At 69.3% G+C, this 56,994-nt stretch carries 51 protein-coding genes and 1 pseudogene (1 of these 52 only partly in view); 33 read left to right on the forward strand and 19 right to left on the reverse strand.

All coding sequences use genetic code 11. From position 1 onward, the window contains the following. Window positions 1-134 precede the first annotated feature (134 nt). The 9 genes and pseudogenes from ACT3TD_RS04160 (at window position 135) to ACT3TD_RS04200 (ending at window position 10,009) form a co-directional block, all read left to right on the forward strand. Window positions 135-3,299, forward strand: coding sequence for a bifunctional [glutamine synthetase] adenylyltransferase/[glutamine synthetase]-adenylyl-L-tyrosine phosphorylase (locus ACT3TD_RS04160; RefSeq protein ID WP_444637970.1), 3,165 nt, complete (start codon window positions 135-137; stop codon window positions 3,297-3,299). Window positions 3,300-3,315: 16 nt separating this feature from the next. Then, window positions 3,316-4,380, forward strand: a complete 1,065-nt coding sequence (locus ACT3TD_RS04165; protein WP_301443034.1) for a FecCD family ABC transporter permease — start codon at window positions 3,316-3,318, stop codon at window positions 4,378-4,380. After that, window positions 4,377-5,192 carry a heme ABC transporter ATP-binding protein gene (locus ACT3TD_RS04170; RefSeq protein ID WP_441579301.1) on the forward strand — a complete coding sequence of 272 codons (816 nt, stop codon included), beginning with the start codon at window positions 4,377-4,379 and terminating at the stop codon, window positions 5,190-5,192. Before ACT3TD_RS04165 ends, ACT3TD_RS04170 begins: the two co-directional genes overlap by 4 nt. Window positions 5,193-5,283: 91 nt before the next feature. Next, window positions 5,284-5,946, forward strand: coding sequence for a heme oxygenase (biliverdin-producing) (locus ACT3TD_RS04175; protein ID WP_441579300.1), 663 nt, complete (start codon window positions 5,284-5,286; stop codon window positions 5,944-5,946). A gap of 57 nt (window positions 5,947-6,003) precedes the next feature. Beyond that, window positions 6,004-6,708, forward strand: a complete 705-nt coding sequence (locus ACT3TD_RS04180; RefSeq protein ID WP_301443031.1) for a hypothetical protein — start codon at window positions 6,004-6,006, stop codon at window positions 6,706-6,708. Beyond that, a pseudogene (locus tag ACT3TD_RS04185) lies at window positions 6,705-7,088 on the forward strand (NUDIX hydrolase); the annotation flags it as partial. The gene ACT3TD_RS04180 and the pseudogene ACT3TD_RS04185, both read left to right, overlap by 4 nt. 42 nt (window positions 7,089-7,130) lie before the next feature. Continuing rightward, window positions 7,131-7,919 (forward strand): fructosamine kinase family protein, encoded by a 789-nt coding sequence (locus tag ACT3TD_RS04190; protein WP_301443037.1) that lies wholly within the window; start codon window positions 7,131-7,133, stop codon window positions 7,917-7,919. A gap of 75 nt (window positions 7,920-7,994) precedes the next feature. Next, the gene (locus tag ACT3TD_RS04195; protein ID WP_301443036.1) at window positions 7,995-8,456 is read left to right on the forward strand and encodes a PH domain-containing protein; all 462 of its coding nucleotides are present in this window, start codon (window positions 7,995-7,997) and stop codon (window positions 8,454-8,456) included. After that, on the forward strand, window positions 8,453-10,009 hold the full coding sequence (locus ACT3TD_RS04200) for a PH domain-containing protein (protein ID WP_441579299.1): 1,557 nt from the start codon (window positions 8,453-8,455) through the stop codon (window positions 10,007-10,009). Before ACT3TD_RS04195 ends, ACT3TD_RS04200 begins: the two co-directional genes overlap by 4 nt. Here the strand turns inward: ACT3TD_RS04200 and ACT3TD_RS04205 are convergent. Further along, on the reverse strand, window positions 9,936-11,276 hold the full coding sequence (locus ACT3TD_RS04205) for a hypothetical protein (protein ID WP_301443029.1): 1,341 nt from the start codon (window positions 11,274-11,276) through the stop codon (window positions 9,936-9,938). The genes ACT3TD_RS04200 and ACT3TD_RS04205 overlap by 74 nt on opposite strands. 96 nt (window positions 11,277-11,372) lie before the next feature. Between ACT3TD_RS04205 and ACT3TD_RS04210 the strand changes: the two genes are divergently transcribed. Then, window positions 11,373-12,116: a sulfite exporter TauE/SafE family protein gene (locus tag ACT3TD_RS04210; RefSeq protein ID WP_301444324.1), complete on the forward strand. Its 744-nt coding sequence runs from the start codon at window positions 11,373-11,375 to the stop codon at window positions 12,114-12,116. A gap of 48 nt (window positions 12,117-12,164) precedes the next feature. After that, a complete protein-coding gene (locus tag ACT3TD_RS04215) occupies window positions 12,165-13,529 on the forward strand; it encodes an MFS transporter (protein WP_444614819.1) in 1,365 nt (454 codons plus the stop codon). On the opposite strand, the gene moeB is transcribed toward ACT3TD_RS04215, so the two are convergent. The 4 genes from moeB to thiO are packed head-to-tail and all read right to left on the reverse strand — an operon-like array spanning window position 13,523 to window position 16,926. After that, window positions 13,523-14,695, reverse strand: coding sequence for a molybdopterin-synthase adenylyltransferase MoeB (gene moeB / locus ACT3TD_RS04220; protein WP_301444214.1), 1,173 nt, complete (start codon window positions 14,693-14,695; stop codon window positions 13,523-13,525). The genes ACT3TD_RS04215 and moeB overlap by 7 nt on opposite strands. Window positions 14,696-14,703: 8 nt before the next feature. Continuing rightward, window positions 14,704-15,498, reverse strand: a complete 795-nt coding sequence (locus ACT3TD_RS04225; RefSeq protein WP_441579296.1) for a thiazole synthase — start codon at window positions 15,496-15,498, stop codon at window positions 14,704-14,706. Between the two features lie 7 nt (window positions 15,499-15,505). Further along, complete coding sequence (gene thiS / locus ACT3TD_RS04230; protein WP_301444213.1) at window positions 15,506-15,724, reverse strand: sulfur carrier protein ThiS; 219 nt, start codon at window positions 15,722-15,724, stop codon at window positions 15,506-15,508. Further along, complete coding sequence (gene thiO, locus ACT3TD_RS04235) at window positions 15,721-16,926, reverse strand: glycine oxidase ThiO (protein ID WP_441579295.1); 1,206 nt, start codon at window positions 16,924-16,926, stop codon at window positions 15,721-15,723. Before thiO ends, thiS begins: the two co-directional genes overlap by 4 nt. A 125-nt stretch (window positions 16,927-17,051) precedes the next feature. Between thiO and thiE the strand changes: the two genes are divergently transcribed. Beyond that, window positions 17,052-17,747, forward strand: a complete 696-nt coding sequence (gene thiE, locus ACT3TD_RS04240; protein ID WP_301443241.1) for a thiamine phosphate synthase — start codon at window positions 17,052-17,054, stop codon at window positions 17,745-17,747. A 16-nt stretch (window positions 17,748-17,763) separates the two neighbouring features. Here the strand turns inward: thiE and ACT3TD_RS04245 are convergent, their stop codons facing one another. Continuing rightward, a complete protein-coding gene (locus ACT3TD_RS04245) occupies window positions 17,764-18,435 on the reverse strand; it encodes an NAD(P)H-binding protein (protein ID WP_301443240.1) in 672 nt (223 codons plus the stop codon). Between the two features lie 186 nt (window positions 18,436-18,621). Between ACT3TD_RS04245 and ACT3TD_RS04250 the strand changes: the two genes are divergently transcribed. Both ACT3TD_RS04250 and ACT3TD_RS04255 read left to right on the forward strand, forming a co-directional pair. Continuing rightward, the gene (locus ACT3TD_RS04250) at window positions 18,622-19,782 is read left to right on the forward strand and encodes an acyl-CoA dehydrogenase family protein (RefSeq protein WP_441579294.1); all 1,161 of its coding nucleotides are present in this window, start codon (window positions 18,622-18,624) and stop codon (window positions 19,780-19,782) included. A 13-nt stretch (window positions 19,783-19,795) separates the two neighbouring features. Further along, window positions 19,796-20,986: an acyl-CoA dehydrogenase family protein gene (locus ACT3TD_RS04255; RefSeq protein ID WP_301443238.1), complete on the forward strand. Its 1,191-nt coding sequence runs from the start codon at window positions 19,796-19,798 to the stop codon at window positions 20,984-20,986. Between the two features lie 195 nt (window positions 20,987-21,181). On the opposite strand, the gene glnA is transcribed toward ACT3TD_RS04255, so the two are convergent. Continuing rightward, complete coding sequence (gene glnA / locus ACT3TD_RS04260; RefSeq protein ID WP_301443237.1) at window positions 21,182-22,618, reverse strand: type I glutamate--ammonia ligase; 1,437 nt, start codon at window positions 22,616-22,618, stop codon at window positions 21,182-21,184. 371 nt (window positions 22,619-22,989) lie between these two features. Between glnA and ACT3TD_RS04265 the strand changes: the two genes are divergently transcribed. After that, window positions 22,990-23,478 carry an RDD family protein gene (locus ACT3TD_RS04265; protein ID WP_301443243.1) on the forward strand — a complete coding sequence of 163 codons (489 nt, stop codon included), beginning with the start codon at window positions 22,990-22,992 and terminating at the stop codon, window positions 23,476-23,478. 168 nt (window positions 23,479-23,646) lie between these two features. Here ACT3TD_RS04265 and ACT3TD_RS04270 read toward each other — a convergent pair whose 3' ends face one another. From ACT3TD_RS04270 to sucB, 4 genes are all read right to left on the reverse strand, one after another. Further along, the gene (locus ACT3TD_RS04270) at window positions 23,647-24,423 is read right to left on the reverse strand and encodes a DUF4191 domain-containing protein (protein WP_441583026.1); all 777 of its coding nucleotides are present in this window, start codon (window positions 24,421-24,423) and stop codon (window positions 23,647-23,649) included. Between the two features lie 66 nt (window positions 24,424-24,489). Next, window positions 24,490-25,536 carry a lipoyl synthase gene (gene lipA / locus ACT3TD_RS04275; protein ID WP_301442526.1) on the reverse strand — a complete coding sequence of 349 codons (1,047 nt, stop codon included), beginning with the start codon at window positions 25,534-25,536 and terminating at the stop codon, window positions 24,490-24,492. 74 nt (window positions 25,537-25,610) lie between these two features. Next, the gene (lipB, locus tag ACT3TD_RS04280; protein WP_301442525.1) at window positions 25,611-26,348 is read right to left on the reverse strand and encodes a lipoyl(octanoyl) transferase LipB; all 738 of its coding nucleotides are present in this window, start codon (window positions 26,346-26,348) and stop codon (window positions 25,611-25,613) included. 54 nt (window positions 26,349-26,402) lie between these two features. Next, window positions 26,403-28,115, reverse strand: coding sequence for a 2-oxoglutarate dehydrogenase, E2 component, dihydrolipoamide succinyltransferase (gene sucB / locus ACT3TD_RS04285; RefSeq protein ID WP_301442524.1), 1,713 nt, complete (start codon window positions 28,113-28,115; stop codon window positions 26,403-26,405). 254 nt (window positions 28,116-28,369) lie between these two features. Here sucB and ACT3TD_RS04290 point away from each other — a divergent pair, with 254 nt between their 5' ends. Further along, window positions 28,370-28,762, forward strand: a complete 393-nt coding sequence (locus tag ACT3TD_RS04290) for an oxidoreductase (protein ID WP_301442523.1) — start codon at window positions 28,370-28,372, stop codon at window positions 28,760-28,762. A gap of 1 nt (window position 28,763) precedes the next feature. On the opposite strand, the gene ACT3TD_RS04295 is transcribed toward ACT3TD_RS04290, so the two are convergent. Then, entirely contained in the window at window positions 28,764-30,398 is a 1,635-nt protein-coding gene (locus ACT3TD_RS04295) for a leucyl aminopeptidase (RefSeq protein WP_301442522.1), read from the reverse strand. 103 nt (window positions 30,399-30,501) lie between these two features. Here ACT3TD_RS04295 and ACT3TD_RS04300 point away from each other — a divergent pair, with 103 nt between their 5' ends. Further along, window positions 30,502-31,638, forward strand: coding sequence for a branched-chain amino acid aminotransferase (locus ACT3TD_RS04300; RefSeq protein ID WP_301442521.1), 1,137 nt, complete (start codon window positions 30,502-30,504; stop codon window positions 31,636-31,638). 90 nt (window positions 31,639-31,728) lie between these two features. On the opposite strand, the gene ACT3TD_RS04305 is transcribed toward ACT3TD_RS04300, so the two are convergent. Both ACT3TD_RS04305 and ACT3TD_RS04310 read right to left on the reverse strand, forming a co-directional pair. Continuing rightward, window positions 31,729-32,658: a nicotinate-nucleotide--dimethylbenzimidazole phosphoribosyltransferase gene (locus ACT3TD_RS04305; RefSeq protein WP_301442520.1), complete on the reverse strand. Its 930-nt coding sequence runs from the start codon at window positions 32,656-32,658 to the stop codon at window positions 31,729-31,731. Then, window positions 32,658-33,362 (reverse strand): DUF3043 domain-containing protein, encoded by a 705-nt coding sequence (locus ACT3TD_RS04310; RefSeq protein ID WP_301442519.1) that lies wholly within the window; start codon window positions 33,360-33,362, stop codon window positions 32,658-32,660. Before ACT3TD_RS04310 ends, ACT3TD_RS04305 begins: the two co-directional genes overlap by 1 nt. A 161-nt stretch (window positions 33,363-33,523) precedes the next feature. Between ACT3TD_RS04310 and ACT3TD_RS04315 the strand changes: the two genes are divergently transcribed. After that, window positions 33,524-33,880, forward strand: a complete 357-nt coding sequence (locus ACT3TD_RS04315) for a HesB/IscA family protein (protein WP_301442518.1) — start codon at window positions 33,524-33,526, stop codon at window positions 33,878-33,880. Window positions 33,881-33,986: 106 nt separating this feature from the next. Here ACT3TD_RS04315 and asnB read toward each other — a convergent pair whose 3' ends face one another. Continuing rightward, on the reverse strand, window positions 33,987-35,924 hold the full coding sequence (gene asnB / locus ACT3TD_RS04320) for an asparagine synthase (glutamine-hydrolyzing) (protein ID WP_301442517.1): 1,938 nt from the start codon (window positions 35,922-35,924) through the stop codon (window positions 33,987-33,989). Window positions 35,925-36,299: 375 nt separating this feature from the next. Here asnB and ctaC point away from each other — a divergent pair, with 375 nt between their 5' ends. Together ctaC and ctaF are read left to right on the forward strand one after the other, a co-directional pair. Then, window positions 36,300-37,412, forward strand: coding sequence for an aa3-type cytochrome oxidase subunit II (ctaC, locus tag ACT3TD_RS04325; protein ID WP_441579574.1), 1,113 nt, complete (start codon window positions 36,300-36,302; stop codon window positions 37,410-37,412). A 27-nt stretch (window positions 37,413-37,439) separates the two neighbouring features. Next, window positions 37,440-37,871 (forward strand): aa3-type cytochrome oxidase subunit IV, encoded by a 432-nt coding sequence (gene ctaF, locus ACT3TD_RS04330; protein WP_444614820.1) that lies wholly within the window; start codon window positions 37,440-37,442, stop codon window positions 37,869-37,871. A 106-nt stretch (window positions 37,872-37,977) separates the two neighbouring features. Here ctaF and trpD read toward each other — a convergent pair whose 3' ends face one another. Continuing rightward, a complete protein-coding gene (gene trpD / locus ACT3TD_RS04335) occupies window positions 37,978-39,066 on the reverse strand; it encodes an anthranilate phosphoribosyltransferase (RefSeq protein ID WP_301442527.1) in 1,089 nt (362 codons plus the stop codon). A gap of 520 nt (window positions 39,067-39,586) precedes the next feature. Here trpD and ctaE point away from each other — a divergent pair. The 4 genes from ctaE (at window position 39,587) to qcrB (ending at window position 44,024) form a co-directional block, all read left to right on the forward strand. Further along, complete coding sequence (gene ctaE / locus ACT3TD_RS04340; RefSeq protein WP_441588138.1) at window positions 39,587-40,198, forward strand: aa3-type cytochrome oxidase subunit III; 612 nt, start codon at window positions 39,587-39,589, stop codon at window positions 40,196-40,198. A 72-nt stretch (window positions 40,199-40,270) separates the two neighbouring features. Beyond that, window positions 40,271-41,179, forward strand: a complete 909-nt coding sequence (gene qcrC / locus ACT3TD_RS04345) for a cytochrome bc1 complex diheme cytochrome c subunit (RefSeq protein WP_301442100.1) — start codon at window positions 40,271-40,273, stop codon at window positions 41,177-41,179. Continuing rightward, window positions 41,176-42,381: a cytochrome bc1 complex Rieske iron-sulfur subunit gene (gene qcrA, locus ACT3TD_RS04350; protein ID WP_301442099.1), complete on the forward strand. Its 1,206-nt coding sequence runs from the start codon at window positions 41,176-41,178 to the stop codon at window positions 42,379-42,381. The genes qcrC and qcrA overlap by 4 nt, the downstream gene beginning before the upstream one ends. After that, window positions 42,378-44,024, forward strand: a complete 1,647-nt coding sequence (gene qcrB, locus ACT3TD_RS04355) for a cytochrome bc1 complex cytochrome b subunit (RefSeq protein ID WP_301442098.1) — start codon at window positions 42,378-42,380, stop codon at window positions 44,022-44,024. Before qcrA ends, qcrB begins: the two co-directional genes overlap by 4 nt. Window positions 44,025-44,147: 123 nt before the next feature. Here the strand turns inward: qcrB and ACT3TD_RS04360 are convergent, their stop codons facing one another. Further along, window positions 44,148-44,711: a 3'-5' exonuclease gene (locus ACT3TD_RS04360; protein ID WP_301442097.1), complete on the reverse strand. Its 564-nt coding sequence runs from the start codon at window positions 44,709-44,711 to the stop codon at window positions 44,148-44,150. Between the two features lie 434 nt (window positions 44,712-45,145). On the opposite strand from ACT3TD_RS04360, the gene ACT3TD_RS04365 reads away from it, so the two are divergent. From ACT3TD_RS04365 to ACT3TD_RS04385, 5 genes are all read left to right on the forward strand, one after another. Beyond that, entirely contained in the window at window positions 45,146-45,757 is a 612-nt protein-coding gene (locus ACT3TD_RS04365) for an NlpC/P60 family protein (RefSeq protein ID WP_441579216.1), read from the forward strand. Window positions 45,758-45,916: 159 nt separating this feature from the next. Further along, the gene (locus tag ACT3TD_RS04370) at window positions 45,917-47,092 is read left to right on the forward strand and encodes an NlpC/P60 family protein (protein WP_301442095.1); all 1,176 of its coding nucleotides are present in this window, start codon (window positions 45,917-45,919) and stop codon (window positions 47,090-47,092) included. 20 nt (window positions 47,093-47,112) lie between these two features. Beyond that, window positions 47,113-48,297 carry a glycosyltransferase family 4 protein gene (locus ACT3TD_RS04375; protein ID WP_301442094.1) on the forward strand — a complete coding sequence of 395 codons (1,185 nt, stop codon included), beginning with the start codon at window positions 47,113-47,115 and terminating at the stop codon, window positions 48,295-48,297. Window positions 48,298-48,353: 56 nt separating this feature from the next. Then, a complete protein-coding gene (locus ACT3TD_RS04380; protein ID WP_301442093.1) occupies window positions 48,354-49,334 on the forward strand; it encodes an ROK family protein in 981 nt (326 codons plus the stop codon). A 4-nt stretch (window positions 49,335-49,338) separates the two neighbouring features. Continuing rightward, a complete protein-coding gene (locus tag ACT3TD_RS04385) occupies window positions 49,339-50,118 on the forward strand; it encodes a lysophospholipid acyltransferase family protein (RefSeq protein WP_301442092.1) in 780 nt (259 codons plus the stop codon). Here ACT3TD_RS04385 and ACT3TD_RS04390 read toward each other — a convergent pair. Next, window positions 50,009-51,427, reverse strand: a complete 1,419-nt coding sequence (locus tag ACT3TD_RS04390) for a glycosyltransferase 87 family protein (protein WP_301442091.1) — start codon at window positions 51,425-51,427, stop codon at window positions 50,009-50,011. The genes ACT3TD_RS04385 and ACT3TD_RS04390 overlap by 110 nt on opposite strands. Before the next feature lie 68 nt (window positions 51,428-51,495). Between ACT3TD_RS04390 and ACT3TD_RS04395 the strand changes: the two genes are divergently transcribed. From ACT3TD_RS04395 to ACT3TD_RS04405, 3 genes are read left to right on the forward strand one after another with little or no spacing between them, the layout of a single operon-like run. Beyond that, window positions 51,496-52,656 carry an acyltransferase family protein gene (locus ACT3TD_RS04395; protein WP_441579213.1) on the forward strand — a complete coding sequence of 387 codons (1,161 nt, stop codon included), beginning with the start codon at window positions 51,496-51,498 and terminating at the stop codon, window positions 52,654-52,656. 11 nt (window positions 52,657-52,667) lie between these two features. Then, entirely contained in the window at window positions 52,668-53,165 is a 498-nt protein-coding gene (locus ACT3TD_RS04400) for a polyadenylate-specific 3'-exoribonuclease AS (protein ID WP_301442089.1), read from the forward strand. Between the two features lie 43 nt (window positions 53,166-53,208). Further along, the gene (locus ACT3TD_RS04405; protein WP_301442088.1) at window positions 53,209-54,597 is read left to right on the forward strand and encodes a class II 3-deoxy-7-phosphoheptulonate synthase; all 1,389 of its coding nucleotides are present in this window, start codon (window positions 53,209-53,211) and stop codon (window positions 54,595-54,597) included. Between the two features lie 17 nt (window positions 54,598-54,614). Here the strand turns inward: ACT3TD_RS04405 and pknB are convergent, their stop codons facing one another. Continuing rightward, on the reverse strand, window positions 54,615-56,822 hold the full coding sequence (pknB, locus tag ACT3TD_RS04410; protein ID WP_301442087.1) for a Stk1 family PASTA domain-containing Ser/Thr kinase: 2,208 nt from the start codon (window positions 56,820-56,822) through the stop codon (window positions 54,615-54,617). Between the two features lie 148 nt (window positions 56,823-56,970). On the opposite strand from pknB, the gene ACT3TD_RS04415 reads away from it, so the two are divergent. Beyond that, on the forward strand, window positions 56,971-56,994 hold the 5' portion of the coding sequence (locus ACT3TD_RS04415; RefSeq protein ID WP_441579217.1) for an Rv2175c family DNA-binding protein. The gene runs 369 nt beyond the window's last position; 24 of the gene's 393 nt are visible here — the first part of the coding sequence; it begins with the start codon at window positions 56,971-56,973; its stop codon lies off the right edge, out of view.

The following is a 56,994-nucleotide window of genomic DNA, read 5'->3' on the forward strand; positions in this document are numbered from 1 at the left end:
CGGGATCGGCACAGTGCCCACCTACCGGGACGGGCATCTATTACGATGGGGCGGAGTCCAGCGCTCGCGTACACGCCACAGCCCGGCCGTGACGGATCCCCGTCGAAGGCCGCATCCCAGGAGTTGAACACCCGGTGAATCAACCGCGTACCACCCGTCGTCGAGTTCCTTCCCCGGTGTCCCTGGGGCTGACCAGGCAGTCGGCTGCGGAGGACCTGACCAGGCTGGGGTGGGACGACGAGGACCACCGTGCGGTGTTGAGCGTCCTGTCGTCCACGGGGGATCCGGACCGGGCGTTGAACGCGGTGGTCCGGCTCGTCGAGACCCTCGACGAACAGGCGGATGCCCAGCACCCCTCGGCGGAACTGCTGTCGAAGATCGACACCGACCCGGACTTCCGTGTCCGGCTGCTTGCCCTGCTCGGCGGGTCGACGCTGCTCGGCGACCATGTGGTGGCCAACCCGGACATCTGGCCGGAGCTCGCCGGTGACCTGCCGGAGCGCGAGGAGATCATGGCCGCGCTCACCGATTCGGTGGGGGCCGAGCCGGTGGAGGGCCACGAGGGTGACTCCCTGCTGTTCCGCGCCACGGTGACCGGGGTGGACGCTGACCGTGCGATGCGCACGGCCTACCGCACCGTCCTCGCCCGGATCGCCGCGATCGACCTGGCGGACACCTTCAGTGGCACCGCGACCGGCCGCGAGTTCGGCCCCGAGCGCAAGAACACGGCGAAGAACGCGGCGAAGAAGAAGGCCTCGTCGGACGGCCTGTCGTTCGAGGTCCTCACCGAGCGCCTGGCGGACGCCGCGGACGCCGCACTGACCGCGGCATTGGCCGTCGCCACGGCCACGGTGTACCCCGAGGGGCCGGTGCCGGCGAAGTTGTCGGTGGTGGCGATGGGCAAGTGCGGTGCCCGGGAGCTGAACTACATCTCGGACGTGGACGTCATCTTCGTCGCCGAGCCGGCGGACGCGCAGACCACGCGCCTGGCCGGCGAGTTCATCAACATCGGTTGCCGGGTCTTCTTCGAGGTCGATGCGGCGCTGCGCCCCGAGGGCCGGCACGGTGCGTTGGTGCGCACCCTGGAGTCGCACGTGACGTACTACCGCCGGTGGGCGTCCACGTGGGAGTTCCAGGCGTTGCTGAAGGCCCGTCCGATGACCGGTGACCTGGACCTGGGCCGCGACTACGTGGAACAGTTGGCGCCGATGGTGTGGAGTGCCGCCGAGCGCGAGGACTTTGTGGCCGACGTGCAGGCGATGCGTCGTCGGGTGATCGACAACGTGCCGGACAACCTGCTTCCCCTGGAGCTCAAGCTCGGCCCCGGCGGGCTGCGGGACGTGGAGTTCGCCATCCAGCTGCTGCAGATGGTGCACGGGCGGGTGGACGAGTCGCTGCGCGTGCGCTCCACCGTCAAGGCACTCGGCGCGCTGGTGGACGGCGGGTACGTGGGCCGGGAGGACGGGCAGATCCTCATCAACTGCTACGAGTACATGCGTCTGCTGGAGCACCGGCTGCAGCTGCAACACCTGCGCCGCACGCACGCCCTGCCGGAACTCGACGACGAGGCCGGACGTCTGCGCCTGGCGCGCACGGCAGGGGTGCGCGGCGAGGGCCAGGAGAGTGCGGACGCGGCGTTGTCGGCGAAGGTGCGCAAGGTCAGCGGGCAGATCCGCCAGCTGCACAACAAGCTGTTCTACCGTCCGCTGCTGTCCTCGGTGGTGGCGATGCCGGTGGACGCGCTGCGTCTGACCCCGGAGGCCGCGCAGCGCCAGCTCGGCGCGCTGGGCTACCTGCACCCGTCGCGGGCGATGGACCACCTGTCGGCCCTGGCGTCGGGCACCACGCGCAAGGACCGGATCCAGGCGATGATCCTGCCGTCGTTGATGGAGTGGCTGTCGGACACCGTCGACCCGGACGCCGGCCTGCTGGCCTACCGTAAGCTCTCCGAGGCAGCGTTCGACCGGTCGTGGTTCCTGCGGCTGCTGCGTGACGAGAACGTGGTGGGCAAACGCCTGATGCGCATCCTCGGCACCTCCCCGTACATCGCGAACCTGTTCATCGCCTCCCCGGAGGCGGTGCGCATGCTCTCCGACGGGGCCAACGGCCCCAAACTGCTCGAGCAGGACGCCTCGATCATCAGCCACTCGCTCGTCGCCGCCGCCGGACGCCACCGCGACCCGGACGCGGCGAACGCCGTCGCCCGCTCGCTGCGTCGGGCGGAACTCGCCCGCATCGCCTCGGCGGACCTGCTCGGGCTGATCGACACCCCGGAGGTGTGCCGGTCGCTGTCGTTGATCTGGGACGCGGTGCTGGAGGCGGCGTTGCGCGCGGAGATCCGCGCGTGGGAGGACGAGAACCACGCCAACGCCCCGGCGCTGATCAGCGTGATCGGGATGGGACGTCTCGGCGGCGCGGAGCTGAGTTACGGCTCGGACGCCGACGTGATGTTCGTCTGCGAACCGGTCGAGGGGGAGAACGACCTCGATGCGGACGGCGACGGCGAGGCAGGCACCGATCAGGACGCGGTGACCTGGGCGAGCGGCATCGCCAAGCGGCTGCGCACCCGGCTGTCGCGTCCCTCCCAGGACCCGCCTCTGGAGGTCGACCTGAACCTGCGTCCGGAGGGACGCAGCGGGCCGACGGTGCGCACGCTGGAGTCCTACCGCGCCTACTACGAGCGCTGGGGTGAGACCTGGGAGTTCCAGGCGTTGCTGCGGGCCACGTGGATCGCCGGGGACAAGGACCTCGGCATCCGTTTCCTGCGTACCATCGACACCTTCCGCTACCCGGAGGGCGGAGCCGACCGCACCACGGTGCAGCAGGTGCGCCGGATGAAGGCCCGTGTGGACGGGGAGCGGCTGCCGCGCGGTGCGGACCGCTACACCCACACCAAGCTGGGCCGCGGCGGGCTGACGGACATCGAGTGGACCGTCCAGCTGCTCACCATGCAGAACTGCCACAAGATCGACAACCTGCACAACACCTCCACGTTGCAGGTCATCGAGGAGATCCGCATCGCCGGACTGCTCTCGGAGGCCGACGTCGACATCCTGCGCGACGCCTGGATCGTGGCGACCCGGGCACGGAACGCGATCATCCTCGCCGACGCCAAACGTCGTGACCAGTTGCCGGCCCCGGGCCCGCAGCTCGTCAACATCGCCGCGGCGGCGAACTGGGACCCGGAGGACTCCCAGGGCTTCCTCGACGACTACCTCAAGACCACGCGTCGGGCGCGCCGGGTGGTGGACCGGGTGTTCTGGGGCGAAGAGGTCACCGACGCCGAGTTCGGGGACTAGGGGAGACCGAGACAAGATGACAGACACTCTCGCCCGCCGCCGGGCGACGAGGTGGACCACGTTCAGTGTGCTCGTGGCCGCCCTCCTCGTCGTCGTGGTGGCAAACCTGGTGCTCGGGCAGTTCACGTTGACTCCCGGGCAGGTCTGGTCGGCGCTGGTGCACGGCCCCGGCGGGGCGTCCGGTGCGTCCGGCTCGTCGGTGGAGGACTCCCGGGCGGCCAGCGTGCTGTGGCAGATCCGTCTGCCGCGCATCGTGCTGTGCCTGTTCGTCGGCGCGGCGCTGGCGGTGGCGGGCACGTTGCTGCAGGGCCTGTTCGGCAACCCGCTGGCAGAACCCAGCGTGATCGGCGTGACCTCGGGCGCCGGGGTCGGCGCGGCCGCGGCGATCGTGCTGGACATCGCGGTGCTGGGGACGGCGACGGTGCCGCTGCTCGCCTTCGTCGCCGGTGTGCTCACCACCGTCGCGATCTACCGCCTGGCCTCGATCGACGGTGAGGTCAAGGTCCTGACCCTGATCCTCACCGGCATCGCGGTCAACGCCGTCGCCGGCGCGGCGATCTCCTTCCTGATCTTCCTGGCGCCGACGTCCTCGCGCGAGCAGGTGATCTTCTGGCAGATGGGCTCGCTCAACGGGGCCCAGTGGAACCAGGTCGCCTACGTGGCGCTGCCGGTGACGCTGTGCATCGTCGCCGCCGTACTCATCGCCGGACGCCTCGACGTGCTCAGCCTCGGCGAGCGCGCCGCCGGTCACGCCGGCGTGAACGTGCCGCTGATGCGGGTGGCGGTCATCGGGTTGTCGACGGCGCTGGCGGCGCTGGCGGTCAGCTTCGCCGGCATCATCGGCTTCGTCGGGCTCATCGTGCCGCACATCCTGCGGCAGGTGACCGGCCCGGCGAACCGGTGGCTGGTGCCGTTGTCGGCGTTGGGTGGCGCGGTGCTGCTGTTGCTGGCGGACCTGGCGTCGCGCACACTGATCGCCTTCGCCGACCTGCCCATCGGCATCTTCACTGCCCTGGTCGGCGGGCCGACGTTCTTCATCCTGCTGCGCAGGATGCTCAAGCGGGGAGGTGTGGTCGGATGAGTGGCGAGGTGCTCCTGTCCGCGCAGGACGTGGTGGTGTCGCTGGGTGGCCGCGACGCCACCGAGATCCTCCACGGGGTGGACCTGGAGGTGCACGCCGGCGAGGTCCTGGGACTGATCGGTCCGAACGGCGCCGGCAAGTCGACGCTGCTGGGGGTGCTGTCCGGTGACACCACACCGGTGTCCGGTGAGGTCCTGCTGGCCGGACGTCCCTACGCCGACTACCGCGGCCGGGAGGCCGCCCGGGTGCGTTCGGTGATGCTGCAGGACTCCCGGGTGTCCTTCGCCCACCTGGTGCGCGACGTGGTGGAGATGGGGCGCTCGGCCTGGTCAGGTGCGGCTGAGCCGGCGGAGGAGACCGCGCTGGTGGACGCGTGCCTGCAGGAGGTCGGCATGTTCGGCATGCAGGACCGGGACGTGACCACCCTGTCCGGTGGGGAGCGTGCCCGGGTGGCCTTCGCCCGCGTGATGGCGCAGCAGGCCCGGTGCATGATGCTGGACGAACCGACGGCGGCGATGGACATCGGCCACCAGGAGCGCACGATGCGTTCGGTGCGCCGGGTCGCCGCTGAAGGCGCTGCTGCAGGCGATCCCGGGGGAGTGGGTGTGATCGTGGTGCTGCACGACCTGAATCTCGCCGCCCGCTACTGCGACCGGCTGGCGTTGCTCAGCGACGGGCGGGTGGACGCCGTCGGCGCGCCGGGCGAGGTGTGCACCTCCGAGCGCTTGTCGCGGGTGTACGACTGGCCGGTCAGCGTGGACCGCGCGGGTGCGGAGCTGTGGATTAGGCCGACGGTTCCAACTTTCGGATGATCCGCGGTAAGGGTCTCCATTGTTAGCATTGCCTGTACACGTTGTTCATCGAATGCGAACGACCGAGGACAGGGACTGAACGGACACCATCATGACGACCAGCACCACCACGCTCTCCGAGCTGCTTCGCGAGGAGACCCGGCAGGCCCACGAGAACGCGGAGCACTCCGTGTTCATGGAGCGCCTGCTGGACGGGAGTCTGGGTGTCGGGGCGTTCGTGTCGTTCCAGGAGCAGGCGTACCTGTTCTACTCGGCCCTGGAGGACGCGGTGGAGGCCTGCTCGGGTGACTCCCGGCTCGGCGCCGTCGCGGACCGTCTGCTCGACCGCCGTGCGGTCCTGCAGGAGGACCTCCGTGCACTCGGAGGCACCGTGGACGCCGTCGCCCTGGAGGAGACGGCTGGGTATGTCGCCGAACTGCAGCGCATCGGCCGGGAGCGTGACGTCCCGGCACTCGTCGCCCACCACTACACCCGTTACCTGGGTGACCTGGCGGGCGGCCAGGTGATCGGCCGGCTCATGCAGCGCCACTACGGCGTGGATGGGTCGGCCCTCTCCTTCTACAGCTTCCCGCACATCGACAAGCCGAAGCGCTACCGCGACGCCTACCGCGAGGCGTTGGACGGCATGGAGCTGACCGACGCCGAGCGTGGTCACCTCCTCACTGCGGCGGGGGAGGCCTTCGCCTACAACTCGGGTGTCTTCGAGGGGCTGCGCAGGACGTTGTCCCCGCACTGGCCCGAGCACCTGGTTTAGGGTAGGCTCACGAAATATCGTTGTGATTGACCCGTCGGCCCCAGGAAGGTGAAGGACATGCAGCAGACTTCAAGTGCACGAATCGACGACCACGCGCTCGTCGGCTCGTCGGCCGCCGTCCACGCCTCCGAGGTGGCCGACCTGCTGGACGCCGCCGGTGACTCCGCGCTGGACTGCGTGGGACGTTCCTCGGTCTTCAGCCGCATGTCGGACGGCACCCTGCCGTTCGCCGGGCGCGCCGCCTACCTCGAGCAGCACTGGGAGGGTCTGCGGATCCTGCGTGCCGCACTGGGCGCCCCGGGTCTCGCCGTCGACCCGCTCGCCCTGGCTCCGATGCGTACCGCGCTGGCCGCTGTCACGGACAGTTTCGCCGTCGCCCTCGACCGCGCGCACGCCACGGCCCGCTGGCGCGACCGGCACGTGACCATGCCGTCGATGCTGCAGTTCCGCCGCCACATCGGTGAGCTGCAGGACGCCGGCGACACCCTCGGCCTGGTGGCGCACACCTACCTGCGGCTCACCCTGGCACGGGCGTGCCCCGGCCCGGCGGTCGACGAGTCCGCCGACCCCACCTCCCTGCAGGGCGTCTTCGACTCCCTGGTCGTCGACGAGGAATCGCTGGAGCTGCTGTCCGAGGAGCTCAGCGCGGCCCTGCTGCTGCTGATGCAGCACGGCTCCGACGTCTGCCGTGGCTACCACGAGCGGGACGCGGACAGCAGCTGCGCTGTCACGGTGTCCACGATCCGCCGCGCCCTGCAGTGAGCTCAGGCGGGACCACGAACGGGGACATCCGGGTCAGCGCCGTCGCCTTCGTCCGCCGCGCACCCGGTGCACCCGGTGGTCAAGAGGTCCTGACCGTCCGTAAGCAGGGCACCGACCTCCACCAGTACCCGGGCGGCAAACCCGAGCCGGGGGAGGACGCCGTCAGCGCCGCGGTCCGCGAGGTCGCCGAGGAGACCGGCATCGCCGTCGCGGCGTCCTGCCTGACACCGGTGGGCACCTTCACCGCCGAGGCGGCGAACGAGCGGGGACACTCGGTCACCGCGGACCTCTTCCTGCATGAGGGCGCACCGGGCGAGGTGGTCGACCCGGTCGTCGCCGCCGAGATCGCCGACGCCCGCTGGCTCCCGCTCGGCACCACCACGAACACACCGGACGACCCGGCCCACCGCCTCGCCCCGTTGATGTTCACCACCTTCCCGCAGCTCGCCGACACGCTGACCTTTACCAAACACAACCCGGGCCGCCCCGGTGAGTGGGAGCACGCCTGCCTGGACTGGCTCGGCGACGCCGCCGACCGCGGGGGAGTACCCGTGGCCGGGGTCGTGGGCACCGGTGGCGCGTCCGGCGAGGACCTGCTGCTGCAGCGGGTCGGGCAGGTCGCGCCGACGCCGGCGCACGCCGAGGAGTTCGGCCGCCGCCTGGCCGTGACCCACGCCTGCGGTGCGCCGTCCTTCGGCTCGGGGCCGGCCGGCTGGGACGGCCCCGGCTACCAGGGGCCCAACGACAACCTGCTCGAGCTGCCCCTGACCCCGCACGACCGGTGGGGCGCCTTCTACGCCGAGGTGGTGCTCGGGCCGCTGGAGCGTCGTGTGCCCGGCGGGATCCCCGGCACCGCGCGGCTGCTCGACCGGCTCACCGCCGGCGACTTCGACGATGATCGCCCGCCGGCCCGGCTGCACGGCGACCTGTGGTCGGGCAACGTGCTGTGGGGACGCGACGGGGCGGTGCTCATCGACCCGTCCGCCCACGGCGGCCACCCGCTGACCGACCTGGGGTTCCTCACCATGTTCGGCGCCCCGCACCTGGAGCGCGTCCTCGGCGCCTACGCGGAGGCCGCCGAGCTGGACGCCGGCTGGCGTGACCTCCTTGAGCTGCACCGCCTGCAGGCGCTCTACCTGCACGCCGCGGTCTTCGGCGGCGGCTACGTGTCGGAGGCCGCTGCAGGCGTACACCGTGCGCTGACCCTGTGACCTTGTGGGAGAATGAGGGCCATGACCACAGCCACTTCCTCCGGTGACATCACGCCGCTCTCCCCGCCCGACTCGATGAACCGGGTGGCCCCACGCTACGTGCCGGCCCGCTACGTCTGCGACCTCCCGTGGACGGTCATCCCGCTGGTCGCGGTCGTCGTCGGCGCGGTGCTCGCCTCCGACGGACTCGCCCTGACCCTGTGGATCATCGCCGCGGTCCTGGTGGCCGTCCTCTGCTGGCAGGTGTGGTTCATCCCCACCCAGGCCAGGCGGCGGCGCTGGTTGGAGACCGAGGACGAACTGCTGATCACCAAGGGACGGCTGTGGCGGACCTTCACCGTGGTGCCCTACGGGCGGATCCAGTACGTGGACGTCACCGCCGGGCCGGTCGACCGGCTCTTCGACCTGAAGAAGGTGAAGCTCAACACCGCCTCGTCCACCAGCGACTCCACCGTCGTCGGACTCACCGGTGCCGACGCCGACGCGCTGCGCGACCGGCTGTCCGTCGCCGCGCGCGAGAGGATGAGCGGACTGTGAGCACCCAGGCTGCGGTGGAAGAACCGGCGGGAGATCCGGAGGGAGACCGCTGGCGGCGCGTCCACCCGCTGAGTCCGCTGCTGCGCATGTGGGCCGTGCTGGTGGGTATCGCCGCCGTGCTGCTGGCACAGCAGGCCGAGACCCTGGGACGGTTGCGTGACCTGCTGGCGGACACCTCACTGCCCACCGCCCTGGTCGTCCTGGTGGCGGTGGTCGCGCTGCCGGTGGTGTTCTTCGTCGGCTGGGTGGTGTCCCTGCCGTGGTGGCGCGCCACCGGCTACCGCATCACCGACGAGGAGATCGCGGTCCGTCGCGGCGTGTTGTCCCGCCAGCTGCGCACGGCACGTTTCGACCGGGTCCAGGCCGTGGACGTGGTCGAGCCGCTGGCCCCGCGACTGTTCCGTCTGGCCGGGGTGCGGGTGGAGACCGCCGGCGGGTCGGACAGTTCGGTCAACGTGGAGTACCTGCCGCGGGCCGACGCCGAGACGTTGCGCGCCGACCTGCTGCACCTGGTCAACGGGACGCCGGAGGGCGCCGACGAGTTCCCGGAGCGCCACGACGGCCCCGCAACTGCGACTGCGACTGCGTCTGCGGGGTCGGGCGAGGACACCGCCCGGACCGTGGTGCCCACGATCCCGATCACCCGCTCGGTCGTGGCCGCGGCCCTGTCCGGGTCCTCGCTGCTGGTGGTGGTCGGTGTGGTCGTCTCGGTGGCGACCCCGGCCGGCGCGGCGGTCCTGCTGCCCGCGCTGGCGGGTGCGGTGCCGTGGTTCTGGGGTGTGCTCAACGCCAGCTGGCGGTTCACCGCGAAGCTCGACGGCGACATCCTCGGCATCACCTTCGGGTTGTCGGAACGTCGCAGTCAGTCGATCCCGCTGGGCCGGGTGCATGCCGTGGAGGTGTCGCAACCCCTGGTGTGGCGGCTGTTGGGCTGGTGGAAGGTACGGGTCGACGTCGCCGGCTACGGCAACGGTGAGGGCTCGAAGGGGTCCACCACCACGGTGCTGCCGGTGGGCGAACTGCCCGTGGCGCTGCACGTGCTCGAACTCCTCAGCCCGCTGTCGACTCCGGAGATCACCGCTGTCGCGCACCCGCAGGGCCGTCCCGACGGGCTCGACGGGGCGCAGGACGCGGCGTCCGGCGCCGGGGTGCGCACCTACCTCAGCCCGCCGTCTGCGAGGTGGGTCTCGCCGGTGGACCGCACCCGCCAGAGCGTCACGCTGGTCACAGACCCGTCCAGCACCCCGTCCAGCGACACGTCCCTGCACCGGGAGGGGCAGTTGCGTGCGGTGGTGTCGCACCGCGGACGGTTGCGCCGGGTGGTGTCGGTGATCTCCCCGGCGCACATCCAGGAGCTCACGCTGCGCAGCGGTCCGGTGCAGAAGGTCCTGGGCCTGGCCGGTGTGCGATTCGACCTGGTGCCCGGTCCGGTGATGATGGCCGGACGTGACCTCACCGACGTCGACGCGACCGACCTGGTCAGCCGGCTGCGCGCGCGGAGTCTGCCGGCGCCGGAGCGTCCTCGCTCCACCCGGGGTGCCCCGCAGGCCTGAGCGCCCACCAGGCGCAGGTCGCCGTGAGTACGAGGACGACCACGTTGCGCAAGGCCAGCACCACGGTGGCGGCGAAGTCCGGCGGGTTGGCGATCAACCAGTCGTAGAACACCGGGTACACCAGGGTGGTCAGCAGCGCGGCGACGAGGATCTCCACGGCGACAATGGTGCCGATGGTGCTGGTGGTGCTGCCGCCACCGGCCCGCCGGCTGACCAGCAGGGCCACCGCGGCGATCGGTGCGATCCACGCCAGGTACTGCGGGGAGAACACCTTGTTCGTCACGATGATGAGCATGATCAGCATCATCGCGAAGGTCACCGCCCGCCCGGGCGTCCAGTCGTCGCGCAGCAGGCGGCGCAGCGCCCACCCGAGCGCCAGCAGGATGCTCGCCGCGGTCAGCAGGGTCAGCACCGTCAGCGCCACCCCCACACCGGGTCCGGCGATCTCGTAGCTCTTCGAGCTGGCGTAGCTGACCGTCCAGGGGTTGGCGGACGACGACATCAGGTCGTGCAGGCCCGCGGCGAGCATGAACGGAGTGGCACCGATCGACTCGACCTGCAGGCCCCGGTCGCCCTGGTAGGTCAGCGGGGAAAGCAGCCGGTCCGTCCCGCCGAGGGCGACGACCAGCAGACACAGCACCACCAGCGAGGCGAGGAACCAGGCCACGCGCACCCAGGTGCCCGCCCGCCGGAACCCGCCGACCAGGGCGGCGCCGAGAACCCCGGGCCACAGCTTCATCATCGTGGCCACCGCGAGCAGCACCGTGGCCAGACGCGAGTAGCGGGCGCCGGCGAAGAGCATGGCGGCGAAACCCGCGACGAGGATGCCGGGGAAGATGTCCAGCCTGGTCAGGAAGATCGGTCCGGACCCGGCGGCGAACAGGATCCAGAACCAGGCGGGCCACACCGTGCCCCGCGGTGTGCCCGCCCGCCACAGGTACACCGTGAATAACGCCGAGACCAGCAGCGACAGGACGACGAAGCCGACGACGAAGGCGTCCTGCGAGGGGGTGAGCCACTCGACGATCCGGGCCGGCCACGTGCCGACCTCGGGGTACTCGTCCATCGCGGTGGGGTCGAGACCGGCGAGGCCGGAGTGGTAGTAGCGCACGTCGCCGGTGGACGTCCCGGCCACCGCGATCCACACCACGGCGATGAGGTGGGCGAGCACCCAGCCGACGGCGGCGGTGGCCGGGCGGGACAGTCGGCGGTGCCGGGCGGCGGCCGACTCAGGAGGCGTGGGTGTCTCGGGGCGGGGTGAACTCACAGCAGGGATCTTATCGTAGGCCGCGTACGGTCCCCGGCGCCGACGGGGTGGGGCCGGTGCCGGGCGGGGGCCCCGCAAGGGTATAAATTATCCTGAATGGAACTTATCCTTCTTGTCTTCGTGGCGGTCCTCGTGGGGGCGTGCATGCAGCGGGTCTCCGGCATGGGGGTCGGACTGGTCGGTGGGCCGGTGCTCAGCATCACCCTCGGTCCGGTCGAGGGGATCATGGTGATCAACGTGATCGCCGCGGTCAACGCCGCGATGTCCACGGTCACCGTGCGCCGCGACATCGACTGGGGGAAGTTCGCCCTGATCGGCTCGGTGATGGTCGTCGGGGCCGTGCCGGGGGCCTGGCTCATCCACGTGATCTCCCCGGCGGTCCTGCAGATCGTCGTCGGTGCACTGCTGCTGGTCGCCCTGGGGATCACCACCTTCGGCAAGCGCTACATCCCGCCGATGTCCGGGAGACTGCCCGCCGCGATCTCCGGGATCGTCGGCGGGTTCAGCAACACCCTCGCCGGTGTCGCCGGCCCGGTGATCACGGTCTACGCCCAGGCGTCGCGCTGGGACCAGCGCACCTTCTCCGCCACGCTGCAGCCCCTGTTCATCGTCTCCGGGGTGGTCAGCTTCGCCATCAAGGTAGCCACCGGCGCCGGCGACATCTCCGGCACGCCGTGGGGGATCTGGCCGGCGGCGTTGGTGGCGATGGTCATCGGCATCGCCGCGGGCATGGTCTTCGCCCGGCGGATCGAGAGGGAGAAGGCCCGCGTGCTGGCCGTCACGATCGCCTCGCTGGGCGCGGCCACCGTGCTCGTCCGCGGTGTGATGGCCCTGGCCTGACGGGGGCACGGCCCCCCTCAGGGCCACGGTGGTCTAAGGTGGGCACACGTGCGCGATTCAACTGCAGAAGCAACTGTCCCGTCCGGACGGCTGAGCCGACGGGCGTTGGTTGTCTGGTTCGCCGCGGTCATCGCCTACATCCTCGCGATCACCGGGCGCACCTCCCTGGGTGTCGCCGGTGTCGAGGCCATGGACCAGTTCCACATCGACGCCTCCCGGCTGGCCGTGTTCACCTCCGTGCAGCTCGGGGTCTACGCCTGCGCCCAGATCCCGATGGGCATGCTCATCGACCGCTTCGGTGCCCGCCGCATGCTTGTCGTCGGCGCGCTGATGATGGGTCTCGGTCAGGTGCTGCTCGGGCTGACCACGTCCTATCCGGTGGCGATCGTCGCCCGGGTGATCATCGGGTCGGCGGACGCCACTGCGTTCCTGTCGGTGATGAGGATCCTGCCCGCCTGGATCCCGCCGCGTGAGGCCCCGGTGTTCACCCAGCTCACCGGTGGGCTCGGCTACATCGGCCAGTTCATGTCCGCCGTGCCGTTCTCGATGCTGCTGCACGCCTACGGCTGGTCCCCGGCGTTCCTGTCGCTGGGGGCGGGAAGTGTGCTGGTGGCGCTGCTGGCGTGGGTGGCGGTGGCGGACTCCCCGTTCCCGGACCGCACGCTCACGGACGCAGGGAAGGACCGGGGGACGGACCGGGGGCGGGACGAGCGGCGCGGGATCCGGGCCACGTTGGCCTTCGTGGTCCGCCAGCCCGCCTGCTGGCTCGGCTTCTTCATCCACTTCACGCTGATGAGCCAGGTCGTCTTCACCCTGCTGTGGGGAGTGCCCCTGATGACGTTGGGCATGGGCCTGAGCGGGTCGCAGGCCTCGGGGATCCTGGTGCTCAACATGGTCGTCAGCGTTGTCCTGGGCCCGGTGATGGGCGTGATCTCGGGGCGGGCCAGGCGCCGACGCCCCGAGGTCACCCTGGTCGCCACGCTGATCGTGGCGACGACCTGGGCGGTGTTCTTCATGTCCCCGGACCCGCGTGGTCTGGTGGCCGTCGCGGTGGTCAACGTCATCGTGCCGGGGCTGGCCCCGGTGGCGAACTACGGTTTCGACACCGTGCGTGAGGAGGTCGACCGCAGGTTCACCGCCACGGCGACGGGCCTGTCGAACATGGGCGGCTTCCTCGCGGCGATGGTCGCGGCCCAGGCCGCCGGGCTGGTGCTGGACGCGGTCTCCGACGGCGGGGACTACACCTGGGGCGACTTCCGCCTCGCCTGGTGCGCCCTCGGGGTGGTCTGGGTGTTCGGCATCGTGGGCCTGCTGGTCAGCAGGGTGAAGATGCAACGCTGGCGTGACCGGACTGCCGCAGCCACTGCCACTGCCACAGCCACAGCCGATAGCGCGGACGAGGCTGCTCAGTAGGTCGGCAGCCCCGGGTGCAGGACACGCACCCACTCCAGGACGCCGCCGTCCAGGTGCGTCACGGACTCCTCACGTCCGGCGAAGGAGGACGCCACGGCGTCCACCGCCAGTGCCGAGCGCGCCCCGGAACGGCAGTGGAAGATCACGTCCCGCCCGCCGACGCCGTCCGGCAGGGCGTCGGCACCGGCCTGCTGCAGGGCGGCCAGGGGGACGGCCCGCGCCCCGGGGATCGACACGATGTCGCGCTCCCAGTCCTCGCGCACGTCCACCAGCACCGCGCCGGACCGCAGCCGGGCGTCCAGCTCGTCGACCGACACCGTCGCAGCCACAGCGGGTCCGGGCCCGGGTGAGCACGCCTGCGTCATGTCCTGCACCGAGGTGACCAGGGGTGCCTCGGGGTCGGGGAGGACACGCAGCTCACGGAAGCTCATCGCCAGCGCATCGTGCAGCAGCACCCGTCCGTACAGTGGCTCACCGCACCCGGTGACTAGCTTCACCACCTCGGACGCCATCAACGACCCCAGCGTGCCGGGCAGTGCCCCGACAACCCCACCGGCGGCGCAACTGGGCACCGATCCGGGCGGGGGAGGGTCCGGGTGCAGGTCACGGTAGGTGATCCCGTCGTGCGAGGGGCCCGACCAGAACACCGACACCCGGCCCTCGAAGCGCAGCACCGAGCCCCACACGCACGGGGTGGAGGTCAGGGTGCAGGCGTCGGAGACCAGGTAGCGGGTGGCGAAGTTGTCGGCACCGTCGACGACGAGGTCGTAGCCGCCGACCAGCTCCACGGCTTGTGCGGCCCCCAGGCGCATTCCGTGTCGTTCCACGGTGACCAGCGGGTTGATCCCGGCCACGGCGTCGGCGGCGGAGTCGACCTTGGGTTCACCGACAGCATCGATGCGGTGCACGACCTGGCGTTGCAGGTTGCTGACCTCCACCACGTCGTCGTCCACGATGCCCAGGGTGCCCACCCCGGCGGCGGCGAGGTACTGCAGCACCGGCGAGCCCAGCCCGCCGGCGCCGACGACGAGCACCCGGGCCGCCTTGAGCCGACGCTGCCCGGTCACCCCGATCTCCGGCAGGCTCAGGTGCCGGGCGTAGCGCGCGGACTCCTGCGCGGTGAGCTGCGGACCCGGTTCGACGAGGGGATTCGGGAGAGGTTTCACAGGGGGATTCACTGCACTCCCGCCGGGTCGATCAGCCCGTCCTGCGGGGAGGACGCCACCGCGCCGCGCGCCCACGGGCGCCGTGGGATGCGTCCGGCGCCGCGGGCGAGGCGCCCGGCCTCCACGGCGTGGCGCATGGCCAGGGCCATCGCCGCCGGGTCCTGCGCGCGGGTCACCGCGCTGGCCAGCAGCACCCCGTCGCAGCCGAGCTCCATGGCCAGCGTCGCGTCGGAGGCGGTGCCCACCCCGGCGTCGAGGATCACCGGTACGGTGGCGTTTTCGCAGATCATGGCGATGTTGTGCGGGTTGAGCACCCCCAGGCCCGTGCCGATCGGCGAGCCCAGCGGCATCACCGCGACCGCCCCGGCGGACTCCAGGGTGCGGGCCACCACCGGGTCGTCGGAGGTGTAGGCGTAGACCTCGAAACCGTCGGCGGTGAGTTGTTCGGTGGCGTCGACGAGTTCCACGACGTCGGGCAGCAGGGTGCGGTCGTCGGCGAGGATCTCCAGCTTCACCCGGTTCGTGCCGAGCGCCTCTCGTCCCAGGCGGGCGGTGAGCAGGGCGTCGCGGGTGGTGTAGCAGCCGGCGGTGTTCGGCAGCACGTCGATGCCCAGGCGGGACAGCAGCCCGAACAGGGAGGTGCCGGTGGTGGGGTCGAAGCGGCGCAGGGCGACGGTGGTCATCGTCGTGCCGGACGCGGTGAGCGCGTCCTCCAGCACCTCCAGGGAGGTCGCCCCGCCGGTGCCGGTGATCAGGCGGGAGCCCAGGGTGCTCGAGCCGATGGTTAGTGCGTCGGTGTTCACGGTGCGCCTAGCCTCCCTGCATCGCGGTGATGATCTCGACCTGCGCGCCGTCGGGCGTCACGGTGCTGGCCCAGCGGCTGCGCGGCACGATGCCGGAGTCCAGGGCCACGGCCACGCCGAGCTGGTCGGAGTCCGGGTCCTGTCCGGTGACGTCGGAGACGACGTCGCTGACCGTGGTCTGCGGGTCCACGCTGCGCGGCGTGCCGTTGACGGTGATCTGGTTCATGGTTGGTCCAGGGTCCTTTCCAGGGAGGTGGTGGCGAGCAGGGAGGTGTCGGCAGGATCCGCAGAGCCGGCAGAGTCGCTGACGAGCGCGCCGACGAGCCGGGCGCTCACCGGCGCCAGCAGCACCCCGTGACGCGAGTGGCCGGTGCACACCAGCACCCCGTCCACCGCACCGTCGTCTCCGGGCACCGGGCCCAGGTAGGGGATGTCGTCGGGGGTGCCGGGCCGGGCGCGGGCGAGCATCTCGGTGAGCTCCAGGTCGGCGGCACCGGGCACCAGGATCTGCGCGTCGCGCAGCAGCTGGTGGGCGCCCTCGAGGGAGACGCCGTCGAAGCCGTCCTCGCGTTCGGTCGCCCCGATCACCATGCCCCCGTCCTGCCGGGGCACGAGGTAGACCGGCCGGCCGTCCACGAGGCCGCGCACGGTGCGTTCCAGCAGTGCAGGACGCCCCGGGCGCAGGCGGGCGCGCAGGATGTCGCCGTGCACCGGGCGCAGCGCGACGCGTGCCGCCTCCGGCAGCCCGCCGATGTCGGACAGGGCGAGACCGGGGCTCAGCACGGTGGTGTCGGCGTGCAGGCGGGTGCCGTCGTCGAGCAGCACCCCCGTCACGGCCCCGCTACCGTCCTCACGCAGGACGGTCCGGACGCGGCCACGGTGCAGCGTTCCCGCCGGGCCCGGGACGCCGGGCGCGCCGCTCGCGCCGTTCGGCGCCGTGAGCGCCTCCAGGAGGGCGTCCACCAGCATGCGCGGGTCGACCTGGTGGTCGTCGGCGAGCAGGAACGCCCCGGCGATCCCCGGAGACAGCGCAGGCTCCAGCCGCCGGGCCTGCCGCACGGTGAGCTGCTCCACCGACATGCCCCCGGCACGCTGCACCTCGGCAAGGTCGGACAACGCCGCCACGTCACCGCGCGTGGCACCCACCCCCAGCGTGGCAGTGGCGCGGTAACCCACCGGGTGGCCCACGGCGTCCTCCAGCCCGGCGATGAACTCCGGGTAGGCGGCGGCGGAGGCGAGCATCAGCGGGCGGATCCGGTCGTGGCCGTGCACGACCTCGCTGACCGCGGCGAGCATGCCGGCGGCGGCACGGCTGGCGCCGGACCCCGGGGCGGGGTCGACGACGGTGACGGTGTGTCCGGCCTGCCGTAGCGACCAGGCCGTACTCAGCCCGATCACCCCGGCGCCGACGACAAGAATGTCGGGCATCTGCGTTCTGTTCCTCCGGCGGCATGATCCGCATCAGGTGTGAACGGTCGACCGGTGTGCCCCGGTCCTCTCAGCCCCGGCGTCGGGGGCTCCCGTCGTTCGCTTAACGACTACCATCACACCACATGGACCCGCAGCAGCGCACGAACGACCCCGCCACGACAGGCTCCCGACGTCGCAGCCGACTGCAGGACGCCTCGCTCTACCTGTGCACCACGGCGCGCCGGGAGCAGGGCGACCTGGAGGACTTCCTGCACGCCGCCTTCGACGGGGGCGTGGACATCGTGCAGATCCGTGACCGTTCGGTCAGTACCAGCGAGGAGATTGCCGCGCTGCAGGTGCTGTCCGGCGTCGCCGCCGAGCACGACGGACTCGTCGCCGTCAACGACCGGGCGGACGTCGCGGTCCTGGTGGGGGCGGACGTACTGCACGTCGGGCAGGACGACCTGAGCGTCGCGCAGGCGCGGCGGATCGTGGGGCCCGACGTGCTGGTGGGCCTGTCGACCCACTCGGCCGAGCAGGCGAGGGCGGCGATGCGGGACGACGCACTGGACTACTTCTGCACCGGCCCGGTGTGGGAGACCCCGACGAAGCCGGGGCGGACCGCCACCGGCCTGGAACTGGTGACCCGTACCGCGGAGATGCTCGACGCGGCCGGGAGCACGAAACCCTGGTTCACCATCGGCGGGGTCAACGAGGCGACCCTGCCGGCGGTCGTCGCGGCCGGGGGACGCCGCGCGGTGGTCGTGCGTGGGGTGACCACCGCCGACGACCCGCGGGCCGCGGCGGCGGGGCTCAAGGGGATCCTGCGGGGCCCCTGAGCGGAGGTGCGGCGAGTTAGAGCTCGCTGACGGGGCGCTCGCCGTCGACGAACTCGACGGTGCGCTGACCGGACACGGTGTCGCGTCCGGCGAACTCCACCACGGCGTCGGCGACGAGTTCACGCGCGGTGTGCGAGTCGGCGCGGTCCAGGTCGGCGGTGACCGGGGCGAAGCCGCCGGCCGGCTCCTCGGTGAGCGCGGCCGGGCCGAGGATCACGTAGTCCAGGCCCTCGGTGGCGACGAGGCGGTCGTCGACGGTCTTCTTCGAGTCCGCGTAGGCGAAGAAGTCGTCGCTCTCCGGCACGGTGTGGTTGCGCGCACCGGCGTAGGAGACGTTGATGTAGCGGGGCGTGGTACCGGCGTCGCCGGAGTCACGCAGCCGCTCGAGGGAGTCGATGACGGCCAGGGCGGCGTCGCGGTCGACCGCGTAGGTCACGTCCTGACCTGCCCGGCCACCGTTGCCGGCGGTCCACACCACCACGTCGAAGCCTGCGAGTACGTCGTCCCACTGTGCCGGGGTGAGGGCGGTGACGTCCTTGACCAGGGCGGAGGCGCCGAGCGACTCGATCTCCGCGGTCTGGTCGGGGTTGCGGATGAGGGACGTGACCTCGAAGCCGTCCTTGACGAGTTTCGGTGCTGCCAGCAGTCCGACCTTGCCGTGCCCGCCGATGATGAGAATGTTCGTCATGTTGTGCCTCCTGTTGGTGTGGTGTGACGGTGCCGTCTCTGGTCGCCGTCCCTCCCCACAACAGGTGGACCGTGCGGTCTATTCCGGATGCGCCGTCTGCTTCGTCTCCGCGTGTGGTCGCGGGCGTAGTCTGGGTCACGTTCCATGAAGATCAGTGATGCAGCACATATGTGAGGAGCAGTGCCCGTGAATCTCGAGCTCTCGGAGGAGGACGTCGCCTTCCGCGACAGACTCCGCGGTATTTTCGCTGACGTGCCCGCGGAGATCCGCGACCGCATGCGCGCCGGCCACGTCACCCGCGACGACATCGTCGCCGCGCAGCGCGTCCTGAACCACCACGGTGTCGCCGTCCCGCACTGGCCGGTCGAGTACGGCGGGCAGGACTGGACCCCCGTCCAGTCCCACATCTACACCAACGAACTGCAGCGGGCCGGCATCCCTGAACCGCTGGCCTTCAACACCGGCATGGTCGGCCCCGTGATCGCCGCGTTCGGCAGCGAGGAGATCAAGGACCGGTTCCTGGCGAAGACCGCCAACCTGGACATCTGGTGGGCGCAGGGCTTCTCCGAACCCGGCGCAGGCTCCGACCTGGCGGGCCTGTCGACAACCGCCGTGCGCGACGGCGACCACTACGTGGTCAACGGGCAGAAGACCTGGACCACGCTGGGCCAGTACGGCGAGTGGATGTTCCTGCTGGCCCGTACCGACCCCTCGGCGCCGAAGAAGCAGCAGGGGATCTCCTTTCTGCTCGTCGACCTGGACACCCCGGGCATCGAGCGCCGCCCCATCCGCCTGATCGACGGGTCCGTGGAGGTCAACGAGTTCTTCTTCACCGACGTGCGCATCCCGGTGGAGAACCTCGTCGGAGAGGAGAACAAGGGCTGGACCTACGCCAAGTTCCTGCTCGGCAACGAGCGCAACGGCATCACCCAGGTCGGCACGAGCCAACGCCAGTACGCCGACGTCGTGGAGGCGGCGGCGCAGCGCACCCTCGGCGGGCGCTGCGTGATCGACGACCCCCTGTTCCGCGACCGCCTCTACGACGTGAAGCTGCGGCTCAAGGCGGTCGAGGCCACGCAGCTGCGGGTGACCGCCACGAGCACGGACGGTAAGCCCAGCCCGCTGTCCTCGATGCTGAAGATCGAGGGCAGCCGCCTGCTCCAGGAGATCAACGAGCTGGCCGTCGAGGCGCTCGGCAGCGACGCCGTCGAGATCACCGGTGACGAGCACGGGGACGAGCACGGCGATGCCGTCGTGCGCTACCTCAACAACCGCAAGGTCTCCATCTACGGGGGCACCAACGAGGTCCAGGCGAACGTCATCGCCAAGGCCATCCTCGGACTCTAGGAGCGACACGACCATGGATCTTTCCCTGACAGACGAGCAGCGCATGCTCGCCGACTCCGTCCGCAGCGTCTTCTCCGGCGCCGAGGACGACCCCACCAGTGGTGCCGACGCCCCGGACGGGGCGCTCACCTTCCGCCGGGACCTCTGGCGGCAGGCCGCGGAACTCGGGATGACGGGCCTCGTCATCGACGAGAGGTACGACGGCGCGGGGGCGGGCGTGGGCGAGGCCTACGCCGCCGCCGGCGTGCTCGGCGACCTCGCCGTCCCCGAACCGGTCACCGACCTGGCGCACGTCCCGGCGTGGCTGCTGCAGGACCTCGGCTCAGAGGACCAGAAGTCGACATGGTTGCCGGGCATCGCCACCGGTGAGCGGCTCGTGGCGCTCGCCCACGCCGAAGCGGGCACGGGCTGGTCCGACCCGCGTGGCGCCACCGTCGTCGACGGTCGGCTCAGCGGCACCAAGCGGGCGGTCGCCGCCCCCGGCGACGTGGACGCCTTCCTCGTCACCGCGGTGCAGGACGGTGCCCTCGGCGTCTACCTCGTCACCGCCGACGACGGCGTGACGGTGAGCGTCCACCGTGACGCGCAGTGGGCCCCGGTCGGGAGTGTGGAGTTCCGCGACGCCCCGGCCGAGCGGCTCGACGGCGACGGCTCGGAGCAGGCACCGGAACAGGCGCCGGAACAGGCTCTGCGCCGTGCCGTCGCACTGGCGCGTGTCGTCGAGGGCGGTCGGGCGGCGGGGCTGATGGGCGCGGCGATGACGCGGACCGTGGAGTACCTGAAGGTCCGCAAGCAGTTCGGCGTGACCCTCAACAACTTCCAGGTGCTGACACACAGGGCCGCCCAGCTGTACTCGGACGTGGAGCTGGCCCGTTCCACCGCCCTGTGGGCTGCGGCCATGGCGGAGACGGCAGAGGCGGCAGACAACGGCGAAATTGGTCTTGAGGAGCTCGAGGCCGCGGCGTTGGACAGCTACGTCTTCCTCGCCCGGCAGGCCCGGGTGGTGGCCGAGGAGTCGATCCAGCTGCACGGTGGCATCGGCGTGACCTACGAGACCGCGGTCAGCCACTACGCGGCGGCGTTGACCGGCTTCCGGCAGCTCTACGGCGGCGTACTCGAGGCCAGGGGAGAGGGTGTGGCGTCCAAGGGGCTGGTGGATACGCCGAGTGCGCTGCTGAACAACCAACTGTTCACCTACGGCTAGGACGGGGCACCACACGGAGCACCCCGCGCCGCGTGCCGGATTCGGTCTTCGCGTGCCGGCGGAGGGACGGATCCGGCACGTGACGCGGGGGCGTCGTCCGGGCGACCGGCAGGGCGTCCGGCAGACATACGGGAGAACCCCCGCCACAAGAACGTGTGGCGGGGGTTCGGCTCCGTGCCGTCGAGGTGTACCGGACTAGCAGTCGTAGTACAGCTCGAACTCGTGCGGGGTCGGGCGCAGACGGGCCGGGGAGATCTCATTCTCGTACTTGTACGCGATGTAGGTCTCCAGCAGGTCGTCGGTGAAGACGCCACCCTCGGTGAGGAACTCGTTGTCGTCCTCCAGGGCCTTCAGCGCGGCCTCGAGGGAGGTCGGCGCGGTCGGGATGGTGGCGGCCTCCTCCGGGGGAAGCTCGTAGAGGTCCTTGTCGACCGGGGCGTGCGGCTCGATGCGGTTCTTGATGCCGTCGAGGCCGGCGAGCATCATCGCTGCCATACCCAGGTAGGGGTTGCCCGAGGGGTCCGGCGCGCGGAACTCGAGGCGCTTGGCCTTCGGGTTGGAGCCGGTGATCGGGATACGTACCGCGGCGGAGCGGTTACGCTGCGAGTAGACCAGGTTGATGGGGGCCTCGAAGCCCGGCACCAGACGGTGGTAGGAGTTCAGCGTGGGGTTGGTGAACGCCAGGACCGCACCGGCGTGGTGCAGGATGCCGCCGATGTAGTAGCGGGCCAGGTCGGACAGGCCGGCGTAGCCTGCCTCGTCGTGGAACAGCGGCTTGCCGTCCTTCCACAGCGACTGGTGGGCGTGCATGCCCGAACCGTTGTCACCGGCCAGCGGCTTCGGCATGAACGTCGCCGACTTGCCGTGGGCGGCGGCGGTGTTCTTGATGATGTACTTGAACGACTGCAGGTCGTCGGCGGCGTGCAGCAGGGTGTTGAACTTGTAGTTGATCTCCTGCTGTCCACCGGTGCCCACCTCGTGGTGGAAGCGCTCGAGGTCGTAACCGGAGGCCGCGAGGTTCTTCACCATCTCGTCGCGCACGTCCACGGTCTGGTCGTACGGCGGGACCGGGAAGTAACCGCCCTTGACGCGGGTCTTGTAGCCGGTGTTCGGGGTGCCGTCGGTGTTGGTGTCCTTACCGCGGTTCCACCAGCCCTCGTTGGAGTCGACCTCGTAGAACGCGGAGTTCTGGTCGGCGGAGTAGCGCACCTTGTCGAAGAGGTAGAACTCGGCCTCCAGGCCGAAGTTGCAGGTGTCGGCGATGCCGGTGGACGCGAGGTACTCCTCGGCCTTGCGGGCGACGTTGCGCGGGTCCCGGGAGAAGGGCTCACGGGTGAACGGGTCGTGGACGAAGAACTTCACGTTCAGGGTCTTGGTCTTGCGGAACGGGTCGACCTTCGCCGTCGCCAGGTCGGGCAGCAGGTTCATGTCCGACTCGTCGATGGTGGTGAAGCCGCGGACCGAGGAGCCGTCGAAGGCCAGGCCGGTCTCGATGGCGTCCTCGTCGAAGGCGGCCGCGGGAATGGTGAAGTGCTGCTCCACGCCGGGGACGTCAGTGAATCGGACGTCGACGAACTCGATGTCGTTGTCCGCGATGTACTTCGTGACCTCTTCGGCCGTCTTAAATGCCACTTCTGGACTCCTTGCAGTCATGTTCGACCCAACTCGTTGTCTCGTTGTCTCACGATGGGATTTCACCCTGCCGGGTGCGTCGGGAGCGATTCTATTGTGGGGTTGTTGCCCTAATGTCAATCCAATGTTACCGGCGTGTAACTGGTCGTCACTGCCGGTGGGACGAAAGGGGTTGCGCTCCGGGGCCGAAATGGTCGTCCCCGGCCGGGGCGTGACCTCAAGGATACGGGCAGTGGCATTCGGGTGTGCACAGTCGGGGTGTACCACCGCAGAATTGGGGGGCCGTCACAGGGCCGGTACGCTTGAGCATCATGGCGAAACGGCAGAACAGCAGTGGTACCGGTGATGAGCGTCGTCAGCGTCGCAAAGGCATGCGGGAGGACCGTGCCCGGCAACCGAGTTGGCTGGAGGGGCCCCAGGTCCCCGGCAAGTACGAGGACCCCCACGACCTGAGCTCCTACCCGGGCAAACTGCTCGGACTGCCTGCGTCCGGGCCGGGCTCGGTCTCCCCGATCTTCCCGCGCACGCTGGCTCTTCTGGTGGACTGGCTGATCTGCTACGGCATCGCCTTCTTCATCACCCAGATGACCGACGCGCTGGGCGGGGTGTCCACCGTGGTGCTGATGGTCTGGGTCGTGTGGCGGGTCGTCACGGTGTGGCTGTTCGGGCAGTCACCGGGCCACGCACTGCTCGGCATCGGCGTCGCCCGCGTGGACGACCCGGACGCCCGTGTCGGCTTCGTGCGCGCGGTGGTGCGCACCGTGCTGACCATCTTCCTGTTCCCGCCGCTGATCCAGGACACCGACAGTCGCGGCATGCACGACCGGGCGACGGGTACCGCGGTGATCCGCACCCGCTGACCGTCGCGGACCTCGCACACGAAACCCCGCGCGGATGGTGGTCCTGACCCCTCAGACCGACATCCGCGCGGGGTTTCGTGCACTGCGGCGCGACGTACGAGGAACCCCCGGGAACCGTCCACGTGTCGGACGGTCCCCGGGGGTTCTTCAGGCCCTCTGGGAGAGGGGTCAGCCCTTCTTGTTGCGCTGGGCGGCGCGACGGGCACGGCGGTTCACGCCGGCCGGGTTCGCGGCGTTGCGCGGCATCGGACCCTTCGGGAGCATCGACTCACGCGAGTGCAGGCGGGCGATCGACTCCACCTTGCTGTTGAGGCCGTCGACCTCGTTCTTCTTGATGTTGCGCGGCAGACGGACCAGGTGGTTCTGCAGCTTGCGGATCTGGACCTCGTCCTCACCCTCGCCGACGTACACGTCGTAGATCGGGGTGTTGCCGAGGATGCGGGCCAGACGCTTGCGCTCCTGGGCCATCATCGGCTTCAGACGGTGCCGGCTTCCCTCGCCGACGAGCACCACACCGGGCACGCCGACCACGCGGTGGATGGCGTCCATGTGGGTGTTCGAGGCCACGGCGGTCTCGGTGATCCACTTGACGCCGACACCGTCACGCAGGTTCTGCAGCGCCCAACCGGCGGCACCTGCCTCGCCCTCGATCTGGTCGTACACACCGGCCTGCAGACGGCGGGAGAAGACCCAGAAGCCCACCATCACACCGATGGCGATACCCACGATGAGGTTCAGCCACCACCAGCCGAAGAAGTAGCTGAGCCCCAGCATGACCAGCACCGGGACAAGGAACCCCAGCAGCATGTAGGGGATGAGCTTCTTGTCCTTCTTGCGCTGCATCTGGAAGGCCTGCCACATCTGGCCTCGCGTCTGCTTGCGACGTGACTTCTTGGCGGCCTTCTCGAGCCGCTTGTTTTCTTTCTCCCGGGGATCCTTCGCCATACCGCCTACCTTAGAACATCGGAGCCCCAGGACCGACAACGGCCATCCGCCGGGGCGGGGAACAACTTACCGGGCGGACGAGACCGGGGTCTCGACCGACGGGCCGTACTTGTCCAGCAGGGTGCTGGCCTCCTGGCTGGTGGTGGACCCCAGGGTCTCGCCGAGGTGGGCGAGGTTGTCCGGAAGCGACTCGCCGCGGGCGGCCTTGGCCTCGGCGTAGAGACGCCCGGAACGGTAGGACGAACGGACCAACGGGCCGGACATGACCGCACCGAAGCCGAGCTCCTTGGCGAACTCGGAGTGCTCCATGAACTCCTCCGGCTTCACCCACCGCTCGATCGGGTGGTGCATCGAGGTCGGGCGCAGGTACTGGGTGATGGTGATGATGTCGCAGCCGGCGTCCTTCAGGTCGGTCAGGGAGGACTGCACCTCCTCGGCCGTCTCACCCATGCCCAGGATCAGGTTCGACTTCGTCACCAGGCCGAAGTCACGGGCGGCACGGATGACCTCCAGGGACCGGTCGTAGCGGAAGGCCGGACGGATGCGCTTGAAGATGCGCGGCACGGTCTCCAGGTTGTGGGCGAAGACCTCGGGGCGTGCCTCGAAGACCTCGGCCAGCAGGTCGGGCTTCGCGGAGAAGTCCGGGGTGAGGTTCTCCACGCCGGTGTGCGGGTTGACCTCGTGGACCTTGCGCACGATCTCGGCGTACAGCCACGCGCCCTCGTCGTCGAGGTCGTCGCGGGTCACGCCGGTGATGGTGGCGTAGCGCAGGTCCATCTCGCGGATGTTCTCCGCCACGCGGCGCGGCTCGTCACGGTCCAGCGGGGTGGGCTTGCCGGACTTGATCTGGCAGAAGTCACATCGACGAGAACAGGTGTCGCCACCGATGAGGAAGGACGCCTCGCGTTCCTCCCAGCACTCGTGGATGTTGGGGCAGCCGGCCTCCTGGCACACCGTGTGCAGCCCGGCACCGGCGACCCGGGACTTCATGTCACGGTATTCCGGGCCCATCTTGGCCTGCGTGCGGATCCACCGCGGCTTCTGCTCGATGGGGGTCTGGGAGTTCTTCGCCTCGATGCGGAGAAGTCGTCGTCCGTCTGATGTAACAGTCACGGCCCCCACCCTACGCTGCATCGTTCAGTGACGCTAACTGACTCCCATCGTCGAAAGCAGACCAAAAAGCCTGTTCAGGACGGTACGGCGCCGTGTGCGAGCTCCTCCGGGACGTCCACCTCCGACATCTCGAGCGCCCCGTCCAGTGCGTCGAGCAGGTGTCCGGTGAAGATCCCGGTGACGTCGGCGACGGTCACGTCGCGGCCCAGTTCCTCCGACAGGGTGGTCACCCCGGTGTCCGCCAGGCCGCAGGGCACGATGTGGTCGTAGTACTCCAGGGTGTTGTCGCAGTTCAGTGCCACACCGTGCATCGTGACCCCGCGGGTGACGCGGATGCCGACGGCGGCGACCTTCCGGGCGGGGACGAGCTCGCCGCGGCGCAGCCCGGCGGGCAGCCACACGCCGGAGCGTCCGGGGACGCGTCCGGCGTTCTCCAGCCCGACCTCACGGCACGTCGCGAGGACGGCCTCCTCGATCCGACGGACGTAGTCGACCACGTCGATCGGGTCGGCGAGCTTCACGATCGGGTAGGCGACGAGCTGCCCCGGCCCGTGCCAGGTGATCCGGCCACCGCGGTCCACGTCGACGACGGGCAGGCCGTTGGTGGGCAGGTCCTCGGGCTGGGTGCGTTTGCCGGCGGTGTAGGTCGGCGGGTGCTGGAGCAGGAGCACGGTGTCGTCGATCTCGCCGTCGGCACGGCGGCGGGCGAGTTCGGCCTGACGGTCCCAGGTGGACAGGTAGTCCACCGTCCCGAGGTCGTCGACGGTGACCGGAGAGTCCGACAGCCGGATGGATCCGTGTTGATATCCCATGACTAACGACTCTACCCCGCCGCCGCACAAGTGCGGGGACGGGGTAGGACGGGGTCAGGAGCGGACTCCGATCTCCAGGTCGGAGCTGAAGTCGATGTTCTCCAGGCGGTCGCGGACGGTGGTCAGGAACCGTCCGGCGTCAGCACCGTCGACGACCTGGTGGTCGTAGGTCATCGGCAGGTAGACCATGCTGCGGATGGCGATGCTGTCCGAGCCGTCCTCGGTGATGACGACCGGGCGCTTGCGGATCGCGCCGGTGCCGATCATCGCGGCCTGCGGCGGGACCAGGATCGGGGTGTCGGTCAGCGCGCCCTCGGAGCCGATGTTGGTGATGGTGAAGGTGCCACCGGTGACGTCGTTCGGCTTGAGCTTCTTGTTGCGGGCCCGGTCGGCGATGTCGGCGATGGCCTGGGCCAGCTCCGGCAGGGACATGTCCTGCGCGTCGTGGATGACCGGGGACAGCAGGCCGTCCTTGGTGTCCACGGCGATGCCGAGGTTCACCTTGCCGTGGTAGGTCATCTCCTGGGTGTCGGCGTTGTAGGACGCGTTCACGTTCGGGTGGGCGACCAGCGCCTCCACGATGGCCTTGGCGAAGAACGGCAGGAACGTGAGGTTCAGGCCGTGCTTGTCCTGGAAGGCGGCCTTGGACGCCTTGCGCAGCTCGGCGACGTGGGTCATGTCGACCTCGTGGACCTGCGTGAGCTGGGCCGCACCGTGCAGGGACTCCAGCGTGGTCTTCGCGGTGATCGCACGGATGCGGTTGACCTTCTGGGTGGTGCCGCGCAGCGACGCCTTCTCCGGGTCGACGCCCTTGGCGGGAGCCTTCTCGGCCTTCTTGGTGGAGCCACCCTCGGCGACGGCGAGGACGTCCTGCTTACGGATGCGTCCACCGACACCGGTGCCCTCCACGGAGGAGAGGTCCACGCCGTGCTTCTCGGCGAGCTTGCGCACCAGCGGGGTCACGTAGGGCAGGTTGCCGTCGGAGGGCTCGCCGGCGTCGGACGCGGGAGCCTTCTCCTCCTTGGGCTCCTCCTTCTTCGGGGCCTCCTTCTTGGGCTCCGGTGCCGACTCCTTGGCGGGCTCGGCCTTCTTCTCCGGCTCCTTCTCGGGCTCCGGGGCCGGCTCCTTGGCGGGCTCCTCGGCCGGTGCGGCGGAGGCGTCGCCCACGCGGGCGATCACACCGCCGACGTCGATGGTGTCGTCCTCCTCGGCGAGGATCTCCAGCAGCGTACCCGCGACCGGGGACGGAACCTCGGTGTCGACCTTGTCGGTGGAGACCTCCAGGAGGGGCTCGTCGACCTCGACCTCGTCGCCGACCTTCTTCAGCCACTGGGTGATGGTGCCCTCGGTGACGGACTCGCCGAGCTCCGGCATCGTCACGTCGGTGCCCGCGCCACCGCCGTTGGACGCTGCGGGCTTGGACTCCGCGGCCGGCTCTGCAGCCGGCTCCTCGGCCGGTTCGTCGGCAGGCTCCTCGGCCGGCTCCTCGTCAGCGGAGTCAGCGGAGTCGGCGGAACCTGCGGTCTCGCCCTCCTCACCGATCTCGGCGATGACGGCACCGACGTCAACGGTGTCGTCCTCGTCGGCGATGATCTTCAGCAGAACACCGGAGGCGGGGGAGGGGATCTCCGTGTCGACCTTGTCCGTGGAGACCTCGAGCAGGGGTTCGTCGACCTCCACGGTGTCGCCGACCTTCTTCAGCCACTGGGTGACAGTGCCTTCTGTGACGGATTCGCCCAGCTCGGGCATTTCGACGGAGTGCGCCATGGTGTTGAAGCTCCTAGTTAACGACGGGGTACAGATGTGGAGTACGTGGATCGGTCCGCGGTACCCAGAGAAGTACGCAGAGAAAAACAGAGAAGTGGTCTCTGACCGAATACTATATATGGTACCGCTGCTGGAGTCGTTCTGCTGGCACGGGGTTCCCACAACCGGGGGCCTGACCCGTCCCAGGCCGGCTCTGAGTCGACCTGAGCCGGGGCCGTGGTCGGGATGTACGGAGTTCACCTAGTATCGGTGACGTGTTCAACATCTTTGGCCGATCACGTCGTTCCGGACCCCGCCCGCCCCGGGCCCCGGGTGGTAAGGCACGGCAACACGACCTCGACTACCTGCGCCACTGGGCTGCGCAGCGCCAGGGGGTGGAGGGGTTCGTGGAGCCTGAGACGCTGGTCAACGAGATGTCCGTGGTGCTCGTGGACGCCACCGGGGAGTGGACGCGCCGGCGTATCGGCGGTCCCCGCGGCGTGGACGAGGTGGCCGACGTCACCGGTGTCCGGTTGTTCGACGCGGAGAAGACCGGCTACCCGCAGCGCATGCGCGACCGGATCGAACGCGACCGGATCATCCGCAAGCGTCTCGAGCAGCAGGAGCGCCGGGCGCGCTTCGAGGAGCGCCGCGCGGACGGGGAGTGAGTCAGGCGGGGTCGTCGGCCGTCGTCGCGGAGAGCTCCTCCAGGAGCGCGATGATCGTGCGGACCGGCACACCGGTCCCGCGCCGCGGCGTGTACCCGTGGGCGCCGGCGGTGTTGTACGACGGCCCGGCCACGTCGATGTGCACCCACGGCAGACCATCCGGCACGAACGCCGCCAGGTAGTGGCCGGCGGCGGCCATGCCGCCCCAGGGCTTCTTGCCGGTGTTGCGCAGGTCCGCCACGTCGGAGCGGATGTCGCGGGCGATCTCCGCGGGCAGGGGCATCGGCCAGGCGTCCTCGCCGGTGGCCCGTGAGACGGCGGACACCCGGTCGCGGAACACCGGTGAGCCCATGACCGCCGGCACGCGGTCGCCGAGGGAGCGGACCTGGGCACCGGTGAGCGTGGAGGTCTCCACGAGGAAGTCGGGGTCGTCCTCGGCGGCGCGGGCCATGGCGTCACCGAGGATCAGGCGCCCCTCGGCGTCGGTGTTGAGGATCTCGGTCGTCGTCCCGCCGTAGTGGCGCAGGACGTCACCGGGGCGGGTGGCGGTGCCGTCGGGCATGTTCTCCGCCAGCGGCACGGTCGCGGTGACCTGCACCGGGAGCTCCAGCTCCGCCGCGGCGACCACGGCGGCGACCACCGCCGCCGAACCGCCCATGTCGGAGATCATGTTGTCCATGCGCGGCGCGGGCTTCAACGAGATCCCGCCGGTGTCGAAGGTCACACCCTTGCCGACGAGCGCGACGTGCGGCGCGGCGGGGGAGGAACCGGACACCGTGGCGTCCGGCCGGTACGACACCCGCACCAGGCGCGGCGGGTGGGTGGACCCGCGGCCCACGCCGATGATCGCCCCGAACCCCTGCTCCGCCAGGTCCTGTTCGTCGAGCACCTCGACCTCGAGCCCGGACTGTGTGGCCAGCCCGGAGATGACCTCGGCGTAGCTCTGCGGGTACAGGACGTTCGCCGGCGCGTTGACGAGGTCGCGGGCGCAGCTCACCGCCTCGATCACGACGCAGGCGTGGGAGAAGTCCTCCCGCGCGGCGTCCGCCGCCGTCGGCCCGGACGGGGCGGCGACGATGAGCCGCGCGATGCCCCCGGCGTCCAGCACGGCGTCCTGCGCAGCGTCCTGAATGCTCCTGAAGCCCGTGTAGGTGTACGCCCCGAGGCCGTGGCCCTCGGTGGCGGGCCCGGTGCCGAGGGTGCCCAGCAGGCTCAGGGCGCTGATGCCGGCGGAGCCGGGGGTCCCCGTGGAGGCCCCTGTGGGGGCGCTCGTGGCGGCCATGCGGCCGAGCGCGCGGGACGCCTCCCCGGCCGCCGTGCGTAGCCCCTCGTCGGTCAGGGCGTCGGCGTCACCGAGGCCGACGGCCAGCAGCCGACGCGCCGCGATACCCGGGACGGTGGGCAGGGGGGACGTCTCGCCGGCGCGTCCGGACGCCCCGGCTGCCACCAGCGACTTCCAGATCGCCACCTGGGTCTCCCGGTCGAAGGCGGAGGAGCCGACGGACATCTCGACACCGTTGTCCCCGGAGAAGGACGGGACGACCAGCACGTCCACGTCCGCACCGGCGACCGTCGTGGTGTCGGTGAGCAGTTCGAGTGGCGGCATGGTGCCCCGGGGCAGGCGTGCGGATGTCATCCTTCACCTCAGTGTTGGTCGGAGTGGTCGTGGGCGGTCCCCTGCGGGCATGTGTCCCGGGCTTGTGTTTCGGGAAGGAACCGACGGGTCTAAGATACAGGCCATGTCTGATTCCGCGCCCGACAACTCATCGTCCCCCGTCTTCTCCCGCACACTGACGGAGAACCCCACCGCGTCCGGCACGATCGCCGACGTACTCACCAACCCGGGGTTCGGCACGTACTTCACCGACCACATGGTCGTCGTGGACTGGACCGAGGACGCCGGTTGGCACGATGCGCGGGTCGTGCCCTACGCCCCGGTGCCGATGGACCCGGCGACGTCGGTGTTCCACTACGGGCAGGCGATCTTCGAGGGCCTCAAGGCGTACCGCCAGCCGGACGGCTCGATCGCCACCTTCCGCCCCGAGAAGAACGCCGACCGGATCCGTTCCTCCGCCCGGCGCATCGCCATGCCGGAGGTCCCGGAGGACCTGTTCCTGGAGTCGCTGGCGCAGCTGACCGACGTCGACCGCGAGTGGGTCCCCGCCGCCGGCGGTGAGGCGGCGCTGTACCTGCGCCCCTTCCTGATCTCCACCGAGGTCGGCCTGGGCGTGCACCCTTCGTCGAGCTACAGCTACTACGTGATCGCCTCGCCGGCGGGCGCCTACTTCAAGGGCGGGGTCACCCCGGTCAGCGTGTGGCTGTCCACCGAGTACGTGCGCGCCGCCCCGGGAGGGACCGGCGCCGCGAAGTTCGCCGGCAACTACGCCGCCTCCCTGGCCGCGCAGGCGTACGCCGAGGAGAAGGGCTGCGACCAGGTCGTGTGGCTGGACGCCGCCACGCACACCACCGTGGAGGAGATGGGCGGCATGAACCTCGCCTTCATCTTCGGCGGTACCGACGGCGGCCCGGCAGAGCTGGTCACCCCGGAGCTCTCCGGTTCACTGCTGCCCGGTGTCACCCGCGACTCCCTGCTCCAGCTCGCCGCGGACGAGGGACTGAAGGTCACCGAGCGTCGCTTCACCGTGGAGGAGTGGCGGCGCACCGCGGCGTCCGGCGAGATGGCGGAGGCCTTCGCCTGCGGCACCGCCGCGGTGATCACCCCGGTCGGCACCGTGAAGGACCGTGACGGCGAGTTCCAGATCAACGGCGGCGAGCCGGGCGAGATCACCATGCGCCTGCGCGAGCGGCTGACCGGCATCCAGCGCGGCACTGTGGACGACACCCACGGGTGGAACCACACCCTCGTCCAGGCGTAGGACGCACGGAACAACCCCGTGAGGTCGGTGGCGCCGACCTCACGGGGTTGCTGTCTGCCTGGGGCTGGTCCTGGGCGCTAGTGCAGGGCGCTAGTTCACGGCGCAGGCCGCGGACAACAGGGGGAGCACGAGCAGGCCGGACGCCGCGGCCGGGGCGCCGAGCGCCCGGTCGATGACGGGCGTCAGGTCCAGGCGACGCAGTGCCGGCGCCGACGCCGGCTCGGTGGACGCGTCCGGAACGAGCCACCAGCGGGCAGTGCCCGGGGACACCGCGTCGGCGAGAAGTGCCGCCGCGAGACCCGTCACGCCGTCGAGGACGACCGGGGTGCGTCGCACGGCGGACTGCGACAGCAGGCCCGTGAGGAAGGCGATGTCGGGGGAGCCGATCTCGTCGAGGATCTCACGTACGGCCGTCTCGTCGACGGGACGTCGACGCCGCGACCGGGTACGGAACATCAGGTCGCGCACCGCTACGGTCTTGTGCTTCCACTGCTCGTCGGTGATCGGGGTGGGGCCGCCTCCGCGTCCCACCACCTTCACCGGCTCGACGTTGCACAGCGTGCCGATGAGCGCCGCTGCGGTCGTGGTCGCCCCGGCACCCACGGTGCCGGTGAGCAGCAGGGGGCGTCCGGAGTCGGCACGGGCGTCCGCCGTCTCGGCGCCGGCGTCCAGCCACCGGGAGTGCGGGGAATCCCCGTCGGCGGTGGAGTCGGTGGAGTCGAACTGCGTCACTGTGACGTCGACACCCGCCTGCTCGGCGAAGGCGGACAGCGGCGAGTCCCCGGACTCGATCCGGGCGGCCTCTGTCACGGCATGGCCCCAGGGCAGGGTCGACACCGGGCTCGCCGTCCCGTCAGCGGGACCAGCCGCGGCAGGGTCGGCCACGGCAGGGTCGGCGATGGCGTGGTCGGCGGCCGCGACGAGCAGTTCCGGGCGGACGTCCCGTTCCCGGAGTGCCTCGGCGCAGCCGGTCGACCCCGCCCACCCGGCGAGGTGCTGGAGTACCGGCTGGTCGGTCATCAGACCGCGTCGCCGATATTCACCTGGGGGGCGGGTGTGCGCATCTTGCGGATCATGGTGGCACGGGTGAAGGCGTAGAAGCCGATCGACCACTTGCCGAAGGAGTTGTCGGCGAAGCGTTCATTGACCAGCTTGTTGACCTTGCGGCCCAGGAAGAGGCCCTCGACGATGAGCACGATGATGATCACCATCATGAACAGGCTGAGGTACTGCGCGAGTACGGGCAGACGGGTGCCGAGGATCATCACGACGACCACGATCAGCGCCAGGGGGAGGAAGTAGTTCATCAGGTAACGGTGGGAGTCCACGTAGTTACGGACGAACAGCTTCTCCTTGCCCTGGTCGCGGGCCAGCAGGTAGTTCGGGTCACCTGCCATCATGCGCTCGTTGGCCTTGCGGCGGGACTCGGCGGCCTCGTCGCGCTGCTTGCGCTTGGCCTCCTTGTACTCGTCCTTGGACATCGAGCTCTTGTAGTCCTTCTTGCGCTGACGGGCCTCCTTGGGCGTCATCGGGGCGTCGTAGTGGACGCGCCGTACGCCGGTGGAGCGCTCGACCTCGTTGCGCTTCGGGGTCGGGCGTCCCTTCTTGGGGGTGTAGCCCTTCGGGGTCTGGGCGGCGTCGTCCGCTGCGCCGTCGATGCCGTCCAGGGTGGCGTCACCGGCCGCCACCTCGCTGTCGTCGTCTTTCTTCCACGGAAGTTTCACACCTCACAGGCTAGAGCACGGGAGGTTCACCCGACCAACGAGGGTGATGATCCGGGCGGGGCTGGTGGGCCGGTGTGCGGCCGGGTGCGGGAATAGATCACTGGATTTCATGGTTGATGGATAGTAGTTTGGGCATATCCGCATTACCGAGGAGGAAATTCATGACCGCTCCCGAGAAGACCGCCGAGAAGTCCACCGGTGTCGAGCTGACCAGCGCCGCCGCAGGTAAGGCCGCCGGCCTGCTGGCCCAGGAGGGTCGCGACGACCTTGCCCTGCGTATCGCGGTGCAGCCTGGTGGCTGCGCCGGGCTGCGTTACCAGCTCTTCTTCGACGACCGCACCCTGGACGGAGACCTCGTCGACGAGGTCGAGGGCGTCCGGCTGATCGTGGACAAGATGTCGGCGCCGTACCTGACCGGTGCGAAGATCGACTTCTCCGACACGATCGAGTCCCAGGGGTTCACCATCGACAACCCGAACGCCGGCGGGTCCTGCGCCTGCGGCGACTCGTTCAGCTAGACCTCACGGTCTGGCCCCGGACGGCCGAACTCCCCGCCCCAGTGACCTGGGTGCGGGGAGTTTCGTCTTTCCCGGGGGAGACTGCGGCGGGGACCGCCGCGGGGGACTAGAGCTGGACCGGGTAGTCCTGCTCGTCGATGTCCGGGTGGATGCGGTCCTCGACGAAGATGCCGTGCCAGATCATGAACGCGATGACCGTCCACAGGCGCCGGGAGTGGTCGGGGCCCGAACCGGTGGTCATCGACACGCGGTGCTCGTCCAGCATCGCCAGGACCTGCGCCTTGTCGAAGATGTGGTCGGTGTTGGACTCCTCGATGTTGCGCTTGGCCCAGTCGTAGAGCTCGTCGCCGGCGAGCCAGTGGCGCAGCGGGACCGGGAAGCCGAGCTTCTTCCGGTTGATCACGTGCTCGGGGACGATGAGCTCCAGGGCGCGGCGCAGGGCGTACTTCGTGGTCCCGTTGCCGACCTTGAGCTCGTGGGGGATCGTCTGCGCCACGTCGAAGACCACACGGTCCAGGAAGGGCACGCGCAGCTCCAGCGAGTTGGCCATGGTGATCTTGTCCGCCTTGACCAGGATGTCGCCGCGCAGCCAGGTGAACATGTCGAGGTGCTGCATCCGGGCGACCGGGTCCATGTCCTTCGACTTGGCGTAGATCGGGGCGGTGACCTCGCGGTGGTCCCATTCCGGGCGGGCGATGCGCAGCACCCGTTCGAGCTGCTCGTAGTTGAAGGAGCGGGCGTTGCCGTAGTAACGCTCCTCCATCGGCGTGGTGCCGCGCTGCAGCAGCGACTTGCCGCGCATCCCGTCCGGCAGGGCGTCGCCGAGGGTGCGCAGGACCTTCTTGATCGGGGAGGGGACCTTCTCGAACGGAGCGAGGGAGAGCGGCTCCTTGTAGATGGTGTAGCCACCGAAGAGTTCGTCGGCGCCCTCACCGGACAGCACGACCTTGACGTGCTTGCGTGCCTCCGCGGCCACGAAGTACAGGGGCACCAGGGCGGGGTCGGCCACCGGGTCGTCGAGGTACCAGATGATCTTCGGGACGGCGGCGGCGAACTCCTCGGGGGAGACGACCTTGACGATGTGCTCCACGCCGATCGCCGCGGCGGACTCGGCGGCCACGTCGACCTCGGAGTAGCCCTCGCGCTCGAACCCGGTGGTGAAGGTCAACAGGTCGGGGTTGTGCTGCTTGGCCAGTGAGGCGATGGCGGTGGAGTCGATGCCGCCGGAGAGGAAGGACCCCACGGTGACGTCGGCACGCATGTGCTTGGCCACGGAGTCCTGCAGGGCGTCGGCGATCTTCGTGTACAGCGCCTGCTCCGAACCCGCGGGAACCGGGGTGACGGGGAACGTCGGCTCGAAGTAGCGCACTGCCTTGACCTCGCCTCCCGGGGTGAGGGTGGCGTGGCAGCCGGACTCCAGGCGGCGGATCCCGGCGTGCAGCGTCTCCGGCTCCGGAACGTACTGCAGGTCGGTGTAGTGCGTGATCGCACGGTCATCAAGGTCGAGGCCTAGACCGATGGACTCGGCCATCGCCAGGATCGACTTCTTCTCGCTGCTGAAGGCGGTTCCTGCCGGGGTGGTGGCGTAGAACATCGGCTTGATGCCGAAGGGGTCGCGTGCGAGGAACATCGTGCGGTCCACGGCGTCCCACACGGCGAAGGCGAACATTCCGCGCAGGTGGTTGACCACGTCGGCCCCCCAGTGGTGGAAGCCGACGACGATGGTCTCCGAGTCGCCGGAGGTCTCGAACTCGTAGCCCTCGGCCTGCAGCTCCTCGCGGAGCTCGAGGTAGTTGTAGATCTCACCGTTGAAGGTCATCGAGTAGCGGGCGGGCTGGTCGGCCGGCCCCCACTGCAGAGGCTGGTGGGAGTGCTCGAGGTCGATGATCGACAGGCGGTTGAAGCCGAAGACCACGTCGTCGTCGTTCCAGGTGCCGTCCTCGTCCGGGCCGCGGTGCCGCATGCAGGGGAGGGCGTGGGCGGTGGTGTCCACGTAGTCGGGGGCGTCACCCTGTGCCGTCAGAAATCCAAGAAGTCCACACATGAGGTCTGGGGGTCATCTCCGTAAGTGTCGTCGGTGGCCGACGTCGCGGTGCCGGACGGATCCCTGCGCCGATTCATCGGTGGGGGATGCGGTCGGCGGACGTCAGCCTCGTGCGCGTGCGTAAGCCCTTTAGGATACTACCCGGCGCTGGCCTGGCACAGACGGGACATGCGGGACACCCGGGTGGGCTTCCAGCTGACCCCCAGCAACCCCGAATAGGGCCGACAGAAAATCACAATGGTGTGCATGATGCAGGGGCAGCCCCCTCCATGCACTATTGTCGGATCATGACACGGGACCCGAGTCCGTCCTCTGCAGGCGACGGACACCGGCGTTCCGATGAACACGACGTGTGATTGAGGAAGGCATACTCGCGTGGTACAGCGAAAAGTTCACGGAAGAGGTCGCAAGCTCGGCCTCGCCGGCGTGCTGGGACTCGGATCCCTTGCCCTGGTCGGCTGCGATGTCGCACCCCCCGACAACGGTTTCTTCCATGCCCTGCGCATGGGTTGGCCCGACGGAATCACCCCGGAGGCCCAGTCCATGGGTAACTTCTGGGTGTGGACCTGGGTCGTAGCCTGGATCATCGGAATCATCATGTGGGCTCTCATGTTCCTCGTGATCTTCCGGGACAGCGACAAGCGCGCTGCCAAGAAGGGCAAGCCGGAGTTCCCGAGGCAGACGGCCTACAACGTTCCGCTGGAGTTGACGTTGACCGTCATCCCGGTGCTGATCGTCATGGGCCTGTTCTTCTTCACCGTGCAGACCCAGGACAAGGTCACCGCACTGGACAAGGACCCGCAGGTGACCGTTGACGTGACGGCCTACCAGTGGAACTGGAAGTTCGGTTACGGCGAGGTGAGCGGAGACCTGACCGAGGACGGGCAGGAGTACGTGGGCCAGGACCAGGACCGTGCGGACGCGGCCGAGGCTAACGCCGCCGTGCCGCAGGACGACCGTGACGAGCACGGCCAGTCCGTGGGCCCGATCCACGGTAAGTCCGCCGAGGACTTCACCTACCTGCACTACAACCAGATCGAGACCCTGGGTACCTCCGAGGAGGTCCCGGTGCTCGTCCTGCCGACGAACACCCCGATCGAGTTCAACCTCGCGTCCTCCGACGTGATCCACTCCTTCTGGGTTCCGGAGTTCCTGTTCAAGCGCGACGTGTTCCCGCACCCCGAGGCGAACCAGTCCGAGCGACGGTTCCAGATCGAGAGCATCGACAGCGAAGGCGCCTTCGTGGGCCGTTGCGCCGAGATGTGCGGTACCTACCACGCGATGATGAACTTCGAGGTGCGTGCTGTGAGCCCGGAGAACTTCGCGGCCTACATCGCCTACCGCGAGGCCAACCCCGAGGCCACCAATGCTGAGGCGCTGGCGGAGATCGGCGAGGACCCCTACGCCACCTCGACCCAGCCTTTCCTCCCCGGCCGTGAGGCTACCCGGGGTGTCGAGGGCGACAACTACATCGACCGTTCCGCCTAGTCGGCGACGAGACACTAGGAGACAACAATGCGGCAGACAGCCAAGTTGATGTACGGACTCTCACTGTTCCTGACGGTGATGGCGGTCGTGTACTTCTACGCGACGTCGCAGCTGAACGACGGCGAAAACGTCCAGGGTATCGAGTGGGCGGGTGGAACCGGGCTTGTCCTGGCGACCCTGCTGACCCTGTTCCTGGGTGTGTACTTCCACCTGAGCAACTCCAAGGCCGACATCGAGCCGAAGGACTGGGAGGAGGCCGAGATCGAGGACGGCGCCGGCGTGCTGGGCTTCTTCTCCCCGCACTCGGGCTGGCCCTTCCTGATGTCCCTGGCCATCGTGATGATGGCCTACGGCATCGCCTTCTTCCTCATCTGGCTGATCCTGCTCGGCGCGGTCATGCTGGTCTGGTCCACCACGATGCTGAACCTCCAGTACGGCCTCCCGCCGGAGAAGGAGTAACGACACCTGCGCCCCGTTGACGACGGGGTACACGTGACAAGGAGCACCCGCATCTTCCTCGCGGGTGCTCCTTTCGGCATGTCCGGGGGATGGCCCCGGATCAGGCTCAGAGGTTGATGATGTCGTTCATCTTCTTCTCCGCGGCGCCGGACTCCAACGCCTCACGGGCGACGGCGAGCTGCTCGGCGAGGGCCGACTTCAGGTCGCCGTCCCAGCCGTGCACGGCGGTCAGGGCGGCGGCTGCGTTGATCAGGACAGCATCCTTGACTGCGCCGGTGATCTCCCCGGCCATCAGTCGGCGTGCGATGTCGGCGTTGTACTCCGGGTCGCCGCCCTTGAGCGCGTCGTCGTCGTAGACGTCGAGGCCGAAGGTGCGCGGGTTGATCGTGAATTCGCCGGTGCGGCCGTCCTCGTCGACGGTGACGACCTCGGTGGGGGCGCACACGCTGATCTCGTCCATCCCGTCGAGCCCCCGCACGATCAGGGCGCGTACACCCTGGTGGGCGAAGGCGCCGCCCATGATCGGCATCATGTCGCGGAACGCGCAGCCGATGAGGCCGAACTTCGGGCCGGCGGGGTTGGTCATGGGGCCGAGGAGGTTGAACAGCGTCGGTACGGCGAGTTCGGAACGCACCGGGCCGGCGAAGCGCATCGCCGGGTGGTAGGTCTTGGCGAACATGAACGCGAAACCTGTCTTGAGGGCGTCCTCGTGGATGGTGTCGGGGGAGCGGTCGATGTCCAGGCCCAGCACCTCCAGGACGTCCGCCCCGCCGCACTTTGAGGACGCCGCACGGTTGCCGTGCTTGACGACCGGCACGCCGGTCGCGGCGACGACGAAGGACGCCATCGTCGAGATGTTGACGGTGTGGTGGCCGTCGCCGCCCGTGCCGACGATGTCGACGGCGTCGGGGATGTCACTGAAGTCGACCGGTGTGGCGAAGGAGCGCATGGCGGAGGCCGCGGCGGAGAGCTCGGCGGCGGTGATGCCCTTGACGCGCAGGCCGAAGGCGAAGGCGGCGAGCTGGGCGTCCGTCGCGCCTCCCTCCATCACCTGGCTGACGGCCCAGGTGATCTGCGACTCGCTGAGCTCCTCGTGGCGTCCGATGCGGTCCAGGACCCCGGGCCAGGTGAAGTAGCTCCCGGGGAGACGGTCGGAGCCCAGGGGCGTGACGTGGTCGGGAGATTTCGGGGTCAGGTCGTCCGGCATCGGTGCCGTCCTCTCGGTGGGTCTGGTCGTTGGCTGTGTCCGCCTGGGGACGTTGCCATCCTATTACGTGCAGCGGCGCCGGGGCCGTTCAGGACGGCGCAGGACGCGGCACGTGGTCCGGCGTGGTTCAGGGGCGGGGGAGAGGGGCCGCTGATTGGGTCGTCGCAGCGTGTCTTGGGTAGACTTCCCGGAATGGATCGGCCTCTACGGCCCAGGTGATCTGCCGGTCTCTGACGGGTCAGGTTCCTGGCAGTTCCCAACCCCCCGGTACGGGGGTGTCGGAGAGGGGCGCGACGGAGGGCGGGGATGCGTCGGGGGACGGCGCGACAGACGGTCAACCTGCGGTGATGCGGGTGCGTCGTAAATGATCGGCAAGAGTTCCCGGCTAACCCCGTTTGTGGTGAGTTGCCAGGAAACGTGAAGCCACTACCAGCGGTTTTGCAGAAACCCCTGAACTCGCCGGGGTTGCGAATCGACTAGGGGGCCGGGGTCGGTCATACTTGTACGCGTGACGAGCGCAGTTGGAAACCAAAGCATGGCAGCACCGCAGCGTGCCGTGACGCTGAACCGACCGAACATGGTCAGCGTCGGCACGATTGTGTTCCTGTCCCAGGAATTGATGTTCTTCGCGGGCCTGTTCGCGATGTACTTCGTCTCGAAGGCGAACTCGAACGGAAACTGGCCCTCCGAGCCTACCGAGCTCAACGTCCCGTTCGCTCTGGCGATCACCGTGATTCTGGTGTCGTCGTCGTTCACCGCCCAGTGGGGGGTGTTCGCCGCGGAGCGCGGGGACGTGTTCGGTCTGCGGAAGTGGTACGCACTCACGGTTGTCCTGGGGTTGATCTTCCTCTCCGGGCAGGCGTACGAGTACATCCACCTCGTGCAGCACGGCACCACGATCTCAAGCAGCGTCTACGGGTCGGTGTTCTACATCACCACCGGCTTCCACGGCGCACACGTCCTCGCCGGCGTGCTTGCCTTCGTGGTCGTGCTGCTCCGCACGGTGAAGTCGAAGTTCACTCCAGCCCAGGCCACCGCCGCCGTCGTCGTGTCGTACTACTGGCACTTCGTCGACGTCGTGTGGATCGGACTGTGGATCACCATTTACTTCATCCAGTAGGCCGGACGGGCCGATGTGTGACGCTCGGCCGTTAAGCCCATCGCCTTCCAAATGACGAGTTAAGGGAACAAGATGGATACGAACAATCCAACTCCCGAGGGGGAGACCCCGGTGGCGGCCTCCGCCCCGGCATCCACAACACGCAAGAAGCGTCGTACCCGGCGTAAACTGCGCCGGACCATGGCTGGAGCGCTGGCGCTCGTGCTCGGTCTGACCGGCGCAGGTCTGGTCGCCCAGGCCTTCACCCCGGACCCCCAGTCCGCGACCGCGCAGCAGGACGCGCAGTCGATGATCACCCAGGGCCAGGAGATCTACGAGGTCGCCTGCATCACCTGCCATGGCGCCAACCTCCAGGGCGTCCAGGACCGCGGTCCGTCCCTGGTCGGCGTCGGCGAAGGTGCCGTGTACTTCCAGGTGCACTCCGGCCGCATGCCGATGAAGCGCAACGAGGCCCAGGCCGACCGTAAGGACGCGCGCTTCAACGAGGCGCAGACGCTGGCTCTCGCGGCCTACGTCAACGCCAACGGCGGCGGCCCCGGAATCGTCAAGGACGAGGACGGGACCATCGCCATGGAGTCCCTGCGCGGATCCCACAACAACGACGGCGAGATCGACCCCTCGGACGTCTCGCGTGGTTCCGACCTCTTCCGCCTGAACTGCGCTTCCTGCCACAACTTCACCGGTCGTGGCGGAGCCCTGTCCGGCGGTAAGTACGCCCCGGACCTCGACGCGGCCAACGAGCAGGAGATCTACCAGGCCATGCTCACCGGCCCGCAGAACATGCCGAAGTTCTCCGACCGTCAGCTGACCGCTGACGAGAAGAAGGACATCATCGCGTACATCAAGTCCTCCAAGGAGACCCCCAACCCCGGCGGCCTCGGCCTCGGCGGGATCGGCCCGGTCACTGAGGGCATGTTGATGTGGATCGTCGGGATCGTCGTGCTGATCGGCACGGCCATGTGGATTGGAACCCGGTCATGAGTGAGATCAAGAGCACCTACTCTGAAGAAGAGATCAAGGGCATGAGCGACGAGGAGCTCGCCCGCCTCGGTACCGAGCTCGACGACGTCACCGTTGCCTTCCGCAAGGAGCGCTTCCCGGTGGAGAACGACCCGGCCGAGAAGCGCGCCGCCCGCGGCGTCGGCTTCTGGTGGGCACTCTCCGTCGTCTTCGGCCTCGCATTCATCGCGGTCTACCTGTTCTGGCCGTGGGAGTACAAGCACCTCGAGCAGGACGGGCTGTGGGTCTACAGCCTCTACACCCCGCTGCTCGGTGTGACCTCCGGTCTGTCGATCATCACGCTGGGTATCGGCGCGGTGCAGTTCTCCAAGAAGTTCGTCCCCGAGGAGATCGCGGTCCAGAAGCGTCACGACGGCCCCTCCGACGAGGTGGACCGCCGGACGATGACCGCGCTGCTCAACGACGCGTGGAAGACCTCCACCCTCGGACGCCGCAAGGTCCTCATGGGCCTGGGTGGCGCCGGAGTGGCGCTCGCCGGTGTGGCGATCGCCCTGCCGCTGGGCGGTATCGTGAGGAACCCGTGGAAGCCCCGTGCGATGGGCATCGACGGCGACGGCACGCTGTGGACCACCGGCTGGACCCTCGTCAACGAGGGGGAGAAGGTGTACCTCGGCCGCGACACCGGTGCTATCGCCGAGGAGCACGACGGTCACTGGAGCACCGAGGGCGTCAACCGCCTGATCCGTGTCCGCCCGGAGGATCTCGACGCCGGCGGTATGGAGACGGTCTTCCCGATGACCGAGGAGATGGTCAACGACCACGACGACTTCGACGCAACCCGCGACGTGTACGAGGAGCAGATGCACTCGATCCACGGTTCGCGCAACGCCGTGATGCTCATCCGCCTCCGTCACGCCGACGCCGTCCGGGCTGTCCAGCGTGAGGGCCAGGAGGACTTCCACTACGGCGACTACTACGCCTACTCGAAGATCTGCACCCACATCGGTTGCCCGACGTCGCTCTACGAGCAGCAGACCAACCGTATTCTCTGCCCGTGCCACCAGTCGCAGTTCGATGCGCTGCACTGGGGTAAGCCGGTGTTCGGTCCGGCCGCACGCGCCCTGCCCGAGCTGTCCATCAACGTCGATGAGGACGGGTTCCTGTACGCGGACAAGAACTTCGTCGAGCCCGTCGGCCCTGCCTTCTGGGAGCGTCAGTCATGAGCACACCCACAAAGCCCTCCCGTCTCGCAGAGGCGGCCAACAACTTCGACGAGCGTTACACTGCTGCCGGCGGTCTCCGGAAGCAGATGAACAAGGTCTTCCCGAGCCACTGGTCCTTCATGCTCGGTGAGATCGCGCTCTACTCCTTCATCATCCTGCTGCTGTCGGGTGTCTACCTGACGCTGTTCTTCGATCCCTCGCTGTCGAAGGTCATCTACGACGGCGCCTACGCACCGCTCAACGGTGTGGAGATGTCGCGTGCCTACGAGACGGCCCTGAACATCTCGTTCGAGGTCCGTGGCGGTCTGTTCATCCGCCAGGTGCACCACTGGGCGGCACTGCTGTTCGCCGTGTCGATCATGGTCCACATGATGCGCATCTTCTTCACCGGTGCGTTCCGCAAGCCCCGTGAGGCGAACTGGATCATCGGCTGCGTCCTGCTGCTGCTGTCCATCGCCGAGGGCTTCATGGGCTACTCGCTGCCGGACGACCTGCTCTCCGGCGTGGGTCTGCGCATCATGTCCGCGATCATCATCGGTCTGCCGATCATCGGTACCTGGCTGCACTGGATCATGTTCGCCGGCGACTTCCCGGGCGACATCATCATCCCGCGCCTGTACATCGCCCACGTCCTGCTGATCCCCGCGATCCTGCTGGCACTGATCGCCGCCCACCTGGCGCTGGTCTGGTACCAGAAGCACACCCAGTTCCCCGGACCGGGCCGTACCGAGCGCAACGTCGTCGGTGCCCGCGTGATCCCCGTGTTCGCCGTGCACTCCTCGGCCTTCGGTCTGATCACCTTCGGCTTCGTGGCACTGCTCGCCGGTGTCTTCCAGATCAACGCGATCTGGAACCTCGGCCCGTACAACCCGTCGCAGGTCTCCGCCGGTTCCCAGCCCGACATCTACATGCTGTGGACGGACGGTGCCGCGCGAATCATGCCGGCGTGGGAGCTCTACCTCGGCAGCTACACGGTTCCCGCCGTTGTCTGGGTCGCGATCCTGCTGGGCATCCTGGTCATGCTGCTGTTCGCCTACCCGTTCATCGAGCAGCACTTCACGAAGGACAAGGCGCACCACAACCTGCTGCAGCGTCCCCGCGACGTGCCGGTGCGTACCTCCCTCGGTGTGATGGCCCTGGTCGCCTACGCGATCCTGACCATCTCGGGTGGTAACGACCACGTGGCAGTGTTCTTCCACATCTCGCTGAACGCCATGACGTGGATCGGTCGTATCGGGTTCATCATCCTGCCCCCGATCGCCTACTTCGTCACCTACCGGATCTGCCTGGGTCTCCAGCGCTCCGACCGTGAGGTGCTCGAGCACGGCATCGAGACCGGTACGATCAAGCAGCTGCCCTCCGGTGGCTTCATCGAGGTCCACCAGCCCCTCGGCCCGGTCGACGAGCACGGTCACCCGATCCCGCTCGACTACGCCGGTGCCGCGGTGCCGCGCCGCCTCAACCAGCTCGGCTTCGCCGGCCAGCCCGGCCGTGGCTCTCTGTTCTCCCCGGACCCGGAGGACATCGTGTCCCAGGTCGAGGAGATCGAGGAGGCCAACGAGCACGAGCACAAGGAGATGCTGATGCGTCTCCAGGAGGAGAACCGTCGCAAGCTCAGCGACGAGGGTCACGAGAACCCCTGAACCCTCTCCACCCCGTGAGAACCCCGCCCCGCCCACCGTGTCACCACGGTCGGCGGGGCGGGGTTCTTCGTGTCGCTCCTTACCCTCCTTACCCTCCTTAGCCCTTACCCGTGGTCCTTGCCGTCAGTCCCCGCCTGCAGCCACCGCATACAGCCTGGACAGCAGGTCGACGGTGGCGAGCACATCGTCCACGGCACGGTGGGAGGGACGGTGCTCCAGCTCCAGGACGTCCGCCAGCGTCGCCAGCTTGTACCGGCCGACCATGGAGCGGGGGAGGAGCTCACGCGCCGAGGCCGCGGTACACACGGAACGACGCGCATCCAGGACGCTCTCGCGCTCCTGGCGCCGGAACTCCGCGTCGACGAAGGCGATGTCGAAGGAGACGTTGTGCCCGACGACCAACCGGCCCCCGACCACGGAGGCAATGTCGTCGGCGATCTGGGCGAAGGTGGGGGTGTCGCTCAACGTCTCGTCGTCGATACCGGTCAGTTCGCTGATGTCGCGGTCCAGAGGGCGCCCGGGGCTCACCAGCGAGTGGTAGAGGCCCGCAGGTCGACCGTCCACCACGGAGAGCGCGGCGAACTCGATTATCTGGTCGCAGGACGGGTCCAGCCCGGTCGTCTCGCAGTCGATGACCACGCAGTCGGAGAGTGCGGCGGCGAGTTCGTGCTCGAGGGGGGTGTTCACAGGCACAGAGTCTACGGCGCGGCACGGACATGGACTGACACGGACGGATAGAGACGCACATGGAAGGTCACGACGGTGGTACGGGTGTGGTCGATGTGGCGATGGCGCCCCGCCGTGCGGCAAGTGTGACGAGGATCACAGTAGAGTTTCTTGCGGCGGTGGCGTGAGGCGGCGTCCGCAGCTTCCGGTCGGCGTGACGGCAACGTCCCTGCTGGTCATGGCGTTCAGGTTCGGCTACTCGCCTGGTTGGGGGAATCGGGTCAAGCTTTGGTCGCGATTGGATAACGGTTAAATAACGAACTGCTCACGGCTTGGTCACGGCCCGGCAGTTGGACACGGTCGCGCAGTTTTCGTAATCTTCTCGTGACCTTAAGGGGCGACGCCGTGACGTATCCGGGACGTCCCCGACAGCAATCAGAAAGGCAACATCCCTCATGGGCAAGCACCGTATGAAGAAGGACCACTCCCGCCGCAACGCCGTAGCCGTCGCTGCCGTGGGCATGGGCGTCGTCCTCGCCCTGCCTGCCACCGCTCAGGCCGTTACCGTCGAGGTTCCGAACTCCGACATCAGCGTCGACGTTCCGAACGAGGCCGTTGACTTCGCCAAGCAGCACGTGGACGTGGATCCCTTCATCGCCGCGGCCGAGCAGGCCGCACCCGCCGCCGGCTCCTCCGAGGCCCCGGCATCCTCCTCCTCCGACAGTGTCGGCCAGCAGATCGCCGACGCCGCCATGTCGAAGCAGGGCGCACCCTACTCCTGGGGCGCCGCCGGCCCGGACGCCTTCGACTGCTCCGGACTGACCAGCTGGGCCTACAGCCAGGCCGGCAAGTCCATCCCGCGCACCTCGGGCGAGCAGGCGGGCGCCGGCACCCCGGTCTCCATCGACTCCCTGCAGCCGGGAGACGTCGTCTCCTACTACTCCGGCGCCTCGCACGTCGCCATCTACATCGGCGACGGCAAGATCGTCCACGCCCTCAACGAGGGCTCCCCGGTCCAGGTCAACGACCTGAACTACATGCCGATCAACAACGCCGTCCGCTTCTAGGACGCGTTCGACGTGTTCGGCCGCAGCTCCAGCGTGGTGGGTACCCGCCGGGGTACCCCCACCTGGGGCGCCGTGCGTGTGGGACTACGTCCCTCCCGTACTGGTATGGCACTATATCGACGTTGACTTTCGTGACAAGGTGAAGAGGTTCAAGTTACTGTGAGCAGGATCCGCCCCTCGGGGGCCAAGCGTTCCACCGGTAGTGCGTCGGCCAGGGCCATCATCGGCATCGGTGCCGCTGTCGTGCTCACCGTCACCTCCACCTCCATCGTCGCCGCGGACCCGGACGCAGCCACCTCAGGCTCTGACGGTTCCGACGCCGCTGACGCGATCGACGTCTCACCCCTCCCGGACGACGCGGACGGTCTCCTCGACCGACTCGCCGAGGTCTCCCGCCAGGCCCAGGAGGCCAGCGACGCGGTGCAGGAGAACACCGGTGCCCTCGACGAGACCCACGCCCAGCTCGACCGGGCCGTGCGTGCCTCCGAGCACTACTCCGAGCAGGCCACCCAGGCCCGCGAGGAGGTCGAGGCGAACCGTGGTCCCGTCACCGAGCTGTCGCAGTCGCTCTACCGTGGCGCGGTCATCGACCCGGTCTCCGCGGTCACCGGTTCTGCGAACCCGCAGGACGCCATCGACCGTCGCGCCTTCGCCACCGCGCTGAACAACGACCGCACCTCCACTCTCTCCGCTTTCCAGGAGGGGCTGTCGGAGGCGGCGGACCTGGAGTCGAAGGCGAACCGGTCGAAGGCCTCCGCCGACTTCCAGCTGAGCCAGCTGGAGTCGCGGCAGACGGCCCTGGACGAGCGCATCAGTGAGCTCGACGGTCTCAAGGACCAGATCTCCACCGCGGTGGACGGCCTCAGCCCGGAGCAGAAGCAGCGCTGGGTGGACCGCAACGGCCCGATCGACGTCGATGTCGACGAGTTCCTCGGCAGGGTCGGCAGCGCGGCCGGCAGTGCCGCCGGCGACGCCGCCGCCGCGGTCAGCGCGATCGCGGACGGCGCCGTGGGCGCCGCGATGTCCAAGCTGGGTTCCCCCTACTCCTGGGGTGCCGCAGGCCCGGACGCCTTCGACTGCTCCGGCCTGATGTACTGGGCCTACCAGCAGATCGGCACCACCGTGCCGCGCACCTCCGCCGCGCAGGTGTCCGGCGGGACCTCGGTCTCGCGGGACGCCCTGCAGCCCGGCGACATCGTCGGCTTCTACCCGGGTGTCACCCACGTGGGCATGTACATCGGCGACGGCAAGATCGTCCACGCGTCCGACTACGGCATCCCGGTGCAGGTCGTCAGCGTCGACAGCATGCCCTTCGCCGGCGCCGCCCGGTACTGAGAGCGCGCACGCCCTCGCCCGTGGCTTCCCGCGTCCTGCTGGTCACCAACGACTTCCCGCCCGCCGTCGGCGGCATCCAGAGCTACCTGCGCGACTACTGCGCGGAGCTGGAACGCCGCGACCCGGGGCGTCTGACGGTCCTGGCGTCCACGCAGGACGCCGCGGCCGCCGCGTCCCACGACGCAGGTCTGCCCTACGACGTGGTCCGCTGGCCGCGCAAGGTCATGCTGCCCACCCCGGCGACCGCCGCCCGGATGGCCGAGGTCATCCGTGAGCGCGGCATCGACACCGTGTGGTTCGGTTCCTCCACGCCCCTGGGTCTGATGGGAGGGGCGGCACGCACCGCGGGCGCGACCCGCGTGGTGGCGTCCACCCACGGCCACGAGGTCGGCTGGTCGATGGTGCCGGGCGGACGTTCCGTCCTGCGCGCCATCGGCCGCCGGACGGACTGCCTGACCTACGTCTCGCGCTACGCGCGCAGCCGGTTCGCCTCGGCCTTCGGGCCGGACGTGGCCTGGGAACCGATGCCCGGCGGCGTCGACGCCGACGTCTTCCGCCCGGACCCCGCGGGCCGGGAGACGGTGCGTACCCGGCTGGGGCTGCAGGATCGCCGCGTGATCGTGTGCGTCTCGCGGATCGTCCCGCGCAAGGGGCAGGACACCCTCGTCGAGGCGATGCCGGAGGTTCTGGCCGCCGTGCCGGACGCACACCTGCTCATCGTCGGCCCCGGCGACGACGCCGGACGCCTGGCCGCACGTGCGACCACGCTGGGCGTGGCGGGCCGGGTGACGGTCACCGGCCCGGTGGACTACGGCGAACTCGTCGCCCACTACTGTGCCGGCGACGTCTTCGCCATGCCCGTGCGCACCCAGGGCGGTGGTTTCAGCGTGGAGGGGCTCGGCATCGTCTTCCTGGAGTCGCAGGCCTGCGGTGTGCCCACCATCGCCGGCGACGGCGGCGGCGCCCCGGAGACCGTGCAGGACGGGGTGACCGGCGACGTCGTCGACGGTGAGGACACCGCCGCGGTCGCCGCCTGCGTCGCCGCCCTGCTCGCCGACCCGGAACGGGCGCGACGCTACTCCGAGCAGGGGAGACGCTACGTCCGGGACGCCTGGAACTGGGACGTGCTTGGCCAGCAGCTCGTCAACGTCCTGGACGGCGGGGCGGCCCGCCCGCCGCGCCACAGTTGGAACTGGCGGATGTGACCGATACCCTGAACGGGTTGCGCCGGGACGCCGGTGCGAGACGTACAGGAGGACAAGTGACGCAACTGACCATCGGCATCGACATCGGGGGGACGAACCTGCGCGCCGCGGTGGTCGACCCGGACGGACGGGTGCTGGACGTGGAGCAGTTGCCCACCCCGTCGACGGTCGAGTCGCTCGAGACGGCGATCGCCCACGCGGTGGGCATCCTGCGTTCCCGGCACTCCGTGGGGGCGGTGGGCCTCGCCGTGGCGGGTTTCATCACCGCGGACCAGGAGCGCGTGCGCTTCGCCCCGCACCTTCCGTGGCGCGACCGTGACGTGCGTGACCGGCTGACCCGGCGCCTGGGCCTGCCCGTCGTGCTCGAGCACGACGCGAACGCCGCGGCCTGGGGCGAGCAGATCCTCGGCCCCGGACGCGACGCCGCCACCTGGGTTCTCTTCGCCGTCGGCACCGGCATCGGCGGCGCCCTGGTGACCGAGGGGCAGCTCTACCGCGGCTCCTACGGCGCAGCGCCGGAGTTCGGCCACCTCACCGTGGTTCCCGGCGGTCGGGCGTGCCCGTGCGGCAAGCGCGGCTGCCTGGAGCGTTACTGCTCGGGCAGCGCCCTGGAGACCACGGCGCTGGAGTTCATCGCCACCGGACGCCACCCCGACAGCATGCTCGCCGGGATCTTCCACTCGCGCCCGGAGGAGATCACGGGACGAAGCGTGGTGCGCCTGGCACGTGACGGCGACCCGCTGGCGATGGAGGTCATCGACGACTTCGCCCTCTGGCTGGGACGTGGCCTCTCGGCGGTCCAGGAGGTGCTGGACCCCGAGCTCATCGTGCTCGGCGGCGGGGTGTCGGCGGACGCCGACCTGTACCTTCCCGGGGCCCGCGCCGAGATGGAGGCCTCGGTGGTCGGCTCGGGTTTCCGGCCGATGGCCCGCGTCGAAGCGGCGTCCCTGGGTTCCGAGGCGGGTATGATCGGCGTGGCGCTCCTTGCCGGGCATGCTCACCTGAGTTCGTCCACGACCTGCTTGCGAAAGGGATAGATCAGTGCAGAACCGCACCTACTGGTGGTTGAAGAAGGTGGTCATCGGACCGTGGCTGTGGGTCCTGAACCGGCCGTACTCCAGTGGTCTGGACAAGATCCCCGCCGAGGGCCCGGCCATCCTGGCCTCCAACCACCTCGCGGTGATGGACTCGCTGTACTTCCCGCTGCTGGCGGAGCGTCAGCTGACCTTCCTGGCGAAGAAGGAGTACTTCACCACCCCGGGCTTCGCCGGGGCCATCCAGAAGTGGTTCTTCACCTCGGTCGGGCAGGTGCCCATCGACCGGCAGGACAAGGACTCGCAGGACGCCGCCCTGGAGACCGCCCTGCGCGTTCTGGACAAGGGCGACCCGCTGGGCATGTACCCGGAGGGAACCCGCTCACCGGACGGCAGGATGTACCGCGGCAAGACGGGCATGGCCCGTATCGCCCTGGCTTCCGGGGCGAAGATCTACCCCGTGGCGATGATCGACACCCAGAAGGCGAACGTGGCCGGCTCCTGGCTGCTGCGTCCGCACCGGGTGGGCGTCGTCGTCGGTGACCCGATCGACCCGGCCGACTTCGCCGACGCCGGGGAGGGTGTCTCCCCCGCCCGTGCCCTGACGGACTACACGATGGAGCGGATCGCCGAACTCTCCGGTCAGGAGTACGTGGAGGGTGCGTACGCCGCCGACGTCAAGGAGTCGCTGACCGCCGGTCGGGGTTATCCGGAGGGGTCTGAACCGGGTTCGGGCCGGGTGCTGGGGAGCAAGCCCCGCCCGCGATTCCTTCGTTTCCGTCTCTGAGTTCGGTTCCGGACTCCGGTGACTCCGGGGCCCCTGGGGACTCTGCAGCTCCTGGATGGACGGGCCGGAAGACCCGGGGCCACACCCCGGCCACTCCGAGCCACAGCAGTGCGGCGAGCACGTACTCCGAACCCAGCAGTTTCATCACCAGGGACCAGTCCTGCTCGGCCCCGTGGGCCGACGGCAGGTAGACGTGCACCGGGAACGCGGTGGACACCAGCACGAGCACCACACCGAGCACGGCGAGGGGGATCACGCCGGGGCCGGTACGGTGGGCCGCCACCCGTGTCCACAGCGACACCCCGACGACCAGCATCAGCGGCAGCACCCAGACCCAGTGGTGTGCCCAGGACACCGGGGACACCAGCAGGGCCAGCAGGGCGTTGGTGCACACTGCGGCGGTGTAGGCGCCCACGCTGAACAGCCGGACCATCACCACGGCGATCAGGACCACGGTCACCGCGGCGAAGACGTACCACAGGCCGGTCTGCAGGGGGTCGTCGGTGAACCGGGCGATCATGCCGCGCACCGACTGGTTGGCGGAGTAGGCGAGCCCGCCGATGCGGGAGGGGTCGCTGATGGTCTCCGTCCAGTACTGGCGTGAGTCGGCCGGCAGCACCAGCCAGGCCAGGGCGCTGGCCCCGAGGCCGGACACCACGCTGGTGACCGCCGGGCCCCACTGCCGGCGCAGCAGCAGGTACAGGCCGAAGACGGCGGGCGTGAGTTTCAGGGCGGCCGCCAGACCGATCATCATGCCTCGCGGCCAGGGCGTGCGGGGGAGCAGCAGGTCGGCGGCGACCATCAGCATGAGGATCACGTTGATCTGGCCGAACTCCAGGGTGTGGGTCACGGGCCACAGCCACACGGCGAGGGGCAGCACTAACAGGGCGGCGAGTGTGAGCTGGCGGCGGGTGACCGTGAACCCGGTGCGTCCGGCGACTTCTCCGGCCAGGGCGTTCAGCACGATCACGGTGGTCGCCAGGAGGGCGAGCACGCTCAGCACCGTGAAGACGGTGAAGCCCAGGTTGCTGGAGACCAACGCCAGCGGCGCGAAGACCAGGGCGGACAGGGGAGGGTAGGTGAAGGGCAGGGTGATGCCCTGCGCCTGGAAGCTCTGGTTGTACAGGCTCGCCCCGTCCAGGACGGCCTGCCCGCCACCGCGGTAGATGTCGTAGTCGAAGTGGTAGGTGACGGTGTCGTCGCTGATGACGAACCTGAGGACGCCGGCCACGGTGACCGCGAGGAGGACTCCGAGGTAACAGAGCACAACGCTGCGGCGACGGAGATCGGGTTTGCTGGGGTTTTCCACGGGATACGACTCTATATCAGGGCACACTCAATTGATTCTTCCGTCGGCATGGGGCAACGTGGAGTTCTGTGTCTGACCGATCCGGGACCCCTGAAACCACCACCGCAGCCACCGCCGATGCAGCCGCCGCAGCCGACACCGCGCCGCGCCCTGCCGGTGGTCGTCTGTTGTGGGCGGACTGCGCGAAGGGCCTGTCGATCATCGGCGTCTGCTACATGCACGTGGTCACCGGTGTACCCGGTGCGACCGACACGGCGTGGAACTGGTTCAACGGGTTCATGGACCCGATCCGGATGCCGTTGTTCTTCGTCATCTCCGGACTGTTCGCCCACCGCGTGATCGAACGCACCCTCGGCGACCTGTGGTACCGGCGACTGTGGTTCCTGCTCGTGCCCTACCTGGTGTTCACACCCGTGCAGGCGGCGATCCGTCTGGACATGGCCGACGACCTGAGCTGGACCTCGTTGGGCCGGGCGATCCTGCTGGGTGACCCGGGGATCTGGTTCCTCTACGTGTTGATGATCTTCAACATCCTGGCCTGCCTGCTGCGCCACCTGCCGCCGGTCTGGTCGGTGGCGGTGTCCTTCATCCCCGCGCTCGTCGTCGCGGCGGCCGGGTTGTCGTCGATCCCGGAGATCACCCACATCACCCAGTACGCGCCGGCGTTCTTCGTGGGCCTGCACTTCCGCCAGCTGTTCCTGCGGCTCGCCGCGCACGCCGGCAACCTCGCCGTCATCGCCACGGTGTTCGTGGTCTTCCTGGGGTGGGAGTGGATCTTCTCCGCGGTCGCCGACCACGTGCGTCCCGGCGGGTGGAGCACCGGGGAAGCCTCGCTGATGGGGCTGCTCGCCATGGTCCGGATCTTCACGGCCGTACCGGCGGGCATCCTGGTGGCGACGTGGCTCTCACGGACGCCGGTGGTCGCCGGCGTGTTGTCGGCCATCGGACGCAACACCCTGCCGATCTACGTCTCCCACCACGCCGCGCTACACCTGGTGATGGCCGTGGTCGTGCCTTCGCTGCTCGCCAACGACCCGGAGACGTGGGGCTTCCTGGCCGGCACCAACGCGATGGTCTACACCGGTCTGCTCACCTGCGCGGTCGCCGGTTTCGTGTTCTACCTCGTCGGCCGCACCCCGGTGCTCAAGTGGGTGCTGCACCCGCCGGCCCTGCCGCGCAGGACGTCCCGACGTACCCGCGAGGCGGCCCGGGAGAACGTCGCGGTCTAGACTGACTCCCCGTGCGATACTTCTACGACACCGAGTTCATCGAGGACGGCACCACGATCGACCTGGTGTCGATCGGGGTGGTGGCCGAGGACGGCCGGGAGTTCTACGCGATCTCCACCGAGTTCCGCGAGCGTAAGGCCGGTGACTGGGTACGCCGCAACGTCCTGCCGCTGCTGCCGCCGCGCAGCGACCCGGCCTGGATGTCGAGGGCGGAGATCCGTGCCCGGCTGTTCGCCTTCCTGGTCCCGGGGCACCGTGAGGGGGACTGGCTGCCGGCGTCGAAGCGTCCGGAGCTGTGGGCGTGGGTGGGCGCCTACGACCATGTGGCGCTGGCCCAGCTGTGGGGGGACATGACCGCGTTGCCGCAGGAACTGCCCCGGTTCACCCACGAGCTCAAGCAGCTCTGGGAGTCTGCGGGACGTCCCGAGCTGCCCGCCGCTCCCGCCCGCGCGCACGACGCGCTGGAGGACGCCCGCGCCAATGTGGTGAAGTTCCGCCTGTCAAGATAGGGCGGTTCACCATTCGGACAGCGGGTCTCGTATGATGACGCTCATGGGTTGGACAATAGACGCACCTCTCGAAGAGCTTCCTGATCTGCCGCCGCTGCCCGGCGCCCTGGAACGGGTCTTTCAGGACACCATCGCACGCGACGCTAAGCAGCAGCCGTCGTGGGACCAGGGGCACGCCGACCGCGTGCGCAAGATCCTGGAGTCCGTGCCGCCGATCGTGGTGGCACCGGAGATCCGCCGGCTGAAGGCCCAGCTCGCCGACGTGGCACTGGGCAAGGCGTTCCTGCTGCAGGGTGGTGACTGCGCCGAGACCTTCGAGTCCAACACCGAGCCGCACATCCGCGGCAACGTCAAGACGCTGCTGCAGATGGCAGTCGTGCTGACCTACGGCGCGTCCACGCCCGTGGTGAAGATGGCCCGTATCGCCGGGCAGTACTCCAAGCCGCGGTCGGCCGACCGCGACTCCAACGGCCTGCTCAACTACCGCGGCGACCTGGTCAACGGGATCGGTGCCACCGAGGAGGACCGTCGCCACGACCCGTCTCGCATGGTGCGCGCCTACGCCAACTCCGGTGCGGCGATGAACCTCATCCGCGCACTGACCAGCTCGGGAACCGCCGACCTGGCGAAGCTCCACCTGTGGAACCGTGAGTTCGTGGCGAACTCGCGCGCCGGTGCCCGCTACGAGGCCCTGGCCGGCGAGATCGAGCGCGGCCTGGAGTTCATGAGTGCCTGTGGTGTGCAGGACTCCACCCTGCAGACCGCGGACATCTACTGCTCCCACGAGGCCCTCGTGCGCGACTACGAGCGCGCCATGCTGCGCCTGGCCCACGGTGACGACGGGGAGGACGTGCTCTACAACCTCTCCGCCCACCAGATCTGGATCGGTGAGAGGACCCGTGGCCTGGAGGACTTCCACATCGCCTTCGCCGCGATGGTCGGTAACCCGGTCGGCGTGAAGATCGGGCCGACGACCACCCCGGAGGAGGCCGTCGCCTACGTCCACAAGCTCGACCCGAACAACGAGCCGGGCTCGCTGACGCTGATCACCCGCATGGGCTACGACAAGATCCGCGACGCCCTGCCCCCGATCGTGGAGGCCGTGGAGGCCACCGGGCACAAGGTCATCTGGCAGTGCGACCCGATGCACGGCAACACCTACACCTCCTCGAACGGCTACAAGACCCGCGACTTCGACCGCATCATCGACGAGGTCCAGGGCTTCTTCGAGGTGCACCGGGCCGCAGGTTCGCACCCCGGCGGTGTGCACATCGAGTTCACCGGTGAGGACGTCACCGAGGTCGTCGGCGGCGCCCAGGACATCACCGACCTGGATCTGCCGTCGCGCTACTCCACCGTGGTGGACCCCCGCCTGAACACCCAGCAGGCCCTGGAGCTGTCCTTCCTCGTAGCGGAGATGCTGCGTAAGTAGCCGCCCCGCGCGGTGCGCTACAGCGTGCGCACCGTCACCGTGTCGCCGACGGCGGCACGCGAGGTCGGTCCCGGCGACTGGGTGATGACCCGCCCGTCGGACCGTCCGTCGACCTCCATCGAGAGGCCCTCGTCCTCGAGGGCCTCTCGAGCGCTTTCCACGGAACGTCCGATGATGAAGGGGACGCGCACCATCGTCGACTCGTTCAGGGTCACCGTGGTGGACGACGAGGGATCCACCCGGGTGCCCGCGGAGGGCTCCTGGGCGGCGATGTCACCGCGGGAGACCGAGGTGTCGGCCACGCCGTCACCGGTGGTGGGGGACAGTCCCAGGTCGCGCAGCTCGGCGGCGGCCTCCTCGGCGTCCATCCCCTCGAGGTCGGGCACGGTGATCGCGTTGGAGAGCACCAGCGTCACCGAGGAGGCGCCGGGGACCTCGGTTCCGGCGTCGACGTCGGTGCCGATGGCGTCGTCACCGTCGACGTCGGCGTCGAACCGGCGGGTGACCTCGCCGACCTCCAGGCCGGCGGACTCGATGGCTCGGCGGGCCTGGCTCTCGGACATGCCGTTCACGTCAGGCACGGTGACCGGGCGGGGGCCCTTGCTGACCTGCACGGTGACCACCGTGCCGGTGTTGACCTCCTGGCCGGCCTGCGGAGAGACCTCGGCGACCATGCCTTCGGCCACGTCGTCGGAGTACACGGACTCCTCCACGTTCCAGCTCAACGTCCGGTCGGAGAGTTTCGACTGGTAGGCGCTGAGACTGTCGGTCGCCCCGGGTGTGGGGACGGTGGGACGCCCCCGGGAGACGAGCACGGCGACGTCGTCGCCGCGCACGGCGCGTTCCCCCGCGTCGGGGTCGGTTCCGGTGACGGTCTGCTGCGGCTCCTCGTCGGAGTAGACGTCGTTGACCACGGCGGTGAACCCGGCCGCCTCCACGGCCGAACGCGCACCGGTGACGTCCTGCCCCAGGACCTGGGGGATCTCGCCGTAGCGTCCGGACGTCACCCACCAGCCGGCGATGGCCACGGCGACGACCACGACGACGAGCAGGACGCCCCACACCAGGGTGGCGGCCCCGCCGCGGTTGGTCAGCGGTCGCTGGTTGCGCGGCACCGGGGCATTCTGTCCGCCCTCCTGCGGGGCGTGCTCCTCCGGGTGAGCGGCAGGGGGTTCGTCCGGCGGCTCGGGTGCGTAGGGCGCGACGAGGTTTGTCTCGGCGGTGTGGGCGGACGGGAAGTCCTGACGGGTCTCGGTGGTGCCGAAGACGCCGGTGGCCATCGCGTCGTCGTCCCAGCTCAGCCGGTCGGAGACGTGCGAGCCCTCGAGTGCGCGGTGGACGGCGCTGGCGGTCGGTGCGGGGACGAGGAAGTCCGGGAGGTTGAGTTCGCGGCGGGTGGAGCGCACCGCCTCCAGGAACCCGTTGCCGTCGGCGAAGCGGGCGGCGGGTTCGCGCCCGGTGGCGCGCAGCACCAGTTCGTCGAGTTCCGGCGGTACGCCGGCGATGTAGGACGAGGGGGCGGGGACCTCGTTGTCGAGGCGCATCAGCGCGGTCTCCTCCGGGGTCGACCCGCGGAACGGGGTGCGTCCGGTGAGGAGCTCGAACAGCAGGACGCCGGCGGAGTATACGTCGCCCTGCGGGCCCACGTGGCCACCGCGGACCTGCTCCGGGGAGAGGTAGGCGGCGGTGCCGATCACCGGTCCGCCGGTGGAGACGTCGCGGCGCGAGGCGCGCACCAGCCCGAAGTCGGCGAGTTTCACCTGGTGGTCGTCGCGGATGAGCACGTTGTCGGGTTTGACGTCGCGGTGCACCATCCCCTCGTCGTGTGCCAGGGCGAGGGCCTCGAGGACGGGACCCATCACCGCGAGTGCGGCGTGCGGCGGCATGGGGCCGCGCTCGCGCAGCAGTTCACGCAGGGTTCCGCCGCTGATCAGCTCCATGACCAGGAAGACGTGGTCGCCGTCGGGACGTCGGTCCACCCCCTGGTCGAAGACGTTGACCAGACACGGGTGGTTGAGGCGCGCCACGGCGCGGGCCTCGCGTTCGAACCGGGCGCGGAAGGCGGGCTCGCGGGCGTACCCGGGATCCAGCACCTTGGCGGCGAGGTCGCGGTCCAGTCGGGTGTCCACGCAGTGGTAGACCACCGACATTCCTCCGCGGGCGATCGTCTCGCCGATGCGGTACCGGTTGTCCAGCAGGTCACCTGGCTGTAGCTGGGGCTCCATGATGCTCGGCCCGCCTCCTTTCTTCTACGGCTACCGGGGAAGTATACGGGGAGGGCGGGCAAAGCCCGGAAAGTGCGTGGGACGGGATAGGCTGGGGACCGTGAGTGAGAAAAACGACGGCGTCGGTTCCGACGCCACCTCCGAGAACATCCCGTCCGACAACTCCACCGGC

This window comes from Corynebacterium sp. AOP36-E1-14, from assembly GCF_052377495.1.
GTDB lineage: Bacteria > Actinomycetota > Actinomycetes > Mycobacteriales > Mycobacteriaceae > Corynebacterium.

Excerpts from the sequence above, each read along its gene's own strand:
- ACT3TD_RS04265 (WP_301443243.1), top strand. The coding sequence starts at position 22,990 with ATGCGGGAGGACCGTGCCCGGCAACCGAGTTGGCTGGAGGGGCCCCAG.
- thiS (WP_301444213.1), bottom strand. The coding sequence starts at position 15,724 with ATGAACCAGATCACCGTCAACGGCACGCCGCGCAGCGTGGACCCGCAG.
- ACT3TD_RS04175 (WP_441579300.1), top strand. The coding sequence starts at position 5,284 with ATGACGACCAGCACCACCACGCTCTCCGAGCTGCTTCGCGAGGAGACC.
- qcrA (WP_301442099.1), top strand. The coding sequence starts at position 41,176 with ATGAGTGAGATCAAGAGCACCTACTCTGAAGAAGAGATCAAGGGCATG.
- asnB (WP_301442517.1), bottom strand. The coding sequence starts at position 35,924 with ATGTGTGGACTTCTTGGATTTCTGACGGCACAGGGTGACGCCCCCGAC.
- pknB (WP_301442087.1), bottom strand. The coding sequence starts at position 56,822 with ATGGAGCCCCAGCTACAGCCAGGTGACCTGCTGGACAACCGGTACCGC.
- ACT3TD_RS04300 (WP_301442521.1), top strand. The coding sequence starts at position 30,502 with ATGTCTGATTCCGCGCCCGACAACTCATCGTCCCCCGTCTTCTCCCGC.
- ACT3TD_RS04405 (WP_301442088.1), top strand. The coding sequence starts at position 53,209 with ATGGGTTGGACAATAGACGCACCTCTCGAAGAGCTTCCTGATCTGCCG.
- ACT3TD_RS04270 (WP_441583026.1), bottom strand. The coding sequence starts at position 24,423 with ATGGCGAAGGATCCCCGGGAGAAAGAAAACAAGCGGCTCGAGAAGGCC.
- ACT3TD_RS04305 (WP_301442520.1), bottom strand. The coding sequence starts at position 32,658 with ATGACCGACCAGCCGGTACTCCAGCACCTCGCCGGGTGGGCGGGGTCG.
- ACT3TD_RS04315 (WP_301442518.1), top strand. The coding sequence starts at position 33,524 with ATGACCGCTCCCGAGAAGACCGCCGAGAAGTCCACCGGTGTCGAGCTG.
- qcrB (WP_301442098.1), top strand. The coding sequence starts at position 42,378 with ATGAGCACACCCACAAAGCCCTCCCGTCTCGCAGAGGCGGCCAACAAC.
- ACT3TD_RS04190 (WP_301443037.1), top strand. The coding sequence starts at position 7,131 with ATGTTCACCACCTTCCCGCAGCTCGCCGACACGCTGACCTTTACCAAA.
- lipB (WP_301442525.1), bottom strand. The coding sequence starts at position 26,348 with ATGGGATATCAACACGGATCCATCCGGCTGTCGGACTCTCCGGTCACC.
- ctaF (WP_444614820.1), top strand. The coding sequence starts at position 37,440 with ATGCGGCAGACAGCCAAGTTGATGTACGGACTCTCACTGTTCCTGACG.
- thiO (WP_441579295.1), bottom strand. The coding sequence starts at position 16,926 with ATGCCCGACATTCTTGTCGTCGGCGCCGGGGTGATCGGGCTGAGTACG.
- ACT3TD_RS04170 (WP_441579301.1), top strand. The coding sequence starts at position 4,377 with ATGAGTGGCGAGGTGCTCCTGTCCGCGCAGGACGTGGTGGTGTCGCTG.
- sucB (WP_301442524.1), bottom strand. The coding sequence starts at position 28,115 with ATGGCGCACTCCGTCGAAATGCCCGAGCTGGGCGAATCCGTCACAGAA.
- ACT3TD_RS04295 (WP_301442522.1), bottom strand. The coding sequence starts at position 30,398 with ATGACATCCGCACGCCTGCCCCGGGGCACCATGCCGCCACTCGAACTG.
- ACT3TD_RS04180 (WP_301443031.1), top strand. The coding sequence starts at position 6,004 with ATGCAGCAGACTTCAAGTGCACGAATCGACGACCACGCGCTCGTCGGC.
- ACT3TD_RS04210 (WP_301444324.1), top strand. The coding sequence starts at position 11,373 with ATGGAACTTATCCTTCTTGTCTTCGTGGCGGTCCTCGTGGGGGCGTGC.
- ACT3TD_RS04165 (WP_301443034.1), top strand. The coding sequence starts at position 3,316 with ATGACAGACACTCTCGCCCGCCGCCGGGCGACGAGGTGGACCACGTTC.
- qcrC (WP_301442100.1), top strand. The coding sequence starts at position 40,271 with ATGGATACGAACAATCCAACTCCCGAGGGGGAGACCCCGGTGGCGGCC.
- ACT3TD_RS04245 (WP_301443240.1), bottom strand. The coding sequence starts at position 18,435 with ATGACGAACATTCTCATCATCGGCGGGCACGGCAAGGTCGGACTGCTG.
- ACT3TD_RS04255 (WP_301443238.1), top strand. The coding sequence starts at position 19,796 with ATGGATCTTTCCCTGACAGACGAGCAGCGCATGCTCGCCGACTCCGTC.
- ACT3TD_RS04365 (WP_441579216.1), top strand. The coding sequence starts at position 45,146 with ATGGGCAAGCACCGTATGAAGAAGGACCACTCCCGCCGCAACGCCGTA.
- ACT3TD_RS04195 (WP_301443036.1), top strand. The coding sequence starts at position 7,995 with ATGAACCGGGTGGCCCCACGCTACGTGCCGGCCCGCTACGTCTGCGAC.
- thiE (WP_301443241.1), top strand. The coding sequence starts at position 17,052 with ATGGACCCGCAGCAGCGCACGAACGACCCCGCCACGACAGGCTCCCGA.